The 45908-nt window shown below is 58.7% G+C and carries 52 protein-coding genes and 1 pseudogene; 24 read left to right on the top strand and 29 right to left on the bottom strand.

Going from position 1 to position 45908, the window contains the following annotated elements; translation table 11 throughout:
* Positions 1–120: 120 nt before the first annotated feature.
* Positions 121–330: a hypothetical protein gene (locus BN2476_RS20680; RefSeq protein WP_087736033.1), complete on the bottom strand. Its 210-nt coding sequence runs from the start codon at positions 328–330 to the stop codon at positions 121–123.
* A gap of 167 nt (positions 331–497) precedes the next feature.
* Entirely contained in the window at positions 498–638 is a 141-nt protein-coding gene (locus BN2476_RS46535) for a hypothetical protein (RefSeq protein WP_160111737.1), read from the bottom strand.
* A 116-nt stretch (positions 639–754) separates the two neighbouring features.
* On the opposite strand from BN2476_RS46535, the gene BN2476_RS20675 reads away from it, so the two are divergent.
* Both BN2476_RS20675 and BN2476_RS20670 read left to right on the top strand, forming a co-directional pair.
* Positions 755–1216 carry a hypothetical protein gene (locus BN2476_RS20675; RefSeq protein WP_087736032.1) on the top strand — a complete coding sequence of 154 codons (462 nt, stop codon included), beginning with the start codon at positions 755–757 and terminating at the stop codon, positions 1214–1216.
* 51 nt (positions 1217–1267) lie between these two features.
* A complete protein-coding gene (locus tag BN2476_RS20670; RefSeq protein WP_087736031.1) occupies positions 1268–1555 on the top strand; it encodes a hypothetical protein in 288 nt (95 codons plus the stop codon).
* Positions 1556–1802: 247 nt separating this feature from the next.
* On the opposite strand, the gene BN2476_RS20665 is transcribed toward BN2476_RS20670, so the two are convergent.
* Both BN2476_RS20665 and BN2476_RS20660 read right to left on the bottom strand, forming a co-directional pair.
* Positions 1803–2069 carry a DUF1488 family protein gene (locus tag BN2476_RS20665; protein ID WP_087736039.1) on the bottom strand — a complete coding sequence of 89 codons (267 nt, stop codon included), beginning with the start codon at positions 2067–2069 and terminating at the stop codon, positions 1803–1805.
* Positions 2070–2366: 297 nt separating this feature from the next.
* Positions 2367–2795 carry a phasin family protein gene (locus tag BN2476_RS20660; RefSeq protein ID WP_160111736.1) on the bottom strand — a complete coding sequence of 143 codons (429 nt, stop codon included), beginning with the start codon at positions 2793–2795 and terminating at the stop codon, positions 2367–2369.
* 685 nt (positions 2796–3480) lie between these two features.
* Between BN2476_RS20660 and BN2476_RS20655 the strand changes: the two genes are divergently transcribed.
* Positions 3481–3747 carry a hypothetical protein gene (locus tag BN2476_RS20655; protein ID WP_087736029.1) on the top strand — a complete coding sequence of 89 codons (267 nt, stop codon included), beginning with the start codon at positions 3481–3483 and terminating at the stop codon, positions 3745–3747.
* Positions 3748–3860: 113 nt separating this feature from the next.
* Positions 3861–4253 (top strand): hypothetical protein, encoded by a 393-nt coding sequence (locus BN2476_RS20650; protein ID WP_087736028.1) that lies wholly within the window; start codon positions 3861–3863, stop codon positions 4251–4253.
* A gap of 1316 nt (positions 4254–5569) precedes the next feature.
* On the opposite strand, the gene BN2476_RS20635 is transcribed toward BN2476_RS20650, so the two are convergent.
* Together BN2476_RS20635 and BN2476_RS20630 are read right to left on the bottom strand one after the other, a co-directional pair.
* Positions 5570–6046 (bottom strand): SET domain-containing protein, encoded by a 477-nt coding sequence (locus BN2476_RS20635; protein WP_087736025.1) that lies wholly within the window; start codon positions 6044–6046, stop codon positions 5570–5572.
* Positions 6047–6372: 326 nt separating this feature from the next.
* Positions 6373–6894, bottom strand: coding sequence for a hypothetical protein (locus BN2476_RS20630; RefSeq protein ID WP_087736024.1), 522 nt, complete (start codon positions 6892–6894; stop codon positions 6373–6375).
* Positions 6895–7602: 708 nt separating this feature from the next.
* Between BN2476_RS20630 and BN2476_RS20625 the strand changes: the two genes are divergently transcribed.
* The 4 genes from BN2476_RS20625 (at position 7603) to BN2476_RS20605 (ending at position 10533) form a co-directional block, all read left to right on the top strand.
* Positions 7603–7806, top strand: a complete 204-nt coding sequence (locus BN2476_RS20625; protein ID WP_087736023.1) for a cold-shock protein — start codon at positions 7603–7605, stop codon at positions 7804–7806.
* 800 nt (positions 7807–8606) lie between these two features.
* Positions 8607–9347, top strand: coding sequence for a 3-ketoacyl-ACP reductase (locus BN2476_RS20615; RefSeq protein WP_087736038.1), 741 nt, complete (start codon positions 8607–8609; stop codon positions 9345–9347).
* Positions 9348–9584: 237 nt separating this feature from the next.
* A complete protein-coding gene (locus tag BN2476_RS20610) occupies positions 9585–9920 on the top strand; it encodes a hypothetical protein (RefSeq protein ID WP_087736021.1) in 336 nt (111 codons plus the stop codon).
* A 331-nt stretch (positions 9921–10251) separates the two neighbouring features.
* On the top strand, positions 10252–10533 hold the full coding sequence (locus tag BN2476_RS20605; RefSeq protein ID WP_087736020.1) for a hypothetical protein: 282 nt from the start codon (positions 10252–10254) through the stop codon (positions 10531–10533).
* Positions 10534–10716: 183 nt separating this feature from the next.
* Here the strand turns inward: BN2476_RS20605 and phoU are convergent, their stop codons facing one another.
* Complete coding sequence (gene phoU, locus BN2476_RS20600; RefSeq protein ID WP_087736019.1) at positions 10717–11424, bottom strand: phosphate signaling complex protein PhoU; 708 nt, start codon at positions 11422–11424, stop codon at positions 10717–10719.
* Positions 11425–12128: 704 nt separating this feature from the next.
* Between phoU and BN2476_RS20595 the strand changes: the two genes are divergently transcribed.
* Complete coding sequence (locus BN2476_RS20595) at positions 12129–12656, top strand: Uma2 family endonuclease (RefSeq protein ID WP_087736037.1); 528 nt, start codon at positions 12129–12131, stop codon at positions 12654–12656.
* 460 nt (positions 12657–13116) lie between these two features.
* Here BN2476_RS20595 and BN2476_RS20590 read toward each other — a convergent pair whose 3' ends face one another.
* Complete coding sequence (locus BN2476_RS20590; protein ID WP_087736018.1) at positions 13117–13785, bottom strand: response regulator; 669 nt, start codon at positions 13783–13785, stop codon at positions 13117–13119.
* Between the two features lie 342 nt (positions 13786–14127).
* Complete coding sequence (locus BN2476_RS20585; RefSeq protein WP_087736017.1) at positions 14128–15879, bottom strand: hybrid sensor histidine kinase/response regulator; 1752 nt, start codon at positions 15877–15879, stop codon at positions 14128–14130.
* 1720 nt (positions 15880–17599) lie between these two features.
* Between BN2476_RS20585 and BN2476_RS20565 the strand changes: the two genes are divergently transcribed.
* Positions 17600–17872: a DUF2442 domain-containing protein gene (locus tag BN2476_RS20565; protein ID WP_087736014.1), complete on the top strand. Its 273-nt coding sequence runs from the start codon at positions 17600–17602 to the stop codon at positions 17870–17872.
* Between the two features lie 163 nt (positions 17873–18035).
* On the opposite strand, the gene BN2476_RS46530 is transcribed toward BN2476_RS20565, so the two are convergent.
* On the bottom strand, positions 18036–18638 hold the full coding sequence (locus tag BN2476_RS46530; protein WP_160111735.1) for a hypothetical protein: 603 nt from the start codon (positions 18636–18638) through the stop codon (positions 18036–18038).
* 468 nt (positions 18639–19106) lie between these two features.
* Here BN2476_RS46530 and BN2476_RS20555 point away from each other — a divergent pair, with 468 nt between their 5' ends.
* A complete protein-coding gene (locus BN2476_RS20555) occupies positions 19107–19448 on the top strand; it encodes a PRC-barrel domain-containing protein (protein ID WP_087736013.1) in 342 nt (113 codons plus the stop codon).
* 195 nt (positions 19449–19643) lie between these two features.
* Here BN2476_RS20555 and BN2476_RS20550 read toward each other — a convergent pair whose 3' ends face one another.
* Positions 19644–20372: a cytochrome c biogenesis CcdA family protein gene (locus BN2476_RS20550; protein WP_087736012.1), complete on the bottom strand. Its 729-nt coding sequence runs from the start codon at positions 20370–20372 to the stop codon at positions 19644–19646.
* The gene (locus BN2476_RS20545; protein ID WP_087736011.1) at positions 20372–20758 is read right to left on the bottom strand and encodes a thioredoxin family protein; all 387 of its coding nucleotides are present in this window, start codon (positions 20756–20758) and stop codon (positions 20372–20374) included. Before BN2476_RS20545 ends, BN2476_RS20550 begins: the two co-directional genes overlap by 1 nt.
* A 409-nt stretch (positions 20759–21167) precedes the next feature.
* Here BN2476_RS20545 and BN2476_RS20540 point away from each other — a divergent pair, with 409 nt between their 5' ends.
* The 3 genes from BN2476_RS20540 (at position 21168) to BN2476_RS20525 (ending at position 24263) form a co-directional block, all read left to right on the top strand.
* Positions 21168–21740, top strand: coding sequence for a TetR/AcrR family transcriptional regulator (locus BN2476_RS20540; protein WP_087736010.1), 573 nt, complete (start codon positions 21168–21170; stop codon positions 21738–21740).
* 72 nt (positions 21741–21812) lie between these two features.
* Positions 21813–22388, top strand: coding sequence for a carboxymuconolactone decarboxylase family protein (locus tag BN2476_RS20535; protein ID WP_087736009.1), 576 nt, complete (start codon positions 21813–21815; stop codon positions 22386–22388).
* 1503 nt (positions 22389–23891) lie between these two features.
* A complete protein-coding gene (locus tag BN2476_RS20525; RefSeq protein WP_235850906.1) occupies positions 23892–24263 on the top strand; it encodes a hypothetical protein in 372 nt (123 codons plus the stop codon).
* A gap of 219 nt (positions 24264–24482) precedes the next feature.
* Here the strand turns inward: BN2476_RS20525 and BN2476_RS20520 are convergent, their stop codons facing one another.
* Positions 24483–24722 (bottom strand): hypothetical protein, encoded by a 240-nt coding sequence (locus BN2476_RS20520; RefSeq protein ID WP_087736006.1) that lies wholly within the window; start codon positions 24720–24722, stop codon positions 24483–24485.
* Positions 24723–25437: 715 nt separating this feature from the next.
* Between BN2476_RS20520 and BN2476_RS20505 the strand changes: the two genes are divergently transcribed.
* Together BN2476_RS20505 and BN2476_RS20500 are read left to right on the top strand one after the other, a co-directional pair.
* A complete protein-coding gene (locus BN2476_RS20505) occupies positions 25438–25662 on the top strand; it encodes a hypothetical protein (protein ID WP_087736005.1) in 225 nt (74 codons plus the stop codon).
* A 69-nt stretch (positions 25663–25731) separates the two neighbouring features.
* Positions 25732–26100, top strand: a complete 369-nt coding sequence (locus BN2476_RS20500; protein WP_087736004.1) for a hypothetical protein — start codon at positions 25732–25734, stop codon at positions 26098–26100.
* A 214-nt stretch (positions 26101–26314) separates the two neighbouring features.
* Here the strand turns inward: BN2476_RS20500 and BN2476_RS20495 are convergent, their stop codons facing one another.
* From BN2476_RS20495 to imuA, 6 genes are all read right to left on the bottom strand, one after another.
* The gene (locus BN2476_RS20495) at positions 26315–26818 is read right to left on the bottom strand and encodes a hypothetical protein (protein ID WP_143811013.1); all 504 of its coding nucleotides are present in this window, start codon (positions 26816–26818) and stop codon (positions 26315–26317) included.
* A gap of 8 nt (positions 26819–26826) precedes the next feature.
* Positions 26827–27285: a hypothetical protein gene (locus BN2476_RS20490; protein ID WP_087736002.1), complete on the bottom strand. Its 459-nt coding sequence runs from the start codon at positions 27283–27285 to the stop codon at positions 26827–26829.
* Positions 27286–27301: 16 nt separating this feature from the next.
* Positions 27302–27739 carry a hypothetical protein gene (locus tag BN2476_RS20485; RefSeq protein WP_087736001.1) on the bottom strand — a complete coding sequence of 146 codons (438 nt, stop codon included), beginning with the start codon at positions 27737–27739 and terminating at the stop codon, positions 27302–27304.
* Positions 27740–28078: 339 nt separating this feature from the next.
* Entirely contained in the window at positions 28079–28345 is a 267-nt protein-coding gene (locus BN2476_RS20480) for a hypothetical protein (RefSeq protein WP_087736000.1), read from the bottom strand.
* A gap of 615 nt (positions 28346–28960) precedes the next feature.
* Positions 28961–29170 (bottom strand): hypothetical protein, encoded by a 210-nt coding sequence (locus tag BN2476_RS20470; protein WP_087735998.1) that lies wholly within the window; start codon positions 29168–29170, stop codon positions 28961–28963.
* A 44-nt stretch (positions 29171–29214) separates the two neighbouring features.
* Positions 29215–29916, bottom strand: coding sequence for a translesion DNA synthesis-associated protein ImuA (imuA, locus tag BN2476_RS20465; protein ID WP_087735997.1), 702 nt, complete (start codon positions 29914–29916; stop codon positions 29215–29217).
* A gap of 357 nt (positions 29917–30273) precedes the next feature.
* On the opposite strand from imuA, the gene BN2476_RS20460 reads away from it, so the two are divergent.
* On the top strand, positions 30274–31236 hold the full coding sequence (locus BN2476_RS20460; protein WP_087735996.1) for an SOS response-associated peptidase family protein: 963 nt from the start codon (positions 30274–30276) through the stop codon (positions 31234–31236).
* 102 nt (positions 31237–31338) lie between these two features.
* On the opposite strand, the gene BN2476_RS20455 is transcribed toward BN2476_RS20460, so the two are convergent.
* The 4 genes from BN2476_RS20455 to BN2476_RS20440 all read right to left on the bottom strand — a co-directional run bounded on the left by BN2476_RS20455 (position 31339) and on the right by BN2476_RS20440 (position 33986).
* The gene (locus BN2476_RS20455) at positions 31339–31698 is read right to left on the bottom strand and encodes a diacylglycerol kinase (protein ID WP_087735995.1); all 360 of its coding nucleotides are present in this window, start codon (positions 31696–31698) and stop codon (positions 31339–31341) included.
* Positions 31699–31999: 301 nt separating this feature from the next.
* Positions 32000–32851 carry a hypothetical protein gene (locus tag BN2476_RS20450; RefSeq protein WP_087735994.1) on the bottom strand — a complete coding sequence of 284 codons (852 nt, stop codon included), beginning with the start codon at positions 32849–32851 and terminating at the stop codon, positions 32000–32002.
* Positions 32852–33273: 422 nt separating this feature from the next.
* Positions 33274–33582, bottom strand: a complete 309-nt coding sequence (locus BN2476_RS20445; RefSeq protein ID WP_087735993.1) for a hypothetical protein — start codon at positions 33580–33582, stop codon at positions 33274–33276.
* A gap of 62 nt (positions 33583–33644) precedes the next feature.
* Positions 33645–33986, bottom strand: a complete 342-nt coding sequence (locus BN2476_RS20440) for an H-NS family nucleoid-associated regulatory protein (RefSeq protein WP_087735992.1) — start codon at positions 33984–33986, stop codon at positions 33645–33647.
* A gap of 202 nt (positions 33987–34188) precedes the next feature.
* Here BN2476_RS20440 and BN2476_RS20435 point away from each other — a divergent pair, with 202 nt between their 5' ends.
* A complete protein-coding gene (locus tag BN2476_RS20435; RefSeq protein ID WP_087735991.1) occupies positions 34189–35184 on the top strand; it encodes an H-NS family nucleoid-associated regulatory protein in 996 nt (331 codons plus the stop codon).
* 150 nt (positions 35185–35334) lie between these two features.
* On the opposite strand, the gene BN2476_RS49715 is transcribed toward BN2476_RS20435, so the two are convergent.
* Positions 35335–35772 (bottom strand): DUF695 domain-containing protein, encoded by a 438-nt coding sequence (locus BN2476_RS49715; RefSeq protein ID WP_143811012.1) that lies wholly within the window; start codon positions 35770–35772, stop codon positions 35335–35337.
* 87 nt (positions 35773–35859) lie between these two features.
* Positions 35860–36426: a hypothetical protein gene (locus tag BN2476_RS20425; protein ID WP_143811011.1), complete on the bottom strand. Its 567-nt coding sequence runs from the start codon at positions 36424–36426 to the stop codon at positions 35860–35862.
* A 32-nt stretch (positions 36427–36458) separates the two neighbouring features.
* Between BN2476_RS20425 and BN2476_RS45595 the strand changes: the two are divergent.
* From BN2476_RS45595 to BN2476_RS20415, 3 genes and pseudogenes are all read left to right on the top strand, one after another.
* Positions 36459–36614, top strand: a pseudogene (locus BN2476_RS45595) (LysR family transcriptional regulator); the annotation flags it as partial.
* Positions 36615–36873: 259 nt separating this feature from the next.
* Positions 36874–37869: a hypothetical protein gene (locus BN2476_RS20420; RefSeq protein WP_087735988.1), complete on the top strand. Its 996-nt coding sequence runs from the start codon at positions 36874–36876 to the stop codon at positions 37867–37869.
* A complete protein-coding gene (locus BN2476_RS20415; RefSeq protein WP_087735987.1) occupies positions 37866–39698 on the top strand; it encodes a glycoside hydrolase family 35 protein in 1833 nt (610 codons plus the stop codon). The genes BN2476_RS20420 and BN2476_RS20415 overlap by 4 nt, the downstream gene beginning before the upstream one ends.
* On the opposite strand, the gene BN2476_RS20410 is transcribed toward BN2476_RS20415, so the two are convergent.
* The 4 genes from BN2476_RS20410 to BN2476_RS20395 form a co-directional block, all read right to left on the bottom strand.
* Positions 39685–41649, bottom strand: coding sequence for an alpha-galactosidase (locus BN2476_RS20410; protein WP_087735986.1), 1965 nt, complete (start codon positions 41647–41649; stop codon positions 39685–39687). The genes BN2476_RS20415 and BN2476_RS20410 overlap by 14 nt on opposite strands.
* Positions 41650–41661: 12 nt before the next feature.
* Positions 41662–41976 (bottom strand): heme-degrading protein HmuQ, encoded by a 315-nt coding sequence (gene hmuQ, locus BN2476_RS20405; protein WP_087735985.1) that lies wholly within the window; start codon positions 41974–41976, stop codon positions 41662–41664.
* A gap of 244 nt (positions 41977–42220) precedes the next feature.
* Positions 42221–42817 (bottom strand): ubiquinol-cytochrome c reductase iron-sulfur subunit, encoded by a 597-nt coding sequence (gene petA / locus BN2476_RS20400; protein WP_162497884.1) that lies wholly within the window; start codon positions 42815–42817, stop codon positions 42221–42223.
* 20 nt (positions 42818–42837) lie between these two features.
* Positions 42838–43308 carry a hypothetical protein gene (locus BN2476_RS20395; RefSeq protein WP_087736034.1) on the bottom strand — a complete coding sequence of 157 codons (471 nt, stop codon included), beginning with the start codon at positions 43306–43308 and terminating at the stop codon, positions 42838–42840.
* A gap of 361 nt (positions 43309–43669) precedes the next feature.
* Between BN2476_RS20395 and BN2476_RS20390 the strand changes: the two genes are divergently transcribed.
* The 3 genes from BN2476_RS20390 to BN2476_RS20380 all read left to right on the top strand — a co-directional run.
* Positions 43670–43909, top strand: coding sequence for a hypothetical protein (locus tag BN2476_RS20390; protein WP_087735983.1), 240 nt, complete (start codon positions 43670–43672; stop codon positions 43907–43909).
* A 53-nt stretch (positions 43910–43962) separates the two neighbouring features.
* Entirely contained in the window at positions 43963–45168 is a 1206-nt protein-coding gene (locus BN2476_RS20385; RefSeq protein ID WP_087735982.1) for an MFS transporter, read from the top strand.
* Positions 45169–45393: 225 nt separating this feature from the next.
* Positions 45394–45908: GntR family transcriptional regulator (locus tag BN2476_RS20380; protein WP_087735981.1), on the top strand; the 515-nt coding region annotated here is incomplete at its 3' end.

Raw genomic sequence — 45908 nt, 5'->3', positions numbered from 1 at the left:
GTCAGGATGCTTCCGCCTTCTTTTGCTGCTTTGCAGCGAAGCCTCATTCTAGAGTTGAATGCGTCGAAGTCAACCGGTGTGTCGATGTGTATCTGATGCCAACGGACCAACGTGGGTTGTTTATTTTGCCATCAGCCCGACGCGCTGAAGCGGTGCCTTGCCCTCGTATGTCAACCGCAACCCGGCACTGGTGGAAGTCGTTCGGACGACTTCCACCAGGCGTTTCTGCCGAAGCGCGACTGCATCGGGTTCAGCGAGCGCGACTCGCGCCGACGGACTGAACAATACCAGTGACACTGCAATCTCGTGGTTGACCGAGCGGCTTTTCATCAGGCGTTTCCACGCAACTGCGCACGGAGTCTATCGCGCTCGCGAGATGGCGAGCGACGGCGCAGGATAAGCGCAATACGGGGGATACGCGACTATAGCGTTGCCATATGACAAACGCCTGAAGTCATGGAATCCACGAGACAGCCGAGATTCGGAAGGTTAGCCTGTTAGCCCCGGTCGACGCCGCCGCTGCGCGAGGCCGGGCGGCTAAATCCTGATGGGTTCAGGTAGCTCGATTCGGTCAAAGGGAACTCCCCATCATTCTCGGTGTCGGCATTGGTGCAGTCATCGCGTTGCTGGTCGGACATGGCGATTGACTCGCGTGCGCCAGCCAGTGGCCAGGCTATGCCTCGGAGCGCATCAGCGCCTCATCTGACCAGCAATCTTCAGCCACAACATCTCTTCACACAGGAGAAGAACAACCATGTATTTCCTTGAAACAGGTGGCGCACAGCGGGCTGCCGCCGCTTCGATGCTCGAATTGGGGCAAAAGGCGATAAGCCAGCATTTCGCCTTCCTGCAGCAAGGTACCGAACTGTCGCAAAAGCTCTTTGCCAGGTCATTGGAGGTCAAGAACGGCCCGGGTTTGGTCGAGCTTGCGCAGGACTACTTTGCAAGCCTTCACAAACTAGCATCGGAGGTCGTGAGCGCTCAGCTGACGTTTGCCGGCGAGGTGATGCGCGCTGGCTGCCAGAGTCTTATTCCCCCGGAAGCCGTACGGTGCCCGGCCGCCGCGTCGGACGAGGTAGAGAAAGTCGTGGCTGGCGGGGACATCGCCGAGGCGCAAGTGCGTGCGCCCGAAGAGGTCGAAATCGTCAAGGCGATAATGGAAACGACAGCCGCGCCGGCCAAGGTCCGTCGCAAGTCGCGGCCCAAAAAGGCTTAAGACGACCAGCTGTCAGGACGCCGGCACTGCCGAGGGCGGTGCTTCGTTTTTGTGGAAAGCCTTCAACTTGAGGCTTATTTCTTCCGGACGGCGCGTTTGCGGTTTCTGCATGACTGGCGGTCCCCGTTTGGGCGGCTGGGCGTTTTCGTCGAGGCGAGAGACGTTGTCTCGCCCCATGAGATGACCTTAGGTCGAGCAAGCGTCTCGTTTCGCGACCAAGGCGTCGAAGGCTTCCCGCGCGTCTTTCAGTTCCTGCATGGCAGCGGCAAACCGCGCCAGTTCGAGCGTCGTAGGTGGTTCATTCGAGTCGCGTGCGTAGTGCGCTTCGAGGCGCAGTGACGCCGCCTGCACCTCACGTGCAGCGCTTACCACGCGTTCAAGGGCGCGGGCTTCGCCAGAAGTGTTCCTAACGTTCATCGTCGTTTATGTGTCGAGCCACGTTTCCGGGTCATCCCGTGCCATCGGCGTGCTCTTTGTTGCGCACGCCCTGTCACCCCGCACCTGCACCTCTGACTGGAAGAAGCGCCGCGAGTTCGGTGCGGCGCATGGGTAGGCGTGTATTGTGCCGTCAGCGATGCATCACCTCTCAGCAAAAATCTGCGGCAGTCAATGCTATCGGTGTGCCCGGCGCCTTGAGCATTCTCCGTTCGGCAACAGCAACGATGCGCGATTTCCCGTCGGCGAATGCCTTCAGCATCCGACGGTTGTCCGCATTGGGTGGCAACCAGAAATGCTGCTCAAGTGCAGCACGGGCAATGGAACATTGCATCGAATGGTTACGGACTGACGCAACGAAAACTACCATTTTCCCCTCGGAATAAACACAGGGCTCTGCGGTGAGAACGTCGTCCATTGTCATACCGGCTCCGCGCTGCTCATGGCAGAAGTTGCGTTAAGGCGTGAACGTCTGCGCTCGCAGGTTGCCACTGCATGATGGGTCACGGGCCATGCTCCGAGGAAGTCAAGACGGTTCTCCGCGCATGTATTTGCACACTCGTTGCCCAAAGGAACACGTCGTGTATGACGCACGCGCGCACCGGTTGCTGATAAGCGTCAGTCGACAATCGCAAAATTGCGGGCGGGGCTCGCATGAATTGACCCTGGCAGATGACGACAAAACACTATTGCTTGATAGTTATGTCTTTGTGGGCTAGCCCGGCGTCTTTGGGAATGACCACGCCGCAACAGCGGATTCGCTACTGACCGATGCGGTTTTCGCGGTGTTGTCAACGAAATTCTGTACCTTGTGCTGGTACTGCCTGGACTGCGCCTCAATGAATGTCACGAGTTCGCCCTGAGTCCCCGAGAGGATTTCGCACACGTGACGCCAGTACGCCTGTGCCTTGTCCGGGGCTGTTTGAGCCAGGCTTTTCTGTTGGGCTAGCAACGCCTGTGGCCCCCGGGATGACAAGCCGTTGACCAGGTTTTCCTGATTTTCTTCGAGAGTTGATTTGACCGTCTGCACATTCAACTCGACCAGCTTCCGGGCGCCGTCAAGTGTTTTGTTAAAGATGCCAAATGTTGTTTCAACGGCAGCTCTCTGTGCGGTACCAAAGTATTCGGGGCGAAGACTGCTCATCACAAGCTCCATGTGGTGGGAACAACAGACCGCCAAGCCGAACGGTTCGCGGCATGTCGCAGAGTGGATTCATTGGTGCGACGCAGCGAAAATCATTCTAGGACCCAAGACGCAAATGTCAATCCTTGTTCTTGGGGAGGGCCACGCGTGCACGCAATTAACCGCCTGCGGCATTGCAGACATTGGGAATCAGGCCGACCCAGGGGGAAACCCTGCGACACGACGTCACGCCGACGAAGAAGATTCTGTTCAGACTTCTGCGTCGCAGCATGAATCGCGAAAGTCCCACTTTCTAAAGAAGCGTGCGCGCCCTCGCGATGTGCGACGAAGTCGTGGAACGGTATGCTGAGAGTCGCATTCGCGATTGCGGTATCGCACGGCGCGACCAGCCGCCACGGATGACTTTGTCCCACACAGGGATGAAACCTGCCAATCAGCATATCCAGCTGATGGCAAGAGGTCCAATGCTTGCAATATCTGCGAATTTGTTACCGTGATATCGATTCCATTTTAGATGCGTTTTAATGCGAGTGGGAAGAAATTACTAAATCCTGGTTTTAATCGCGAGCATACCGTTAGATTTCACGGCAACACGATTGCATTGAGTCCGTCAATTGTGTACGTTTTAAACAAGAGGCACTAAGCGTCCCGTAGGAACAAGTATTAAGAGATTCCGAGGGCAAAGATGAATCCAATTGTCGAGCGTGACATCATGCATATCGGCCGGGTTATGCGTGCGACCGTTGTCCAGTGTGCTCCGGAGATTATGCTTGTTGACTATTGGCGCAATCGGCTGAACATTCGCATTGAAACGTCTCGTCTGACGGAATATCAAGTCAATACGTTGCAAGAGCTGATGTACGAGCTCGATGAAATTGAGCGGCGAATAAATAGGAAAAACCCTCGGCCTATCAGGCTTCGCGAGTCGCATGACGCGGTCGAATCGTTATAGGCTAAGTCTGCACGCACGTCTTAAAGAATCAATTAAGTGGTCGCCTGAAGAGAGGTTTTTGTTCGCGTTATTGCGGCGAGCTTCCCTTATCTATAAGGAGTGCAGATAAAATCATGAACCAACTGAAATTGGACCTTCGGGCGAGGGCCGAGTTGCTCGCCTTTCTGGTTGAGTCTCAACTTTTGGCAAGGCTCGTTAGTGGCGATTGGCTCACTATCGGGAACGTCGTCGAATTGGAACGAATCTGGCTGGCCGCGAATGGGGGCGACGCAGACTGGTTTCAGCGCGTGTCAATCTCAAGCTGGTCGCAGACGCTTGCTGAACGCGTCGAGGTGAATTTGCCGGTGGTGCTCGGCGTCGAGTCAGCCGCGGGTTCTGAAAATCCCCGACTCGACTTCCGCGCTACGTTTGTGCGAGCGGTCTATGACATGTGCCTGGACCATCTCGTGGAGATGGGCTGGTTCATGAATGGCAGACTGCGCTCACGCGACGGCGAAGCACCGTAAGGAAGTTCATCTCAGGCTTGCTTGCCGGCGCGCCGGAGGAGGAAGGGGGTAGATGTCCTCTTCTGCGTCGGGCATCCACTATCCGGCGAGCTACGAGCGCTGCAGCGGCCTGCATTAGGGCATCCAGGCTTGTCGGTTTGCTGAAAATTGCGCTTTACGTGAGTGAATTTTCGGGCGGTGGTTCGCGCCACACCCGCCGATTGGTCTGTGTGGTGTAGCGGCGTTAGCCGGTACTCGCTCTGGTTGAGGTGGTTATCGATGGAGCAAATCTTTGTTTCACGGGCCAGCGCGATTCAACGACTTCTCGAGAGAAGGCGGGACCTCTTGTCCGACGTCGAATTCAACCCGTCCCTTGCGTACTCTATTGCAGATGTCGAGCAGCTTCTGCTTGACGTTAGAGCTGGACGACTGAATGTGTTTCAGTTCACCGACGGCATGGGGCAGATATGTCGCATTTTCATTCTTTAGATGCGGCGCGCGAGCAGAGTCGCCGATTCGCTCTCGCGAGAGAGCAACCGAGGATACCGCTCGGAGGCGATGCATCGCATTGATGTTACGCGGCCAAACGCTCCAAGGTCATTTCTGGGAACGTCGGAGCGGGGGGAAACACCCTCCAGCAGCCGTCGCTGTGGCGAAAGAAGAAGAGTGCGAATTGGTCACTGTCGTGCGTAGTCTCAACGCACACATAGCGACTTCCGCCCGAGACCGTACGGCCAAACGCGGTGATTCTTGCGGTCTTGGGAGGGTTGAAACCAAGCCATTTTTCCACTACGAGACGTAAGGATTGCTCTTCGGTATTGGTCATCTCATCCTCTCAGTCCTGTGAGAGGGCGCACCCACGTGCACGGCGCCCGTTACCGGTATTCACGCAAGGTGCATGCCAGTGTGCTCGCCGCTCAATCCTTGCGCGAGGAACGAACGGGTTCGGCGATTTCGCCGCTTGTATCGCAGAAAAGTCAGTGCCCGATTGGCCAACCTGCTTGCCGCTGTAAAGGCCCGAGGCGGGCGCGATTGCTGGCCATCCATAGCATGGGCGATGGCCAGTTCGAGGTCGGTGGAAGCAGCTCCAGTACGGCCGCCCTGATATGCGGCGTGTCGTTGGGGCCCTCACCGCCCGGGGCATGGTGGAGGGCGGTGGTGATTCCCGCGGCACAAATACACAATCGCCGGCTTTTCACACGAACACAAGACAGTCCCCAGTAACCGTCGCAGACGGTCTTCGTCAGAGTCCCGACCTGTTCGCCATAGTGGCAGCGACACGCTTTGCTCCATGCAACGATTATCGGTGTCGCGGTGGGCGTTCCAGTACATGGACTTCAGGCGGCTTGAAACCGTTCGGTAAGGAGCATTGTGCCGCGGCAGTTGGGCGAGCCGCAGTGGCACCGATACAGGTCTCGAACTTCGTCTGTTAGTGGTCCCTCGATGACGAGCCCGTAATCAATCGTCAGTTCTTCACTGCGTTTGATATCTCTCAGCGTGTAAATAAATACGCGTCCGTCGGAGATGTACGCCTTGCAGTTCGGTTCACAACTATGATTCATCCAGCGGACGGTGCTGCCTCCGCTTGCTCCGTCAATAACTGTCCCATCACCGGTATCAAACAGGAACGTGTGTCCAGGGGTCTTGCCGTAGCTGGAAGCACCTTGCAGGACATCTTGCCAGGAGACGCGTGCGCCCTTGTACTCCGAAATCAGCTCTGCTCGAACGATATTCTGATTCGCAAAGACACCCTGTCCATGCACGGACGAAGGTTGCACAATGAATCTGGAAGCTGGAGATTTATCAGGAAGCATGTATCAACTAATGAACCGGGTCACAACTTTTGCCAGTCTTCGGACCGGGTATTGAGGTAAAGGGCATCGCGCCGTAATTGTTCGCGTCGTGGCTCTCCGCGTTGGGTAGCGGGGTCAAGCATCACAAGCGAAATGTTCGAGACATGTGCCTGGCTGCATTGCTGTGCGCCGTCGAGTTCAGTCCAATACTACTACAGGCTCCCCCTTGAGCCTTGCGAAAACCCGGGAACGCTGCAACGAAACCTACGCTATCCAGGCCGGCTGGATGATTACACGCAGCAAGCCCGACATCGGTCGTACGTCCCCCAAGATGGCTTTGCAGCGCTTCAGGACGTCGAGCCCGGTTGGGGCCAAGGCCACCCCTTCTTCTCGTCGGGTGCATCCCACTCAGTGGGCGGTGCTGCCTCGACCGATGCAACGACCGGACTCGCGTACTCAGCTTCAGCGAGCGCCGGTTCGCCCGAAGCGCCGCTTTTCATCGCGGGAAGCCCGGTCCCGAACCAGCTTACCTTCTTCTGCATATGGGCGACATATGCCTTCCAGCCGGAAGGGTCGCCGCCAAAAAGGTCATGCTGAACGGTCGACGCAAGCGCCTCGCGGTTGAGGTCCGTCTCGAGCAGTTCCTTTGGCCACAGGAAAAACGCGGTGGCGACGCGTGCGCCGAAATCGGCGACGGTCATCTTCGGGGTGAGTGCTCGGAGAAACTCGAAATCCTGCAACGATTCCTGTGAACCTGCGAGCTGCACTACCTTCGCATCCGGTCGACCTGTCCTGGTCAAACAGCTCAGCGCTTCGAGCATGTCCCCGAGGTGAAGCAGCAGTTCGCGCCTGTCAAACCGGTCGTCCATTGCAGTATCTCCGTCCGTCGCGTCGTTGTTCGATGATACTCGTTGAGCTCGCGGTAATGCCAAGCGGGTGCACTGCGCATCGCCTCTCAACCGAATAGTTGGCAGGGTGACGAACTAGCACAGCCCGCGTGCCGGGAACACCCCGCGAAGTTCGTCCGGGTACCGGGAAAAGACGAGGCTGGAGGTTCGATGCCTACCGGCAAACCCGAGCGCGAATACTTCATACGATAGCCAGCAAAGACGAAATCGAATGGCCGAGCTTGATGCGGCCCCGTTATTTTGGCCCGTTAAATCAGGCATGTCCGAATGGTGTGATTTACGGACGACCAGAAATGGCAAGAAAAATTCCCGACCTCGGCTAAGATGATGTTTCGCCTTTTTGACAGCGGGGTGGTCAGTTTTTTAGGCCCCGTTTGATTAGTTATGCGACGCATTACGTATTGCGACATCCGGCCACGTCACAGAAGCGAATCGTACAACTGCAGGTGCGTGCGAAAATCAACGATGTCGGCCTATCAGGGAGCCAACGGTAATCGCTCTCTATGAGAGCCTTAAGAAATTGTTCAGAAATGAGGAGAATGCGGCACTCTTGAGCCGCCCCAATATCGTAAACGCGTATGTCCCGCACCAGTTTTGCTGTGTTAAAAACCTCTCTAGTGTTTGCCAAATCACAGGCGACATCCGTCAATACAACTGATTCTTGAAACTATGGCTTCAGGTACTGTCAAGTGGTTTAACGATGCGAAGGGTTTTGGTTTCATCACACCGGATGATGGCGGCGAGGACCTGTTCGCGCACTTCTCTGAAATTCAGGGAAAAGGCTTCAAGTCTCTGCAGGAAAACCAGCGTGTGACCTTTGATATCAAGCAGGGGCCGAAGGGTAAGCAGGCAGCAAACATCCAGCCGCAGTAACCCGTTGCCGCTCTTGCCGCAAAGACAACGCTCTCAGCAAGAAATTTTGCACCGTTGCTGTCTATGGCATAAAGAGTGTGTATATGCATGGATATGCAAACGAGACCCCTTAACAGCCGTTTCTCGCCAGAGTTGCTCCACTGGCGGTGCTGGAGGCAAGCACGTGGTCTTGTACTGTATGCGGTCGCAACTATCCGACATCCGTAGTCCCGCGTGAAAGCTGATGTTGTGACTTGAAATTGTCAAAATGACCGGTTATCTTTATCGGTCGCACAAAAAGCGACGACTATAAGAATACTTCTGAGAGACTTAACACGAGATGAATCAACACGCTCAAACCATGGAGCACCTCGAGCGTAGCGGTGAGGACAGTAGCCTAAGGCGCGCCCTTGCCGCGCGCCTTGACACCGCCTTGAAGCGGGCTGGCGTCAGTTCTGCGCGCATCGCGAGGCGTTTCGATGTGAACGAACGCGAAGTGCAATTCTGGCGCCGTGGAATCACGGTTCCACCGCTGAGCGTATTCGCACGGATTGCGACCTTTCTTAACGTTGACGTGTACTGGCTCTGTACCGGACAGACGTCAGGGGCGACGGCTGCCTAAACAGTGGCGGATTAACCCCGGTCCATTCTGGCTTCCGGCCGACGCATCACACAGGTAAGACGGGATAGTGAGGAACCGGCGTGAAGCGGCCTTACTATTTTGCATGTAAATAGTACTACTATTTATTTTTTGAGAGAACCCGCCGGCAACCGTGGCGGAAGTTTTCCATGCACTAACCGTAACCGAGGGAGTCAAAGATATGATGAAGCGAATTGCTTACGTAACTGGCGGCATGGGCGGAATCGGAACGGTAATATGTCAGCGCCTGCACAAGGATGGGATGACCGTCGTGGCGGGCTGTGGGCCGAACTCTCCTCGACGGGAGCGCTGGTTGGCCGAGCAATCCGCGATGGGCTTCACTTTTATCGCGTCGGAAGGCAATGTCGCGGACTGGGAGTCGACCGAGGCCGCCTTGGCGAAGGTGAAGAAAGAGGTGGGCGAGATTGACGTGCTGGTGAACAATGCCGGCATCACCCGGGACGGCGTGTTTCGCAAGATGTCACGGGAGAACTGGAACGACGTCATTGCGACCAACCTGACCAGCCTGTTCAACGTCACCAAACAGGTCATTGAAGGCATGGTCAGCAAGGAGTGGGGCCGCATTATCAATATCTCGTCCGTGAACGGGCAGAAGGGGCAGTTCGGCCAGACCAACTATTCCACGGCCAAGGCGGGCATTCACGGCTTTACGATGTCGCTTGCCCAGGAGGTCGCGACTAAGGGCGTCACGGTGAATACGGTTTCTCCGGGATACATCGGGACCGATATGGTCCGTGCGGTGAAGCCCGAAATCCTGGACGCCATCGTTCAGAGCATTCCGGTTCGCCGTCTCGGAGAGGCCTCCGAGATTGCGTCGATTGTCTCCTGGCTCGCCAGCGACGAAGCGGCTTTCGCAACGGGAGCAGACTTCTCGCTGAACGGCGGCCTGTACATGGGCTAGTAGCTACCCACCCTGGAACCAGGGCGCGAAAGCGGCTCTCTCCAGCGCTCGGGACAGAGCACTGGAGACGCGGGAGCGCGCCGGCACGACGTATTCTCCGCGTTACATCCTTTCCGCGGCGACATGGAGGTATTCAGCTACTTCCCGCACCGGGAACGCACTTGGATTGAACTGTCGCATCGACCTGCCGTCAGAACAGTACGCCACGAACCTCACCCATCTCTCACGGAGAGCCACATGCGCGATGTGCCATGCATCGAACCGTCTTCGTTTCTGTTTGGGCAACGGAAGCTACGCATGGTTGCGCGCGATGCCAAACACCCCGGCGCCGCGCTCGTGTATTGGCTGGGAATAGCAGAGCCGTCACATGAGGCGAACTTCTTCGAAGCGACGCAAAAATTTGGCTCACTGATGCAGCTCGTTCTACCCAACGAGCAACCTGGTGTGTTTGTGAACCGGAGTGCCGTTCTCGCCGTCCAGGACTTTGGCGTCGTGAAACGACTGGTTTTCAAGGACAAGTCCTCGCTCGAGGTCCGATACAACGGTCCTTCCAGCGACCTCTGCGACGCGTGAGCCGCAGCACGATGTCTCTGAAGCCTTTGTGCGATTCATTCCGGTGCTTGCATGGAAAGGTGCTAATCGACAGTAGCCGATTGTCCGACCGTGACCAGCGTGTGGACGTGCATTCTTGGATTAGATGTGCCTCTAGTTAATGTCGGTGACCCGTTGGGGCGGATGCATTTCATCAGGGGAAACGGCCCGAGTCAGACCTGGATTTTTGGTCTAAAGTTGTTAATCGCTATGCCGCGCAGACTAGCAGAGCATGGCGATAACTCGCCGTGTATTTGAACCTGAAGTACGTTCGCGGGCAGTAAGAACAGACAATAACTGAGAGAGTTTCACTATGGGAAAAATTGCCAGCAGAGGGCTGTCTGGTGATAGTGAGCACCGGCTCGCGTTCAAGGTTGAGCTTGCTCGCGGAGTCTCGCATATTGCCAGTACGCTGACACCTGCCAGCACGACCGCCGCAGTGGCAGAAGTTTTGGACCAGTTTATTGTGGACCGTGGAGCCGGAGGCTTTGAAGCATTTCGTCTTCTGCTTGCTGAAGACCTCGAAAACCGAGGATGTTTGCAGGGTGCCGAAGTGGTCAAAATTTATGTACGAAAGCAACGGCTCAAGAATTAACTTCAGTGCAAGTGACATGAACTTCGACAGGTTCTCTCGCCTTGAGATGACGAAGTGTTTCGACGCGACGGAAGTCGCGGACTAGCCAAATGCTCGCGGCCAAAACAACTGCCAGCTTGAGCGGAATGAAGGTCTCTCGATGAGCTGGCCTGGCCTTCTTGAATTCTCGAAATACGAGTCTGGTCAGCCTCGCAGTATCTCTTCTTCAAGCTGCTCGAGAGTCAGGTGGCGAACGTCCCGACCTTTGTCGACGTAGACGACGAACTCGGCGATGTTTTTGGCATGGTCGCCGATGCGCTCGATGGCTTTGGCGACAAACAGATAATCAAGGCCGTTAGAGATTGCCCAAGGGGCGTTGTTGAGGTAAACAACGAGCCTGCGCACAAACGCACGAAATTCATTATCAATGGCTTTGTCGTCACGAGCGATTTGCGCGGCAGCGACGACATCCATTCTTGCGAATGCGTCGAGAGCGTCACGCAGGATGCGCAATGCCATCTCGCCCGAGTTTCTCAGTTCGGTGATGTTGACGGTGGACACAACACCGCTTTCGTGAATTCGCCGCAATCGCTTCGCGATTTTTCGCGCCTCGTCGCCTGCGCGCTCAAGATTCGTGACACATTTGGATGTCGCCATGAGCAGGCGCAGGTCACGTGCTGCGGGCTGGCGTCGGGCAATAACATTGTTGACTTCGTCATCAATCTCAACTTCCAGCCTGTTGAGATGCTGTTCCCTCTCGAGGACCTGAGAAAAAGTGGACGTGTTGAATACGTTCAACAACTCGAGAACGAGAGATACCTGCGACTCTACGAGTCCGCCCATCTCAAGCAGTTTCGTTGATAGCTGATTCAGTTCAGCGTCAAACTGACTGGAAAGGTGCTTGTCTGGCATTTCTCGCCCTCAGCCGACGTGAACACCGCCCAACGTCGCTGGATGAAGAGTACGAGTCGGCCTCTATCAATGGCAGAAAGCGTATCTGTCATCGACAAGTGTATATACCGTATTATCTTAAGCCCGCAGGGTAAGCCGTGCAATGACATGGTCGCGTAATGTAGTGTGATGCTCGGCCCGCGACGAAGCGCTCGCCGCCAAGCGAAGGCAGGTCTGGAAAAGATGAACTGGCGAAACCGCGCGCTGTACGTGTGTGCTGAAGACTCCTACTGTGTGCCGTGTTCGCATCTGATATCAAGCGCCAACGGGTTCGCTCACTGATAGTGCCGCTTTCATTTCCGGTCGATGGTTCTTCTTCGGTCAAATAGAGCGCGTGAGAATCAAACTGATTTGCAGTATTACGTCACCTATTACTGCGGGTCTGCCGACACGGTGGGGTACTGGACAGATTTCCAGGTTGCCGTTGCCGCTCGGCCGGGTATACGCTTACGGGACTTACCTACACGAGGCCGGCCATCGCTGCTTATCGGGCTGTCAGCGGTGTCGCACTGTTGCGCTTCAAAACAGGCCTGATACCGCTGGTCAACACCGAAAGTCTTGGTGCGACGCACAGCGCGCGGATTGTTTTCGCGATGCGGCCGACGCGCCTTATCGCCCCGCTTCGCGGGGTATACACTGAAATTGTCTCTTTGGCGGAGAGCATCATGAGAGCGCAGAATCTCCCGAACCGAGACAGGCTCTTGGCAATATGGCGTAACCTGGCTGCACACACGACTAGCGACGGCCCGGTTGAGTACGAAGTTGACCCGCTCGGACAAGTCGTCGCCCATCGACGGGCGTGTCCATGGCATCAACTTCTGGTCACCGAAATGTTCTGTCAGCTTGCCGCGCAGCTGGGGCCTCGCGTCGCGATGCGTCAGCCGGTAACCACGCGCTCGTTTGGCATCCGCATTGTCGACGTCGTGTGGATGCCGGAGGAGAAGTGGCCCGAAATCGATTCGGGCGCCCCGTTACCTTTCGTTCCCGAACTGTGCATCGAGGTGCTCGCCGATGACAATGACGCCGACCACGTTGAGCGCAAGGCTGACGCGTACCTCAACAGCGGAGCGCAGGAAGTCATCATCGTCGGCCCCCTCGGGCAGGTCGAGTATCGAGGCCTGGACGGCCCGCGTGCGTCATCCTTGTTTCGCGTGACCCTCGAACCGGACCCGATGTTTTTCGCGTGGGCGTGACGTACAACGGTATCACTCGAAACAGCCCGCCTAAAAGCAGCTGTGAAATCCGGAGCTGCTATCAGATGAGTTGTGGCCAAGGTATCCATCACCCACTGCAACGTCGGACTTCCAAGCGTGCGGGAGAGCGCAGCCACCTGGAGTGGCGTCAAGGTCTTGTCATTCCGATTCCAACCATCGAACTCAACGCCGGCGCTCGCGGTTCGCTGACCTTCTTCTGTGTCGAACATCAGCTCCACCGGTTTGGGGATATAGGCATTGATTGTCGGCATTGTGCCGTAGGCTCAGAATATCGGTAGCACGACTCAACCACCAGTTGAACATCGGTAGCGAAAGCGTCGGTCTTGAATCGAGCAGCTGCGCCTCTCGCGAAGCCCGTGTCGTTGTTGCAGTTGGACGGTGCAGCGAAGGGGTTGTGCTTCAACGCGAGGGTGACGTAGCGTGACGGGATGTCGAGCTCTCACTCCTGCTCATGAAAGATGAGGTGTGACATTCCTGGATGGCATGCGTGCTCCAGTTGTACGAGCGTTGTGACGCTGACGCGCAGGCAATCGTACAGTTGCTCCGCGAGCTCCGAATTAACGCTGCTGCTGTGAAGGCTGTGCAACCGTTCCTCCTGAGCCCGAATCAGTTCGATGCCCCGCCGAATGCGGCGCTCGCGCGCGGAGATGGTCCGAGCGCCCTGTTTAATACTCAGAGTCGTAAACAGTACGTCGCCCTGTTGTCCTTCGGCGCCCACCGTCACGGCCAGATGACTGTTCGACCACTCTGCGCTCGCGACGGAAGGGGCGAAGAGCTCATCAAGCACCGCCAGCAGTTCAGAGGGGGCAAACGGTTTTCGCAGCATCGCCGCGACAGGGACTGTCGGAACGGCCTCACGTGCGGACATGAGAACGACTGGGACCTGCTCGAATCCCGGTATCGCCCTGATTTGACGAGTCAGTTCAATGCCGTCCATCAACGGCATCGTCACGTCAGAAACGATGACTTGCGGATGGCTGTCACGCGTGAGCCGCAAGGCTTCGCGTCCGTTCTGCGCGACGACTACTTCGTGGCCTGAAGCGTCAAGCACAGCTCTGAGAGCGTCCCGCAAGTTAGCATCGTCGTCGACCAGCAGTATGTGAGTCATACAACTCCGCCTGGGCCCCGATGTGTGCGTCACCGCATCATCTGTTCCAGGACCTCGGTTAGCGCACTCGCAGGCAGCGGTGCGACGTGGCGAGACTCAGTAGTGGACGGCGGCCGTCTGTACTTTTTGCGCTGCGCGCAAAATATTCCTGCTTGCGCCGCGTAGGTTGTACGGTGTCTGCTGCAAGCAGAACGGAAGGAAGATGCCTATCTGACACGAAGGGCGCAGGGCCGTGTTCACACGGTCGTGGGACGCTGTCACCCGAGTTCCGCCGTCGTAAGTGCAGAAAGAGGTAGCAACGGATTATCGTCCGGCTGTATTGACCGGGCCGAGGCGGCAACGTTACCTGCGCAACACCTCACCCAGGTCTTCGAGCGACGGCGGCTTGACGAGATAGCAGTCGAATTCATCCGCACGGCGTTCGGATGTCGTCCCGGCATATCCCGTGAGTGCGACCAGGCGGGTCGAGGCGCACTGTGCGCGTTGCTTCAGCAGACGGGCGAGCTCGTGACCGTCCATGCCGGGCATGTTGACGTCAATCAGCGCCACGTCCGGCGTGAACGACTCAACCAGTGACAGGGCTTCCGGTCCACTCTGTGCACGCTTCACCTCGTGACCGTCCAGCGCCAGCAATATCGCCAGCGCTTCCGTCGCATCGGGGATATCGTCGACAAGCAGGATGCGGGCAGGCGGCATCCCGTGGCTGGTGGACGCTGCGTGCGCAACGTGACTTCGACAGACTATGGGTAGCCGCACGATGACTTCGGTACCCTTGCCTTCACCGTCGCTGGCGATTGCAATCTCACCCTGGTGTGCATTTACCAGATACCGGACGACAGACAGTCCCACGCCAAGGCCGCCTTCTGCGCGCATGCGGACGTCAGGTGCCTGTGTGAACAGGTCAAAGACATGCGGCAGCAGGTCAGCCGCGATGCCCATGCCACTGTCGAGAATGGTGATGACGGCTTCCCTCGGCGTTGAGTCATGCTCGGGAATCGTGCCGGGGTCGGGCGCTTCAACGTGGAGAGTGATTTCACCTCCCGATGGCGTGTATTTGACAGCATTCCCCAACAGGTTCGAGAAGACCTGCGTCAGGCGGCCTGCGTCAGCAAACACCGTTAGCGGATACGGTGGCTGCTCCACCTGTAACCGATGCTGGTGCTTCTCAGCTTCCTCCCGGACAGTGCCCACTGCATCCTTGATGATGTCACCGAGCAGGCCGTAGGCGCGGCGAACACCAAGCTTGCCGGTCCTGATGCGTGAGGCGTCCAGCAGGTCGCTCACGATGCGCTTCAGTTGTCCGACCTGCCGGTTGGCAACGGCCAGAGCGGACAGCACAGCAGGACTGTCGGCCGCCAGCTTTTGCGCAGCCGCCAGTGCGCTGTCTACCGGAGCGAGCGGACCACGCAGTTCATGACCGAGGGTCGCGATGAAATTGTCCTTGTTGGCTTCGGCTGCGGCGAGCGCACGTCGTGCCGCCTCGGCTTCTGCGGCTCGCGCTTCGGCGTCGGCTTTCGCCTGCCGGATGCTCAGTGCTGCACACGTAAAGTTCGCAAGGCTGGTCAGGATACGGCGATGTTCGTTATCAAAGTGATGTGCTTCGTCATGCGACATTACCCACAGTGCACCCCACGGCTCGGGTACGCCCGGTACCGGCACCACGAGTTCTTCAGTAATCTCCGGCTCGATATCGGCAAGGCAGGCGAACTGGCGCTTCGGAAAAGCGCACAGTTGCGGTGAGTCGAGTTCGAGTGCCACGCCCGCGGAGCTGTCATCGGATGGAATGATATGGCCCACATAGGCTGTGCACTGGCCGGATACGGCGACCCAACGAAAAGCGAAACCCTGCGTAGCATTGCGGTCTCGCAAGCTGATGCCAGCGCTGCCCGCGCCGCATAGCGACAGAGCCGTATCGACCAGCGTCTGCAGCATGACCTCATCCGACGCGCCCAGTGCTCTGGCCAACGTATGCAGCGCCTCGTTTTCAGCAGCATAGTCGGCTGCACGGTGCGGACGCGTGTCCAGTTTCCCGGTGGCAAGCGTCTTGGGACGCTGCGCGTCCCTCGCCGCATCAGGATGTGACAGCCTGGGCATTCCGTCCTCTCGTTGAATGTTCTGAAGAGAAGAGAACAAATCTACACCCATTCTAGTTCGGCAATTTTGACCGGACTATCCGGCATGGGCATGTGGCGACGCAGGATTGATTATTCATGGCGAATAGTCTGCGCGCCGGCGTGTCTTTTCGCCGGCATTGTGAAACGGCATGTGCCATCCCATGCGGAGCCGCTCGCCGCCGACGCCGCCTCTGGTTTCAATCCGGGGGCGGCCAATGCGCAGACCAATATGGGAAATTCCCGGGCCGTGCTGTCGTCTGCATTTGCTCATGCATGACTCAGGTTATCCGTCGGTCCTTGGCGGCTTGCGCGGAGGCGGCACGGGTATCGCCGTCGCGGCCATTTCAAGGCTGACGAGCGCAGCAACGGTCGCGACGTGTCGACTCCGAGTAGCTCCAGCGCCCGCATCAGAGCAGTATCTCAGGCGCAAAATCGAGCTCGAATTTCTTCTCCTTCAGACAGTGCTCGCATCCGCGCGCTAACGAGGATGTCCCGCACCGCTCCAAAGCGAATTCCCCAGCGCGTCCGTCCCGCTGCTCAACATGGTGTCTGCCGAATGCACCCGGCGCTGTAGAGAATCCACTTAGAAACCCGCCGCAGGCCAACTCGTGCACAGACATAGTTCGGCCGGTAACGACGGACAAACGTGAAGTTGATGAGCCCACACCACGGCCAACGGCGGTATAGAAATTGCAAAAACAGGATGGCGGGTTGCATCGACCTGGGTGCAGCTAGTCGCTCCGCATACGAAGGAGACCGTCATGCGAGTTGCCAAAAAAGAATCTTGTTTTCTGCGTTGATTTTGAGTTTATCCGGCGCCGCTTATGCGCAGGGTATGGGCGCCGGTGGAGGCGGTGGAGCTGCTGGTGCAGGCCAAGGGGGCACTGGAATGGGAACCCCGAATGCAAACAGTACTACCGGGTCAACATCTGGCGCCTCGGGCGCAAACACGATGGGAACGTCAGGCAACATGTCGCAAAAGCGGATGAAGCCGAATATGCAGAAGAAGGAGGGAACGGACGCACCTGCCGCCGACAGCGGCGGAATGAAGAAGGCCTACTGACAGCGATGCGGTTGCAGACGCGTACTGTGTAATCTGCAGCTCGAGTTCCGGGTTAGAAGCGCTCTGCGGTAGTCAACTGCCGGCACAGCATGGCTCATCAGGTGGGCGGTCGACGGCGCGGCTCCTTCTCACCGCCTGGCCGTTTTCGTCATATCGACAGTCGTCCCGGTGGGTCAGCTCCACTGCTGCTGGCCTCGGATTCTCCTTCTATCGGCCATCGAACTCGGCCATCGAGCGCCCGAGTCTCCTCGTAACTAACTGGATGATGCGGCGCGTCGTTGGCGTCAAACTGTGCTGACCGTTGAACAAAGAGAAGTTGATGGACGTACTTCCGTTGACGCCGACGCCGATAATCAGGCTGACGAAGGAAGTTGTTTTCCTTCTGAACGGGGTGATGTCAAATGTGCCTCCGGTCACCTCAAGGGCGGTGAAGTTCCTCGGCGGAGTGCCTTGATACCCACCCTGAGCATGGGTTCGTTGCCGACATCACGCAGAAAACCAGCAACTGCCCTCGACGACGTCATGTTGGACTGACTTACACATCATTTCCATCCGGCCGCCGGCAGCGACGCTCTTTCTTGTATGCCGCTCTGTCGCGACCTATCGTGTAGGGTGCATCCCGCGTCAGGAGACAGCCATGCAGGGCGCTGCAGTTGACGTGCACTTCGACAGCGCACATCTGTTTCTTGACCTGTCCGATGGGCGGGCCGTCAGCTTCCCTCTCGACTGGTTTCCTGTCCTGCAGGCAGCCACGGCCGCGGAGCGCGAACACTTTGCTATCTCGATGGACCGCCAGCAACTGTTCTGGCCTGAAATCGACGAGGACGTGAACGTACCGGTGCTGCTCTCATTTCGGCCCGACGGTCCTGGTCTCCAGTACCTTTTGAGCCTGGACGACCGCTCGCGCTAGCTCTGCGAGAGAACGGGCGACCGTATCCGCCTCGAGGAAGGAACTTCCTGATTCGTGCAGTGATTTCGTGCGCCCGGCAACACGCCCATGAGGGACGGGGGAGCCGAGGTCTTTCGCGACGCTTGTCACGCCCAATGCCGACCGGTCAACACCAAAAAGACGCTTAAAGCGCCTGAAGAAGACCCAGAAGCGGTTTGGCCGGTCGAACGACGTGGCGGCGAGTGAAGTCCCGCTTCGCCAAAACGTCGACCTGCTGAACACGGGGGCGTGCACAGACGCTTGGCTGGTTCAAGAAAGAGCGGCGTAGGCGTCGGGTGTTCGCGGCCGATTTGGCAACGGTCCTGCGCTTCCTTGCTGCTACCTTGTAGCAAAAGTTCGCGCGCGCAGCCAGCGGGCGACGAGTTCCCGGACGGTCGAGACATACGGGACGGATGGAAAGCCTTTCTACGGAACGGTTCCAGCGAACGACGTTGCCAATAGAATTCTTCGGCCTGACAAAGGTCAGGCGAAAGCGGGTAGAAGTCGCGTGCCGTAAGCCGGTTATGGCAAATCGGCGGTATCGTGGCGGCTGGCCCATGTGCACCGTCATCATGTTCCAAAGAGCGGCAACGTGGCGGGGACTTTCACTTTGGGTAATGGAACACAGCACCAACAACAGACGTCCGAGTCGCTGCTGACCCTGGCCGAGTACCTCGAACTCGCGCTCGATATGGGCGGAAGCCTCATCATGATGCGACGTAAAGTCCTGGCATTGTGCGATGTACATCGGAGACCCCTTTGGCTCGTACAACGACTTGCGCAGCGTTGGGACGATTTGGGCATCATTGGCTGATGAGATTCTCCGGTTGACACGCGCGGGAATCAATTTTCTGGAAATCGATGGGCAGCCGTATCGCTTTGTACGACGCTTCACGCACATCGCTTCTCGTGGCGCTACTGCGTTTGCTCCAGAGTATCGTTTCTGCGTTGGTTGAATGAATGCCATTTCGTGGGCGTCACGAATGGCGAGACGAACGAAGGGCGACAGCGCTTCGATATGCGATAGCCGAAAAGGGTACGCCGGTTTCTTTTTTGGGTCTGAAGACGCTGCTCTGCAGTCTTCGGCGGGCGCGACCATTGCTGCGGTAGTAGAAAATCGTCACCGTTTCGGGAGGGAACGTATGAAACCTGTCAATCATGGAAACCGGTCTCGCGTTGATGAAAGCCGCGGCAGCAACATCGGTGCCCCAGACAGATGCCTGCCGTGATGCCGACGTCGGCATTCGCAGGCGTGACAGTAATTTCAGTCGACGGCAACGACGTTGGAAGGGTGTTGGAAATCATGGCGGATATGCGCGACGGTCGAATTGTCTATGCGGTGCTGGCCGAAGGAGAATTCCTGGGCACAGGCCTGACACTATGGGCTATTCCGTGGAGCGCATTAACTCTTGATATCACCAACGAGTGTTTCCGTCTCGACATGAGTGCCCAACAAATCAAGGACGCACCGGAATTCGATGGCGACGATTGGCCGTCAATGGCGGATGCAGCTTGGGGCCAGCGGGTGCACAAATACGACAATCGGCCGCCTTATTAAGGGCAGAAGCGTTCAGTTGGCGGAACGGCTTCGCGCCGTTCATTTCCTCAGCGCCGCAAACGCACGCACTGTTGACTATGAGCTTCTGAGTTCTGAAACCGGATATTTCAGTTGAACGGGCTTCAGACCATTGCCCAGAGGTAGACGGCCGAAAGCACCATCCTTTCGTGCTGCAACATCGAAATCCGCGTCTGCTTAAAGCGACGTTGTGAAGGCCGTCAACCACGCCGGACTTGCGGACAGCAGCGCTGTCTCCAGCGTCTTGTCCAACCCCGTGAGCGCGAGCACACCGAAGGCGATGAACACCGTCCCGAGAACCGCTTTCCCGGTGGTTCCCGCAGAGCGCAGTCGACCTCGAAGTCGCGATATTGAGGCCCGCGAAAGTAAACCGAGCATCGTCAGCGGAAGGCTCGCTCCGATGCCGAAGATGCCCATCAACAACGCGATACAGCCGATATTCTGGCCTTGAGCGGCGAGCGTGGTTGCGGCACCCAGCGTCGGGCCGACGCAGGGACTCCAGACGGCTCCCAGGAGCAGTCCGACCGCGAACTGGCCAGACAGGGTGTCGCCCTTTACCTTACCCAGCCAGCGCTGGCTAGGACCACCTATCCCAGCGGTCGCGCGATTGAAAGCGACCTGCAGCCGTTGGGAAAACATCGCGAGCCCAAAGAAAACCATCAACACGGCCGCCACGCGGCGGAACACGTCGTTACCCAGTCCCAACGACACGCCAGCTGTCGCGACAAAAATGCCGATGACCGAGAAGGACGCACCCAATCCAGCGGCGAGTGCAACAACCCCAAGCCGATGTACTGCCAATGCCGACGCAACGAGTACGGGAATGAGGGCGAGCACGCACGGTGACAGCGTCGTCAGGGCTCCGGCGAGGAACCCGAGCGCGTACGTACCCGGAGTGAAATCCATCACAAAGCTTTGGCGAACGTGTTCCTGATGTCCTGCTCGCGTGTCTGCCCCGTTGACCGCGCGACCTCGTGGCCGCCCTTATAGACAACGAAGGTCGACTGCTGGGTTACTTTTAACGCCCGCTTCAGGGCGACTTCCTTGTCGTAGTCGGCCAGGAAAATAGTCACATCCTTCATTTCCGGGCTCGCGGCCAGACGGTCCACAATGGGTTGCTGAACCTTGCAGGTGGGGCACCAGGTCGCATGGAAGTAGACGATGCCTGGCTTCCCGTCAGCGTTCAGCCTGTCGAACTGGGCCTGGTTGAACGTCTGTTCGCCGGCGAAGGCGCTAACGACAGCGAGTAACAGGCTCGACGCGAGCAGATATCTGCGAATCGTTTTGAGCATTGCGTTCTACCCAGTAAGAAGTACGGCATGACCATTAGACGTCCGGCTGACGAAAAGATTGCATCACACGCGTCATGGTTGCCTGTAAGGTCTGGGTGGATGTGAGCCACCAGACTCGCCACACACGCTATTCCGGTTTTCCGGTTGCGTCGGCGGAGGCGCGTGCAGTGCCGGCACGTCGGTACTAACTCGATGAGCGGGCACGACATCAATGCAGCGGTCAGGCCCATGCTGCGTTGATTGACCCGGTGCTGCGAGCTTGCGCGCGATGACATTCTTGAAGCTCTCGGACCTGCAGCCCTCGCGGCACGGTCCGTGATGCCGGGCGGCACTTGAATAGCAACACTCACCCGCCCGTGCAGGGTTGATATTTTGGTATAGTCGTTCCAGAATCATTCCTGGATGCGACATGGCAAGACCCCTCGAATTTGACCGAAATCACGCGCTCAGCTGTGCCGTCGACGCGTTCTGGCGGGACGGTTACGCGTCCCTTTCTGCAAACGACCTGGCGGCTGACATGGGCGTGGCCAAGTCGTCCATGTACAACACCTTCGGGTCAAAGCGGGACCTTCTGGTTGAGGCAGTTACGTGTTACGCAAGCTCACGAACCGCCGCTGTCCGTGCCACGCTGCGTGGTGGAAACACGCGCGCGAAGCTGCGTGCGATGCTCCTCGACATCGTCAATGACAATGACGGCGGACGAGGCTGCCTGCTTGTCAATACCGCAGCCGAACTGGGGCTGCACGACGAAGGTGTAAGGCAACTGGTTAAAGCAGGATTCGAGGGCATGATGGGCAGCTTCGAGGAGGTCATCCGGCTCGGGCAGGCACGCGGAGACATTGATTTGGAGGTCGACGCCGCGAAACAGGCCGTGACGCTCGTTGCCGGCATTGCCGGGCTGCGGGTCATGGCAAAGAGCGGCTTCACCAAAAAGCAGCTTGCGCCCTTCGTGGAGACTTTGCTCGCGGGCCTGACGCCCTGAATTTTTTCTCTGTTTTGGACCGAATGGCTCAAAATCAGGGGTCTGAAGCTTGTCATTTTCAGAGGAGTTCACTTGAACGATACCGCAAACCTTTCTCTCCCACGCGTGACCGAAGATACTCCCGATGCCCGCGCACGGGAAGTCCTTGAGGCGGCCCGCGCGGCGACCGGGGGCATTCCGAACATGTACGCGGGTATGGCCAATCTGCCGGCGTTGCTCGATACGTATCTGCACGGCTATCAGCTCTTCCGGAAAGAATCGACGCTCACCCCCGCCGAGCAGGAACTGGTTCTTCTCGTCATTTCACGCGCTAATGAATGCACCTACTGTGTTGCTGCGCATAGCTGGATTGCGGATAAGGTATCGAAGACTCCGCATCAGGCTATCCAGGCAGTGCGCGACGACGAAGAAATTGAGGACCCGAAGCTTCAGGCGCTCGCCGAATTCACACGGACGATGGTCGTATCGCGAGGGAATCCGACGCAAGCCGAGTTGAGAGCGTTCGTCAGCGCGGGTTACACCACGAAAAATGTGCTGGAAATCATCCTGGCCCTGGGCGTCAAAACCATCAGCAACTATTCGAATCATCTGCTCCACACAGAGGTTGATGCGAAGTTCGAGAGTGCGGCCTGGGCGCCCAAGGCATAGCCTGAGGCCGGACTGGTTGCCGAGCCAGCGCCGGGAAATTCCGTTGAAGCGCAGGGAGGAACAAGTGCTGGACGAGTTTCGCCTGCAGCTTCAGGGCAGGCGAAAGTTCCGGACGCAGACGAAAGCGCAAACTCGCACCTGACGAAAGCGCTGCATCGACTGATGTCATCGATTATTGGTTCGCCTTTCCACCCGCGAGAACTCGACGCCAACCGGAGCCATTTCGCTGACCATGCAGCGCGGCGTCCTCAACGCAAACGGTCGCCCGTCACCAGTGGCGGTGGTGTTCCCAGCCCCTGCGCCAACCACCGCCATGCCAATGGCCATAGCCGTAGACGACCGGCGCCCCCCAATACGCAACGGGCGGCCCCCAATACACGACTGGTGGTGGATAGGACGGGTAGACATAGGTACCCGGCGGCGCATAGGGTGCATAGTAGGGTTGGTAGATTACTGACGGTGGTGGTGCAGGAACCGGCGCCGGAACACCGAGACCGTAATAGACACCCACATTGGCTTGGGCCAAAGCTGACGCGGGTACGCAGACGGCCGCAGCGATTGCCAGAAGCAGCGAGATTGCGTACTTCATGATGTGACTTCCCGTCGGTTTGCCAATTCGGCTCAGCCCGACTACTAGACGGCTATATGAAGCATAGTCGCTCGACCCACCGGCAAATGAAACGGTCCGCGCTCATCTGTAACGGTCGGTAACGCGCCGATTCTCGCGGCGTTTCGTTAGCTATTGGGAAGATGTCCCGGTGAGTCAAGCTTTGTCATGCCACGGCGGTCGTTTCATGAGACCATGAAATGGTGACAGCGAGGATGTCTGGGTGACTCGCAACACACCTGTTCCGCACACGGGCAGCCAGAAAATCAAGCGCTGCCGACGCGACCGTCGGTACGAAGCGCTACAACCAGGCAGGTCGACTCACGCAATTGGCGCAATCGTGTAAAAGCGCAAGCCGTCCACAATTCGAAACGATATTCGCGCTCCTCGATATAGTGCCGGGATTTCGCGGCCGTCTGAAGCAGATGCGATGCGCCCACGCGCCAACTACTTTCGAGCCAGCCGTTCAGACGAGGTGTCCCGATGACGACAACTTCCGGTACGCAGGCTGGATGACGACGACAAGCGCCCGAGGCACTGGTGACGCTGGCCGACGATCACGAACTGCCACTTTGCAAGGGAGGGAGCCTTGTCATGATGCAACAATGCGACGGTGCGTGTGGAATGTATGTTGGTAATGCTGCGGGAGGGGCATGCAGACTTAGCTTTCTACGGAACGGTTACGGCAACAGTTGCCGATGGAATTCTTCGGCTGACAAAGGTCGGACGGAACCGGGTAGAAATCGCGGGGCGGAAGTATTACTACGTTCGAAGCTTTACACACTTCGAGGACCGGGGCGCGGTGGTATTTGCTCCGTCATGGACTTCGGAAAAGCAGACCGGATGCATACCCGGGTGCTCATAGCGGAGCCGGGGTATGCGGGCGGCGGGCCAACATGCACCGTAATCACGTTCGACAGGGCGGCAATATGGCGGTGACCTCCAGTTCGGGTAATGGAACCCAACACGAGACGCCGGAGTCACTGCTGACCCTGGCTGAGTATCTCGAACTCTCGCTCGATATGGGCGGAAGTCTCATCATGATGAGACCTCGTGCCCAGACATGTGCGATGTACATCGGAGACCCGGTTGGCTCGCATGACGATTTGCGCAGCTTTGGGACGATTGAGGCAGTACTGGCCGATGAGATTCTCCGGTTGACACACGCGGGAATCAACTTTCTGGAAATTGATGGGCACCCATATCGCTTTGTCCGAAGCTTCACGCACATCGACGGCCGTGGTGCTATTGTGTTTGCTCCAGCATAGCGCTTTTGATTCTGCCAGATGCTACGGCTTTCCGGGGGCTCACGAACGGTCTTTGCCGGCCGTCCGCAGAGCGTGGCATGGGACCCTGATGATGCGGGAGGCCTAATCAGGGCGCTCCGGAGGGGCGCCGCCAACCCATAAAAAGAGTCCCATCCAATAGTTGGCTTTAATGTCTTAATGGACTCTTCGAACTATGAGGAAGTTTTTCGAGAGGACGTTTTAGATATGTCCTGTGACGAAGCACGAAGCTTTTATCGGCCCGTCTTCTTCTCGATGCCTTCTCGCGGTTTCCGCTTCTTCTTCAGTGTCGAAATCATCGAGCACACCGGACGTTTCGATGACCCTGTTGTCCTTGGTGATTGTGCCGCTCGCCGCGTACTTCTCGGCCGGCAGGATATCTTTCTGCTGCAGGATGGCGTGGCCCCAGAGGACATAACCTTTGTGCTTCTCGCTTCGCATCAGTGTTCGACCTCTACGCATGCTTTTCCGCCACCGACCCGAAGCACGTTGCCTTCGGGAGTTATCTGCCTTGGAATGTCGTCAAACCGTTCGCACGGCGATGCGGTGGTGGCTCGCGGTCTGGCTGGGCGTGTGGCATGCCGCGCGCTTCTGGGGGATTCCACACCTCCCTGTAGTGCTCGCCGGCGAATACCGGGGACGCCATGACCATGGCGACGAGGCCGCAAATCACTGGTTTCATCACTTCTCCGCGTTATTTCTGTAGCCGTTGGGAACGGCGCGTCTCCTGTCCAACGCAACTGCCGTCGCAGCCCCGGCAATAGTGCCCGTCGCGTATGGAATCAGCGACCCGCCAGATGACCGGGCTCGGCGACGCCGTGCCAACTGCTCGGCCAATTTCGCATGCATAAAGCGATGGCTCGCCGGATGTCCCGCGGCTGTAGGCTTCGTAGACGGTCACGTCGCCAAGGAAGGCCAAGCCAGTTGGAGCGTTGGAGCTGCGGGTTGAGCGGTTGAGCTTACACTTCAGCGCGTCTTGCCGCTTCATCTTGTCGTTGTCTCCCGGAGTCGAGCTCAGGTACGGCGTTTGCAAGGATTTCTTGCGGCTGCGCAGCAGAAGTTGTAGGGTTTGCTTTCCCTTGCCATAAAAGGGTAAGGCGTCTACAGTCAAAGTATCTTATGAAGATTATCACGCAGCGCGACAAAAGGAGGAGAAATGGGCCTCAAAACGCGCCGCCTCGTTCGCGCACAGTCCGCCTATCGGCATGCGCAGAGGTGTAAGACGCTGCGTGCGGCCGGCACCATCCGGTTGTTTCGGCTCGCGGCCGACGAAGCGGTGGCCGATGCGCCCACCGACTACACGGTCGACGACGAAGAGACACGGAATTCGGGCACGGAAATCTACTTTCTACCCTTGCCTAAGGCCGATACGTTCAACTGAGCTAGCTGCCGGATACCTGCTCTCGGCGGCCGCGGCTGCGCAGAACATGTTTCACGAGGGCAAATCAGAATGTTGGAAGCAGCGTTGGACAATGTGCACGAGGCGTTGATGGGTTTTGCAGTCCACCACGACGCGCTCTTTTCGCTCTTGCTAGTCGCTCCTGCCGCCGTCGCCTACTTTTTCGCATATGTAATCGTCCGCTACCGTATGCGCCCTGTCCGTGCCTTCACGCACGGGCGCGCAGCCGTGTCTACTGGGCTCTTCGCGTTTTTCCTTATGGCCGGTGACCAGTACGCATTGCCGCGTGTTCTGCGCGCACTCTCGTTCGACGCGATGTGCGCCGCCATTCCGCTCATAACGCTGGTCCTTGGTGCGTGCTGGGGTGTATTCATGGCAAGTTTAATGGCTTGGTGGCGTACGCGCCCGGTCGCCCACTGAACCTCAGCGCACTTGATGTCGCGGCCCGTCTGTTGGGTTAGCAGCCGTCTTGCAAGACAGAGGGCGAAATTATGTCGCGACGATGCACTCAGGCCCGTATCGCTGCCTCATGCTGCTCTAACGTCACGCGTGTAGGCAGCCCTTCCGAGTCTCCGATGACCTGGATAACGGTGCTTACCAAACCCAAGTGACCTCACCGAGGCATGAAGCACCCTCACTTCGCTGGCGCGACGTTTTGCGCGGCGCCCGGCGGCGGCGAATCACACGCGAAACTTTGAGCCGTGAGCGCGTCGGAATACACGGTCCAGCCGGCCACATCGGTCGCGAGCGCGCGGATTGGCCGTTCGACCGTCCGGTCGCCGCGGCGGTAGAGACACGGTGGCGAGTAATAGAAATCGAGGAAACCGTATTGGTCCGCCGGCGGCGTGCCGGGCACGGTGAAGACGATGTCCAGCGTGGAGCCCGGGAGGCCGGCAACGCGGAGCACTACAGGACTGTTGGCCGTGAAGCCCACGCCGAAGAACTCGACCCTGTCGGTGACGCCATGGTCCAGCGCCGTGCCGAAATATTCCCGCGCGTAAATCCTGGCGCCCTGAGGTGGGTTCTTGGGTGGATTTTTGGGCGGGTTCGCGCAGGCTGCGCAGAGCGCGGACAGGACGAACGCGGCACCGGTCGCGCGCAATTTCCGAACCATGGCGCTCACGACCACCGCTTTCACGAACTGTCTCACTGGCCGCCTATCAGCCGGCGCAGCCATGAACCGCGAGGCGCGCGGGTGGCGTTCTTGTAGGCCTCCCACAACCTGGGCGATGGCCAGGTCGACGCCCGCGGAAGCAACTCCAGCATATCCGCCCGTATATGAGGTGCGTCACATAGCGCCCACTGCTCCGCGAAATCACCGAACCATTCGTCCATCGTGTAGGTGTCGTCGTATCCGCGCAGGTTGACGGTTCCGGTGTAGCCGTCGCGGACCAGGTCCAGGACGTTGGGCAGTTCGTTGAGCGTCTGCTGGTAAGCACTCTCGAGGTCGAGCACCGGCCAGCGCTCCTGGATTGGATAGCTTGCACAGAGCGCGCGCACCCGCGCGTCGACGCTCGCACGCACCGCTGGCGTGTCAACGCGTGGATTGATTTTCTGCTCGCGCAGTGCTGCGAAGAACTCCTGGACTGTCAACCGGTCGGCCATCGGCTGCCCCTCTCGGTCAAACGGCGACGATGTGTTCGTAGAACCAGTCATTGAATGCGTCGAAGCCCTGCACGGTCAACCCGAGCCGATGCGCATTCTCGCAGGCCCGAACCAGCATCCAGCACGCAGCCTCCTCGAGGTCGGCCTCGAAGTCCGGCGCACTGGTTTTGTCAAAGTAGCACAATGCGCTGCTAACCCGGTTCTCGGCATCCGTGAAGGCGCCCTTGTCCAGCGACTTGCCATGCAGTTCCGTATGCACCAGGTCGGTCGCCTCGAATTTCCAATCCAGGACCGCCGGCTTGCCGGATTGCCTTAATGCCTGGCCCAGTACACGTTCGGCCGCGCTGGCCAGGGTGATGGCCGATGCGAAGCGATGGCGTTCCAGGAACGCGTCGAGCGCCATCTCCAGCTGCTCGCGCGCGAGGTCGACGTGATTGCAGGTTTGCGAGGTCATGCTCAAGCTCCCTGACGGATATGGAAGTTCCAGTCTACTGCGGCTGCGACTTGCCGAGGAAGCCTGACGGCCCTGTAGCCACACCGACCGCGCCGGAGGTACTACGGCTCGGCTCGTTTCTAGAACGACGGGCGGTGATGGATACCGGAACGCGTTTACCAGCAGAGGAAGCGGCCGCGTTCGTCAGACGCTGAACGTCATTGCCGACAATAATTAGCGTTACTTACTTGGACTCCACGTTCATCGAGTACCGACCGTTTCTTGTGTGCCCGGGGTTGCCAATGACCTACAACGAAAAAAAACCGACTCGCTCGAGTCGGGTGAGGGGTGAGGCGTCTGTTACTGGTTCGCGGGAGCGGCGAGCGCGTCGTCAATCCAGCGGTCGAGCGTCGGTCCGCTGCGGATGTACTGGTTGTCGGCTGTCGCTACATGCAGTCCGGCATCGTGCTTGATGGGCTGCCCGTAGCCGCCGTTCTCGCGCAACCATGTCGCGACGGCTTTGGGGTCGTCGGATGCGAATCGGCACTTTGGAAACATGAAGTGCTCTTCGATGACGCGGAACTTGCCCTCCGGTGTCGGAGCGTGACGTTTCAGGGTTGGAAACATGAGATTCTCCTTGTTTCCTGGAATTATTGTGATTCAAGTATAGGCGTGCCGCTTCGGCCGCGCGCCGGCGACCTCGTGACTGAGACACATGAAAATGCCCGGCTACCCGCGTAGGCGGGCCAGTACGACTCCGGAGGGGCGCGCCTAGCTGATACCGAGCATCGAAGTCGTCATCGTCGCTTCAGCGACCTTTCCTGGTGCATGGAACCGGCGCAGAAATTGAAGGGAGGCGCGGCAGCAGGCTCATCGGCGCGCTGCCGCCGCCCAATTTCGTGCGCATCGAGTGCTTGCGTGTCCACTTGCATCGGCTGGATGTTGGTTTGGCAGCAAGGGCGCTGTTGTGTTCGCGTCCGTTTAGAACTGGGTCCGTGTGCGCCCTAACCGTGGTTATCAACCCATGCGCGACACCACGCAAGACCGGCCAGCGCCGCTTCATCATCGGTACCGAAGGCCCCGAGTACGCCCGATACCGCAATCACTTTAGTGTCCCGCGTTATTGTGCCGCTTCCTACGAACTGCTCCGGTCGCAGGATGTCCTCTTGTTGCAAAATCGCATGCCCCCAGAGCGTGTATTCGCGGCATCTTTCAGTTCGCATCAGTTCTCTCGCCGGGTGCCTACTGCTTGAGCCGCCTGGTGTCAATTCCGGCCATCGTCAATGCAGTATCAATCAACTTGAGTTCCTGAGCAAAATCGAGTGCCCATTCTTCGTCGTCGGACCGTACGGTCATGCCGTTGTGTACCGCAATCGCGTATCGCGCTCGGTAAAGTGCATCAACAAGCTTCGACTCTCTTTCCGCTTCTCGGACCCACTCGTCCGCTGCCATGATGAAATCTCCTTGGGTGAAACGGGCCCATCAACTTGTCGTGTTCAGGCGAATGCATCACCTGTCGCTCGAGCGTCGATGTCGATTGGCCTGATTGCGTGTCGCGCCCGGCCGTGCGGGCTCATCAACGCCGACCTGGGCTGAACGGTGACCGTGAGTTCGCCTTCGAACCTTGGCCCTTTACGTTTGACGATGTCCACGCACACGCCTTCTTCTGCTGAGCGCGCGGCAATTCTCAGTTCAGCAGGCGAGGCGTCCGAGCTTGCATGCATGGGACGAAAAACGAAAAACAAGGAGGTGCTCGAACGGGCTGCCAACAGCAGCCGCCTGAGCGCATCCGCACGCGCATGCGTTTGCCACAGCAAGACGGCACCGCAAGTGCCTGCTTTTAGAATCTGCTCGGTCGACCACAGCTGGTCGCTCGTCTTCTTCGCGCGCGCCAGGACCAACTGGCCTGGAGCAAAGCCCGCATAGACGAGGCCTTGTATTGATGGCTCGCAAGGAGGCTCAACCAGCGCAATCGGCAGATTGAGCGCCCCGAGCGCCGGTGCAATCAGTCGCATCTCTCCTGAGCCTGGGTGCTGCGCCAGGATTTCGACGAGCGCGCCGACGGGCCAGCCGCCTCCTGGCAGTTCATGCGACAAAGCCGGATACCCCGTTTCGACTGTGGACAGCCGACCGTGCGCGAGCTGCGACGCCCGCCAAAGCGAAGGATGGATGGACTCCGGTAATCCGGGCCTGAGCATTCATGGTGCTCGAAAATACTGTATGGATGTACAGTATAGCCCGGTTCGAGACAGGTATGACGGAGCGAAAGGAGGCCCGAATGTGCACAAGCTACGAAGCCAATCCTGAGGCTGGCGCTTCGCCCGTCGGCCAACGGCATGATTCGAGATAGTGAAGCGACGTGGACCGGTCGCCAGCGAGGCGATTTCGGTACCGCTGCTGCCGACGCCTGCATTACTTTCCAACCGGTGACGGCCAGCGCGTCAAGCGCTCACCGATGTGGGTCAAGGACCGAGGTCGGTTGAGCCGCTGCACGCGTCACCATAGACTTGCAACAGCGGCCAGTCGGGCCAGCACGAGATACAGGGAGAGCATCCATGTGTTATTCCGCGCAAATCAAGGCCGACTACAAACGATATGTGCGTATGTTCGGTGCGCATATGGACATTCGCGAGTTCGCGCGCCTTTATTGGGAACGTGCCGAAGGGCGGTTGAAGGCGAAGATTCCCAAGGCGATGGATGATTCGTTCGCCGCGCCCCAGTCAGAAGAGGAGCGCAAAATCAGGCGACTCATCGACCAGTACAACACAAGCCAGGCGAAAACACTCGAGGAAGAACTGTTCAAGCAGCGTGCGCGGTTTGTGGCGGCAGAGAGGACGCTGCAAACAAAGACAACGAAAGCCGCGACAGAAAGCAAACGCATTGCGACCGACAAAATCGAAGCGACGCTGCGTCGTCTTGATGACATCAAGCGCACTGAGAGCGCACCGCAAGACTCGCGCATTTTTCCCGGTCACTACGCTCCGGTGCTCATCGTCGAGAATGGACAGCGTGTCATCAAGCCGATGAGGTATCAGTGCCGCATTGCCGGCAAGCCCGCAAATTATGACTTCAAATATCCTGGCACATACAACGCTCGGCGGGATAGCCTGGAAGGGTTTTGGAAGAGCCTTTTTGGCAACTCCCACGGACTGATGCTTGTCGATGCATTCTACGAAAATGTAGCGAGGTCGAAGATGGAAGCGCGGACGCTTGCTGACGGCGAGAAGGATGAAAACGTCGTCCTCGAATTTCGACCGAACGATGAGCGGCAAATGCTTGTGGCGTGTCTGTGGTCAAAGTGGTCGGCGCCCGGTGAGCCGGACCTTTATTCTTTCGCGGCAATCACAGATGAGCCGCCAGCGGAGGTGGCTGAAGCCGGCCACGATAGATGCATCATCCCCATCAAAGAGCAGTATGTCGACGCGTGGCTAAATCCCGACCCAAAGAACCTTGCGACGCAATATGCGATTCTTGATGACAGGGACCGGCCGTACTACCAACATCGGCTAGCAGCCTGAGTCGGAGGTGCTGTCGCGCAAATCGTGGTGCAGCGCACGGCAACTACCGTTCCCGCTCCGTACAAAGCCGCTGTCGTTGTGCCAGAGGACTGCGGGCAAGCGCTACCGTTCCGCAAACACGACAACCAGCGTCAGTATTCCGACGAGACCGGCGCCTGCGCAGACGAGTAGCACAGCTCCTGCAGCACAGTCTTTGGCTGCACCGATTGCAGGATGATGCTCGGGATGCAAGTGGTCGGCCAGTCTCTCGAGGGCTGTGTTGAACAGTTCGGCCGCGAGGACCAGCATGGCCATCGTCAGGCATAGCGCCGAAAACACAAGCGGCGGCCGTAACCAGGCCAATATCACAGGTAATGCGGCCGCGAGCACCGCCTGGATGCGAAAGCTGCGCTGGGTTCGCCAGGTGGCGGCAACACCGGCCAGCGCATCGCCGACGCTTTGCATGAAGCTCCTTTTCGCCATGATTCACTCCGATTCTCTCATCGGCAGGACACTGTGTGGTCCTGCGCGGCCAGCACGTGGAGCGTGATTCAGTCCTAGCACCGAAACGTCTCCCTAGCCGAGACGTTCATTCTGACGCGGGCATTCGCGCGGTGTGACTGATGTTGTCGGTCGAATCGCGGCGATTCGCGTTGACGACAAACAGCTATCCGGCGTTTCCACCGTCGACGTATGCTGAGGCAAGATGGTATGGCGACTCCTCCGGCCTCTTACTTCACGCAACTTAGGAACATTGCGCCCTGGGCGTGCCGTGACTGACGCCTCACGCGAAGCCGGCCGGCAGCAGCACCAGCTGCTCGCGACGGCGCGCCGCATCGAGTTCACCGCCCGTCAACAGTTTTGGCTTGAGCCGCTCGATATCCGCGGCGAGCGCGGCCCGCATCGCGGGGTCGTCGTTCAGGAGGTCCGTGAACTGTGTGTGGCGCTTCCAGATATGCTCGCCGTCTTCGCCCTTCGGTGGCAACGATTCATACCAGCGCGAGAACAGGGCTGGCTCCGCCAGCTCCCGGGCACGGAATTCGAGCGACGGCAGATAAGGCTCAAGTTCGGACCACGGACACAACAGGTCCATCGATTCGACGTCGTAGCAGAACTCGATACGCTCCCCCGACTGGCCATGGAGCGCCTGGTGCCAGGCCGCCCGACGTTGCGACCACTCCTGAGGCGAAATCGCGTAATCCCGGGCGCCACTGGTCCAGAACGCATATCCGGTCGCGATACCCGCGTCTTTGAGCAACCCCAGGATTTCCTGACCGAACGCGCCGGCTACGTAGCCGATGACGCGGTCGAGCAGCTGCGAATGCCAGCACCTGAGGACCACACCAATGTCAACGGCTGGGTCGCGTTCGCCGGCAGCGCGGGCGCGGACCTGCCGCCTGAGAATCGCTTCCCGCACCAGCGAGCCCGGCCTCGCCATCACCATGCCCCGAGAGTGACCGGCCTCGCGCGCCAGCTGGGTTCGGTCGAGCATCGAAACGAGAATGCTCGCATAGGCAGCGAGATAGCGCCTGCGCTGCAACTCTTCGATGCCGTCTTTGACCGCCTCCATCATTGCGGTGACGGCGTGACGCTGTTGCGTCACGAATCTGAACCCCGTATCGACTTTCGTGCTCATGGCTGACTCCGAGAGGGCGGTCCCGCGAAAGGACGAACTCGCCGGAGAAACTGTACGGCCAGGACGGCCGAGTCAATGGCAGGATAAGCGGGTGAAAGACGCGCCATTCCGCGCGATAGTCGACGCCTCGGGACTTCCCAGGAAAGTATTGCCGGTCGACGGCGAAAACAAGGCCTCCGGGGAAAGACGGCGATGGAGGCGGTGCGGTGTAGGTCAGTACGGCACCGTAAGACGTGCTAGGCCTGCTTTAGGCGCAGCACGTGAAGGACTCGTCGCTGCGACGGCTTTATCGGGCGGCGCAGTCGGCCGAAAGTCTATTTCGGGTGCCTGCAACTGTCTGCGGTTGAAGTTCGCTCACATTTTCAGACAATCCGTGACGACAGCGGCCGTCATCCCATCGCGCGGGAAGCAACGCCACGCGGCTACCGTTTACCTCGTAGGGTGAAGGGAGCCAGGAGTGACTGTACATCGATCTGCTGTCCCTGAAGGAGAAGCAGTCGCGCGTGAAGCACCGTATTTTCGAGGACAAGTTTTGCGGTGCTCAGCAGGTACATCGCGTGTATGTCGGAGATTGACATGTCTGCCTCAATCAGATGATGGCGCTCGACGAGTGAACTCATGACGACACGCCTGAGCTCCTGCTCTCCGAATGGCAGGTCCGCGTAATCAATAGGGTCCTCGGCTTCGACTTCTTGCAGCATGTCCACAAGCCTTTCGGTGTTCACTTCCATGTATCCGCTCCTTATGTCATTAAGGACCAGCGTAGCCAAACTGTTCGCGCTGTACTTCCAGCCTAACGTCTGTCATGGCGGGCGGGCTTGACGGTAGCCAACGGGCTACCCGCGAATGGGTCGTTTTGCCAACCGACTTCCTGAAGGGGGCTTTTCGCGCGGTTTGTCTCGCCATTTACCGCGAAGTGTTCGAGGGACTGGCCCGCGCTCATAACCTTTTTCAGCCAATGAGGAATCTCTCCGTTGCCGTCCCATGTCTCGCCTGTGGCGCTTCTATAACGAGCTTCTTTTTGCCGCAACTGGTCTTCTGCAATTGCTGATGCGACGTCGTCGGGCTCAATGCCGAACTCCTTCATTCGCCGGCGGAGATAAGCAACCATGCGTTCCCGTTTCCGTTCATCCATAGTATTTGCCTTGAGCTACGTTCTGGGCTGTGTTGAGGTGGACAAATGCAAGCGCGCAAGCTTTGTGCCTACAAGATATCATTTTCGCTACGCACTGCGTACTGACAAAGCAGGCGGAGTCTTTCAATAATATTTTTCGTCGGCGTCGCGAAACGGCGAGTCGGTGTGTCATAGTGCGGCTACCATCAAAAAAGGGGGAATAATGGCTACGATCGAAAACCTGCAAGCAAAAATCGCAAAGCTGCAGGCGCAGGCCGAATTGATTGCAAGGAACGAATCGTCAACTGTCATCGCAAAGATTCGCGACATTATGGAGCGTTACGGTCTGACGACTGCGGATATCGAAGCGCACCTTGGTGGCAAAAAGCGTGGCCGGGAGGCGGGCGTTAAGGTTGCAGGCAAGCCGGCAACGGGCGCGGCGAAATATCAGGACCTGAAAACGGGCGCAACGTGGACCGGGCATGGCCGCGCGCCGGCTTGGATTGCAAATGCGAAGGACAGAACCAAATTCTTGATTGACGGCAGCAGCAGCCTGGCAGTCAATATCGGGGCTGCGAACAAATCAAAAGCTGCAGCCAAAGCGGCTGGCAAGACAACAGCGAAGGGTAAGTTGCCGCCCAAGTACCGCAATCCGAAGACAGGCGAAACGTGGAGCGGTCATGCGCGCCCGCCCCAGTGGATTGCCGGCGCAAAGGACCGGGCCAAATTTCTGATTGACGGCAGCTCCGCAGTATCGGCGCCTGCCGCCGAGAAGCCGGCAGCGAAAACCGGCGCGTACGTCCGCGGACCCCAGCCGGCCAAATACCTTGACCCGAAAACCGGCGCAACCTGGAGCGGCCGAGGCCCGGCGCCGGCATGGCTCGCTGGCGCCAAAGACCGCGCAAAATTCCTGATTGCAGGTGCGGGCGAGGGTGCGGTGGAGCCGAAAGCTGCTGCAGCCAAGAAGGCACCGGCCTCGGCCAAGAAAACGGCTGCGAAGAAAGCTGCGACGAAAAAGGCAGTCGCCAAGAAAGGTGCTGTGAAAAAAGCCGTGGCGACCGCCAAGAAAGCGCCAGCGAAGAAGGCTGCAGCCAAAAAGGCAGTTGTAAAGAAGGCGGCGAAGAAACCGGTCGCAAAGAAGGCGTCTGTCAGCACCGTCTCGGGCGGCATTGCTCCCGCTACGGCGCCTGAAACCACGAGCGTGACGGCTTCCGCTTGACCGACGTCGGCGTCGAACAGTAACTGGCTGCAAGGATGTCAAGCGCGGCCTGCGCCACGCTTGACTTACTGTGCCCCTCTCGTGCCTCCAGCGGACCGGGCCCTCTTACTGTCTCGCCTCGTACAAGCCAGTGTGAGGCGGGGTGAAATCCTATGTGGCAACCCTCTTCTTGAAGTCATCGAAAGTCTCCCAATCAGGCTCTTGGCTGACAAATATCTCGATGGGATACCTTGGGTGACCCGAAAGTCCGCGATTCAGCCGACTCACGAGGTCTTCCCTTGAGCCAGCATAGTATGCCCACTCTCTGCGACAGTCGCCCGTAGAGACCAACACCAGGCTTGCGAAGCCATCAGCTTCTATCGCAAGCGCGAGTGCATCTTCCAACTCGTCCATCCTTTCACGCTGCTCGATATCGGGCATGCCAGTGCCTGATTCGTATCTCCAAACTAACCTGCAAAGTGTTGGTTGACTCAGTCTCGTCGCGTTATCCACTGAATCTCGAACATAGCGAAAAATGATGGTGCGTCCGCCACTCGGGTTTTCCCAAGTCGCTGTGCTCCATGTCTTCGATGAACCGGATGAACTCATGAGGTGTTCCTCTTCTGACGCTTCGACTTGGTTATGCTGGGTCACATTCGATGCGACGGCGTGGTACGCCGTCGCCCGACAGCCGAATCAGAAGTACGCGTTATTCAAGAGCCACGAGCCATCCTGGTTGATGAACTCATAGAACACAGCCTGGCTCTCGCCGCTCTCCAGGCTATAGTAGACGGTTCGATACTGAAAAGCGTTGAGGGACTTCTGCGTCCAGGAATCCGTGCGCAGGATGCTCAAGCAGTGGTTCTTCGGAGCGTACTTCATGGGCCCCCACGGGCCCGGGATGAACCCATTGCCTATCTGAGCCGACGTGTACATGCTCAGGACGCGAGCATCGTTCCAGTTCTGATAGCAGGCAGCCTTGGACATCACAGCGACCATCATCGGTGAAGCGGAATTAACCATGTTCCGCAGTCCAGCGTCGCGCGACGTAAGCGAAGCGGACACGGCGTTGTTCAGTTGCGTCCGCTGTTCAGCAGAAAGCGACGGCGTAAAGACGGCCGGCGTTCCGTTCGGGGACGGGGCCATAGCTTGGTTGAACTGCGCCAACCCGTTATTCAAGCTTTGCAACGCGGTGCCCGTTTCGGCACATGCTGTCAGAGACAACGCAACCGCTACCACCGACACTCGAAAACTGATGCTCACGCTAGCCCTCGTTATTGTTTGAGAAAACGAGTATGTCCGCGCGGCTCGTGCGCGATATGGGCGCGTTGCGGATCGTCGAGCCGCCCGTCGCCGTCCCCGGCTATGAAATGGCGATGCTTTGGCACGAGCGTTGTCATCGCGATCCGGCGCATCGATGGCTGCGCGAGCACATCGCGCGGTCTGTCTGACACCTCACGGCGTTGCCCCGAATCCCGTCGCGAACGCCCGTACGAGAAAAACTACCGACGCTATGGCATGTTAGCTGCGGTCGCCGCCAAGCCGCCGATGGCTACTTAAAAGCGCTTGTCTTGATGCCGACATAGACTAATGGATCGGCTGATCCGTCGACACGCATCGTTTCGTACATATGACACGCGTTTATTTCGATGCGCGAAACGCCGATCTCTTCCGAATCGACAACGCAAATGTTCTCCGGTGGAGCTCCCCATGAGCGAGCAGATGCTTGACACATTCGACGTCGAACAGATGATTCCGGACTTCACTGCGCCGGCACTGGCGCAGTGCACGCCCGACCCGCAAATCGTCGATGCCGCCGAAATCAACACGCGACACTGGACAAGCCGCGTCGCAGGCCCGTTCAAGCCTGGTTCCGAAATTCACTTGCGCGAAACGTGCCGGATGTTTCGCGAGACGTTCAATCCTTATCGACCGTCGGTGCTGGACTGGCCGAAGCTCGAGCCGGATGCGCTCGAACGGATCGTCTCGCTGCCGATCTGGGACATCGCCGTGCAAACGGAAGGCAAGGCGCGACTGCGTATGGCGGCCTACGCGGCGACCATCGACGAACCCGACATGCGCAGCGCGCTTGCTTTGAACTCGTGGGAAGAAAACCGTCACAAGGAGGTCTTGTCGCGGATGGTTGCCGCGTACGGGATTCCGCTTGCAAGCGAGGCGCTCTATGTATTCCCGAAAGACGCCGAATGGGCTTATCTCGTCACGGGCTATAGCGAATGCATCGACAGCTTTTTCGCATTCGGCCTGTTCAAGGTCGCGCATCGCTCCGGGCTCTTTCCGCCTGAGCTGATCGACACGTTCGAGCCGGTGATGCAGGAAGAATGCCGCCATATTCTTCTGTTTGCGAACTGGGTGGCCTGGCATCGCGCGAAGCTGTCATGGTGGCAGCGCATCCGATTCGAGCTGAAAGTGATGGCCGTATGGGTGTTTCTGGGCTGGGAGCGCATCGGCCTCGCGCGCACGTTCGACGCGGAAGGAAACGAACAGAAGCAGGACAACAACTTCACGGTGAACGGCGCACAGGCCTTATCCGGCGCGGAAATCGACGTGCGTGAGCTGATGATCTTGTGCCTCGAAGAGAACGACGGGCGGTTCTCAGGTTACGACGAGCGCCTGCTGCGTCCGGAAACGATGCCATCGCTCGTGCGCTTCGCTTTGCGCTTCATGCGCGAGAAGAAAGCGAAATGAACAGCGCGCATGTCTTTTCCTTCGAGAAGAACGGCGACGGCTTTGTGCTCGACGGCAAGCCTTTCCAGATTCGCAGCGGGGAAATGCACCCGGCGCGCATTCCCGTCGAATACTGGCGGCATCGTATTCAGATGGCAAAGGCGATAGGGATGAATACCATCGCTCTGTACATCATGTGGAATTACCACGAGCCGAGCGAGGGTGCATTCGACTTTCAAACCGGCAACCGCGATATCGAGGCGTTCATTCGCCTCTGCCAGATCGAAGGCATGTGGGTGCTGCTCAGGCCTGGCCCATATGTCTGCGCCGAATGGGATCTCGGCGGCATTCCGTCTTATCTGCTGCGTTATACGGATATCCAGTTGCGGACCGATTCGGCAAGTGATTCGCGCTACATGTCGGCTGTCGCACGTTACATTGGCGAGCTTGTCCCACGCGTCAAGCCGCTAATGGCAATACACGGTGGGCCGATTCTAATGATCCAGATCGAAAACGAATTTGGATCGTATGCGAGCAATGCGGCTTACCTCGAAGAAATCAGGCAGCTTTGGATTCGCGGCGGAATCGAAGGGCCGTTTTATACCGAAGACGGTCTGGTGCAAGTCGAACAGAACCGTACGGATGTCGTCGATGGCGCAATCGCGTTGAGCAATGGCAATGCGGCGCAAATCGAAGCGGCGCGCAAGACGTTTCCCGCAGTTCCCGTGATGGCGGGCGAGGTCTATCCGGGTTGGCTAACGCATTGGGGCGACAACGCGCTGCAAGGCACAGCCGTCGATCTCTCGGCGACGCTCGACGAACTGATGCGAAAGAACTTGTCGTTCAACCTGTATGTGATTCACGGTGGCACGAGCTTTGGCTTCTATGCGGGTGCGAACGTGGATGCCGATACGGGCGAATATCAGCCAGACATTACGAGCTACGATTACTCGGCGCCGATCAGCGAGCAAGGTGTGGCGACCGCGAAGTACATGAAGTATCGCGAGATCGTTTCCAGGTATCTGGCGACGCCATTGCCTGACGTGCCTGAACCCGTCGCGACGCTCGCTACCGATATTCGCTCCTTGATTCCGCAGCGGTTCGCGTCGATCTGGGACAACCTTCCGTCCTCTCTGCCCGCCGGGCAGACCGTCGATCCGCAGCCGTTCGAGATGTACGGTCACGTGTCCGGCTTCGTCGTGTACCGGAAGCGGCTTGAACATTATCGAGGCGGCGTGCTGGATATCGGCGATGTTCACGACTATGCGTGCGTTTTCATCGGCGGCGAATATGTGGGTGGCGCGTCACGCGCGCGCATGCCGCAAGCTCGCGCGCAATCGCTGAATATCATGCATCGCGGGTCTCTTGCGCTTCCATCGTCCGGATCGAATGAGGCAGCGGTACTGGACCTGCTCGTCGAAGGCATGGGTCGTGTGAACTATGGGCACGCGATGATCGACCGCAAAGGGCTTGTCGAGCCTGTTACGTTGCGCGACGAGTCTGGAATGACTGAGGTTTTGACGGGTTGGGAAGTTTTTCTTCTTCCCTTGGACGCTTCGTTTATCGAAGATCTTCGCCCAATATGTTCTGAGCCGAACAGAGCGGGGTTATTCTTCCGCGCGGTGTTGTCGCTGGATACAGTCGGCGACGTGTATCTGGACATGAGCCGATGGACGAAAGGTGTCGTCTGGGTCAATGGATACAACCTCGGACGATACTGGAATATCGGCCCGCAGATGCGGCTCTATTGTCCCGCTCCGTGGCTCAAGCCCGGCGACAACACGATTACCGTCTTCGATCTGCACCAGACGGAAGCGAAGCCGATCGATCTGGCGTCTACGCTGACGTAGGCGCTGCCGGTGAAAATTCGAGCGTCAGTACCTGGAACGGATCGAGTCGAATCGCCTGAGAATGCCCGACGTTCCATAGCAGCGGAAAATTCGCAGGAGGTTCGATAAACGGAAAGAGCGCATTGAATCTGCCCGTAATGCCATACGGCAGTTCGAGATGCTCCCTCAGATCGAGCAAAAAGCTTTGCGCTCGATCACTCGGATTGCGCAGCGTGACGATCGCTTTCGAAAGTGTCCACGCGGCCCAACCGTAAATCTCGAGTTCATCCGGCGCGCCGCCAATCCAATGGGAATCGCGCAGTACATCCGCATTGTCGCGCGCCCATTTGGCGGCCTCTGCGAGAACATCCCAATCGCGTTCCTTTAGCAGCGACGGCGTGACATAAAGCTCTTGCAACTGCGTGCCACTGCCGAAGTAAGAACGCACTTCGCTTGCGAGCGCATGGGCGGGATCGGAATTGAGCCGGGTGTTTTCCTGCGCGTAAATGATCCCGTGAAGCATCAGCGAATTGAGCGGAAAGAGCGGACTCTTGCATACGACATTGCGATAAGTCTGGGCGTCGCGATAGGTGATCCATTGTTCGCGATCCGCGCCCGTACCAGCGAAGCCGTAATCGGCGCCATCACGCCAGATCGAATCGACATAGCGCAGCCAGAATGGCGACGGCAGCGTTCCCGTGGACAGATTGACGAAGACATCGCGCTTCGTACGACGGATATCGTCGATGAGTTCTATCGCGGCATCCCAATCGCTGTTGAAGCGGCTGCCGGGCACGACGACGTTCGCGTTACCTGTGCCGTCGAGCTTGAAGTAATTGACGCCGTGTCGTGTCAGCAGGTCCATCGCGGCTTCGTGAAAGCGCCGATAGTACCTGGGCCCGGACAGTGCGAATCCATCGCCAACAGTCTCGTATCCGGCAGCACGGCCGCGCGTCACGCGTTCTTTGCGAGGCGGACCGTAGCCGCCCCACGGCGACAGCCACACGCCCGGCGCAGCGCCATAGCGCGCGGCGGCATTCTTCAAGGGCACGAAACCGTCGGGAAACGCGCGATTGAATCGCCAGGCGCCGCTGTAGTCGTCCCATCCGTCGTCGAACAGATATGAGTCGAGTTGTACGCCGCGCTTTTCATGCAGTTCATGGCCCACGGCGTGAATGCGTTCTATCGCCTGGTCCTGCGTATAGGCAGTGAGAAAGCCGATGTCGTACCAGGAGTTGTAGTGAAGAAAGGGGCGATAAGGGTGGGCGCGCTCCTGCTCAAGGTACGCGGAGAAATCGCGGCGCAATTGGCCTTCGCGAAACACGCCTGCCACGGCGGAATAAGAGAGAGTCTTCCCTTTGTCGAGAGGCAACTCGCGTGTGACCGTGAAGCTGGCCACGCCGTCGCGGACTTCGCTTTCGGCCATTGGAAGCTCGAAGCCCAGATAGACATTGCCCTCGACGATGGGCACCGCTTCGAGTTCGCCCATCTTTTGTGCGGAGGGCGCGCGCGTCTGCAATAGCGAAACAAAGACGATGCGCTCGTCCTGCACGAGTGCGGTAATCGACAGACACTGCCGCAAATAAGGCGAGTTCTCGCGCTGCTCGATTTCCCATTCGACCCGCAGACGTCGCTGCCTGTCGCAAAGTATGGCGATCACGCGTCGTCCGGCACTGCGCTCTGCTTTTCCTGGTGCGTCGGCATTCGTTATCGGCACTTCTTCGCGCAACGGCTCGATCATCTGCAATTCGTCGATGCCCAGCGTGCGCCCGTCAGCCAGTGCGATCGCAAATGGCGCATCGACCGAAAGTGTTTTCGCATGCGCGCGATCGACGATACGAAATTCGCCGAGAGATCGATTTGCAATCGTCCAGTTGAACGCGATGACCGAATTACCGAAGACGCATTCGCTGCCATTCGACTGAAAGACGGGTGCGCCCGGATGATCGAGTGCAGAGCGATTCGCGAGCATTTGAACCGCCCGTCACTTCACGGTCTGAATGACCTCGAACCCCTCGAATTCGGGATGTCCCAGATAAAGCGCGCGAGCTTCATTCCCGGCGTTCCGATGCGCGGCGCGAAAGGCCTCGGACTGCGTCCATGCCTCGAATGCCGCGCGATTCGCCCAGATCGTGTGGCTCGAATACAGCACGTGATCGTCGCGTTGCGGGCCCTTCAGAAGATGAAACTCGATGAAGCCGGGGACGTCCTTGAGGTGCGTGTCGCGCGTCGTCCACACTTCCTCGAACGTCTTTTCCGAACCCAGCGCCACCTTGAACCGGTTCATTGCAATGAACATGACTTCGCTCCCGAGTAATTGCGATGTTCGGTGAATCGGTTGATTTCCATAAAGAACATCGAAAGTCTACGGACGAAGTATAGGCACAACACAGCACGCGCGTTATCGTCCGCGCGCCCACTGAGCGAACGCGGCACACGCGACCAGCAGCGAGCCGCGATGTCAGAGGGCGGTCATGATCCTGTCTCCCGTCTGCTCTCGTGCAAGAGGATCGCTGTTATCGAAAGTCCGCCATCGACGCCTCTTACGCTTCACCATGCTCATCCGCACCGATCACGAGGTTCTCCGCGCTCTCGTAGCGATAGCGCGGCACGTCGAGATTCTGCGGCGCGGGCTTGTCCTTGAACACGCGACCCGCCAGGTCATAGGTCGAGCCGTGACACGGACAGAGAAATCCGCCCGGCCAGTCGTCGGGCAGATTGGGCTGCGGGCCTGGCTGAAAACGCGGACTCGGCGTGCATCCCAGATGCGTGCAGACGCCCACCACGACGAGCAGGTTCTTGCGTTCCGCGCGCGAACGGTACGCGTTGTTGCAATACGCAGGCAACAGCATCGAGAACGGCCGCTCGCTATGAGGGTCGGCGACGAACGGATCGGCGGCGCGTACAGCGGCCAGCATCGAATCGGTGCGATTGACGATGAAGACGGGCTTGCCGCGCCACCCGACCGTCAGCATGTCGCCGGGCTGAAGGCGACTGATATCGACCGTCACGGGCGCGCCCGCGGCCAGCGCGGACGCGGGCGGCCGGAACGAATCGACGAAGGGCGTCACGATTGCGACGCCTGCAATGCCTCCGGCTACTGTCGTCGCGATCATCCATCGGCGTCGTGCCTCGTCCATTGGCGCGTCGGTGACTGCATTCACGTCACGCTCCCGTTCGCTTGCGCGGTTTGCGTCGTTTGCATCGGCCACAGGAATAGCGTGCGAACATGCGTCGACGGTTTGACATCGACCACGCGCTGCTGCGTCTTGCCTTCATAGCTGACGGTGATCTTGTACCGTCCCTCCGGTAGCGACGCGAGCATGAACGGGCCATGCGATGTGGCCTTCAGCAAGGTCGCGCCGTGCATGTCGGTGATTTCAACGGGGATGTCCGCGAGATATTCGTTACCTTGATGCGTCTTGCCCGCGAATTCGAGCACGAGCGGGTACTTGTGCATTTCGTCCTTGAGCGCGGCCGACTGATCGCTGCCGACGCCCCCCGACAGATACGCAACGTTGCCCTGATGCTGAAGCGGCGGCAGGTCTGGCGTCGCGGCGAACGCGACATTCGCGGACTGCGCAAGCACGAGCGCGATGGCAAGAAGACCTGTTTTGGCGAATGAGTTCATGACGATCTCCATCGTGAAGATAAGCGCGTCGATGACGCGGCATTGCTGTTCGACGCGCGCGATTCGAGCGAGCGGTTCAAACGAATTGCCGCTTGTCGTCGCAGCTTCGTGGCGATTTCAATCTAGGCGGGGCGGATTAAACGAGACTTAAACCGTGTGGAGATGCGCTCGATCACCAGGCGGGAGTTTTGCACTGACAGAAAGCTTTCTTATCGGCTTGATAGAATGGCCCGAAAGGAACAGCACTGGTTTTCTCGACTCATGGACAATCGCAATTGCCCGGCACGCTCGCGTCGTTGCGCTATTCACGCAGCAGCGGCTGAACCTGCAAGAGCCCGCTTCGCGTATACGGCACGCTGATATGGAAAGATCGCATGTCCTGTTGGGCGTTCTCGCATGGGCGTTTTTCATCGGCGCGCTCTCGCTGATGTGGATCACCGTCAATGCGGGTTCGTTCTATTCCCGATACGTGCGCTGGTGCCGCGCGTGCAACATCACGCCGCCGGCCCAAAGCGTCGCGTTCTGGCTGAACTTCGCGGCGAGCGCGATCACGCTGATCGCGGCGTTGTTCTTCGCGGCGATGTATCTCGCGGCCAGCTAGCTTCATCGGCGCCGTGCCATGTGACCGAGCAGTGAACCGTCATTGAACGCCTGATGCAAACACCGTCACGACTCAGTACGCTTCGACAGATACCCAACAGCGTCTGGGTGCTGGGCTGTGTCAGCCTGTTGATGGACATTTCGTCCGAGATCATCCATAGCTTGCTGCCGATGTTCATGATGGCGAGCCTCGGCGCGAGCGCGGCGACGATCGGCATCATCGAGGGTGTTGCCGAGGCGACGGCGCCCGTCGTCAAGGTGTTCTCCGGCGCGCTCAGCGACTATCTCGGCAACCGCAAATGGCTCGCCGTCGCGGGCTACGGGCTCGGCGCGCTGAGCAAGCCGCTGTTCGCGATTGCGCCGACGCTCGGCTTCGTCGTGACCGCCCGCGTGATGGACAGAATCGGCAAAGGCATACGCGGCGCGCCCCGCGATGCGCTCGTCGCCGATGTCACGCCGCCGCATCTGCGCGGCGCCGCGTTCGGGCTGCGGCAGTCGCTCGACACGGTAGGCGCTTTTCTCGGACCGCTGCTCGCCGTCGTCATCATGCTGACGTGGGCAGACGATTTCAGGCTCGCGTTCTGGCTCGCCGTGATTCCCGGTGTGATGGCCGTCGTGCTGCTGACGCTCGGCATCGACGAGCCGTTGCGGCAGGCGGGCGCAAAGCGTGTCAATCCGATTCGCCGCGACAACATCCGTCAACTTGGACGGGCTTACTGGTGGGTCGTCGCCGTCGGCGCCGTGTTCGCGCTCGCTCGTTTCAGCGAGGCGTTTCTCGTGTTGCGCGCGATGAACAGCGGCGTGCCCATTGCGCTCGTACCGCTCGTGATGGTCGCGATGAACGTCGTCTATTCGCTGTCCGCGTATCCGCTCGGCAAGCTCGCCGATTCGACGAGCCATATCCGCTTGCTGATCGTCGGGCTCGCGATTCTCTGCGCAGCCGATGTCGTGCTCGCGCACGCAGTTCACTGGGGCATTCTGCTCGTGGGCGTCGCGTTGTGGGGCCTGCACATGGGCATGACGCAAGGGCTGCTCGCGGCGATGGTGTCGCATAGCGCGCCCGCGCATTTGCGCGGCACGGCATTCGGCATCTTCAATCTGTCGAGCGGGCTCGTGACGCTGATATCGAGTGTGATCGCGGGCGCGTTGTGGGACCGGATCGGCGCGGCTGCTACGTTCTACGCGGGCGCGGCATTCTGCGTGATGACGATCGTGCTGCTCGTGGCCAGTCCCGCGCGGCGTATCGCGCAACTGCGCTAGACGGACGGGCTGCCGTCGTTCGCAGCGCCGATCGAGTGATCTTGCGGCGCCGCGCGGCTTGATGAGCGCGCGACCGCGCGACGACTCGATGCCTGCAAACCGGCTGCGCTTCGAGTCGTGCGCCGGCATCACGGTGAGATGGACGATAATATGGCATGCCAGCCGGCGCGCTTTGACGGATGAAGCGCGCAGCTGGGACGTCGTCCTTTTTCCTCTTTGCCGCCTATGTCAGACCTCAAAATCGACCGCAACGCCAAGACCCTGCGGGAACTCACGCTAGACAAGCTGCGCGGCGCAATCGTGCAAGGCTACTTCCGGCCGGGCGCGCGGCTCGTCGAGCGTACGCTGTGCGACGAACTGGGCGTGAGCCGCACAGTCGTACGCGAAGTGCTCCGGCATCTTGAGACGGAGGGACTCGTCGAGATCGTCGCGCAGAAGGGGCCGATCGTGGCGCGGCTCGATCCCGAGCAGGTCGGCGAGATTTACGAGCTACGCGGACTGCTGGAGGCAAACGCCGCGCGCGCGTGCGCCGAACAATCGACGCCTGAACTCGTCCGGCAATTGCGCGAAATCCGCAAGACCATCGAGGATGCGTTCGTACAGCACGACATGCCGCGCGTGCTCGAATACACCGAGCGCTTCTACGAGGCGATGTTCGAGGGCGCGCAAAAACGTGTGTCGCTGGCCGTCGTCAAGACGCTGAACGCGCGCAGCCGGTTGATGCGCGCGTTCAGCGTCTT

Origin of the sequence: Paraburkholderia piptadeniae (genome assembly GCF_900007165.1) — a bacterium.
Lineage (GTDB): Bacteria > Pseudomonadota > Gammaproteobacteria > Burkholderiales > Burkholderiaceae > Paraburkholderia > Paraburkholderia piptadeniae.
Note: the sequence above shows the minus strand (reverse complement) of the source record. Positions and strands in the feature narration are given on the sequence as shown.

Excerpts from the sequence above, each read along its gene's own strand:
- BN2476_RS20680 (WP_087736033.1), bottom strand. The coding sequence starts at position 330 with ATGAAAAGCCGCTCGGTCAACCACGAGATTGCAGTGTCACTGGTATTG.
- BN2476_RS46535 (WP_160111737.1), bottom strand. The coding sequence starts at position 638 with ATGTCCGACCAGCAACGCGATGACTGCACCAATGCCGACACCGAGAAT.
- BN2476_RS20675 (WP_087736032.1), top strand. The coding sequence starts at position 755 with ATGTATTTCCTTGAAACAGGTGGCGCACAGCGGGCTGCCGCCGCTTCG.
- BN2476_RS20665 (WP_087736039.1), bottom strand. The coding sequence starts at position 2,069 with ATGGACGACGTTCTCACCGCAGAGCCCTGTGTTTATTCCGAGGGGAAA.
- BN2476_RS20660 (WP_160111736.1), bottom strand. The coding sequence starts at position 2,795 with ATGAGCAGTCTTCGCCCCGAATACTTTGGTACCGCACAGAGAGCTGCC.
- BN2476_RS20655 (WP_087736029.1), top strand. The coding sequence starts at position 3,481 with ATGAATCCAATTGTCGAGCGTGACATCATGCATATCGGCCGGGTTATG.
- BN2476_RS20650 (WP_087736028.1), top strand. The coding sequence starts at position 3,861 with ATGAACCAACTGAAATTGGACCTTCGGGCGAGGGCCGAGTTGCTCGCC.
- BN2476_RS20635 (WP_087736025.1), bottom strand. The coding sequence starts at position 6,046 with ATGCTTCCTGATAAATCTCCAGCTTCCAGATTCATTGTGCAACCTTCG.
- BN2476_RS20630 (WP_087736024.1), bottom strand. The coding sequence starts at position 6,894 with ATGGACGACCGGTTTGACAGGCGCGAACTGCTGCTTCACCTCGGGGAC.
- BN2476_RS20625 (WP_087736023.1), top strand. The coding sequence starts at position 7,603 with ATGGCTTCAGGTACTGTCAAGTGGTTTAACGATGCGAAGGGTTTTGGT.
- BN2476_RS20615 (WP_087736038.1), top strand. The coding sequence starts at position 8,607 with ATGATGAAGCGAATTGCTTACGTAACTGGCGGCATGGGCGGAATCGGA.
- BN2476_RS20610 (WP_087736021.1), top strand. The coding sequence starts at position 9,585 with ATGCGCGATGTGCCATGCATCGAACCGTCTTCGTTTCTGTTTGGGCAA.
- BN2476_RS20605 (WP_087736020.1), top strand. The coding sequence starts at position 10,252 with ATGGGAAAAATTGCCAGCAGAGGGCTGTCTGGTGATAGTGAGCACCGG.
- phoU (WP_087736019.1), bottom strand. The coding sequence starts at position 11,424 with ATGCCAGACAAGCACCTTTCCAGTCAGTTTGACGCTGAACTGAATCAG.
- BN2476_RS20595 (WP_087736037.1), top strand. The coding sequence starts at position 12,129 with ATGAGAGCGCAGAATCTCCCGAACCGAGACAGGCTCTTGGCAATATGG.
- BN2476_RS20590 (WP_087736018.1), bottom strand. The coding sequence starts at position 13,785 with ATGACTCACATACTGCTGGTCGACGACGATGCTAACTTGCGGGACGCT.
- BN2476_RS20585 (WP_087736017.1), bottom strand. The coding sequence starts at position 15,879 with ATGCCCAGGCTGTCACATCCTGATGCGGCGAGGGACGCGCAGCGTCCC.
- BN2476_RS20565 (WP_087736014.1), top strand. The coding sequence starts at position 17,600 with ATGCAGGGCGCTGCAGTTGACGTGCACTTCGACAGCGCACATCTGTTT.
- BN2476_RS46530 (WP_160111735.1), bottom strand. The coding sequence starts at position 18,638 with ATGTACATCGCACAATGCCAGGACTTTACGTCGCATCATGATGAGGCT.
- BN2476_RS20555 (WP_087736013.1), top strand. The coding sequence starts at position 19,107 with ATGCCTGCCGTGATGCCGACGTCGGCATTCGCAGGCGTGACAGTAATT.
- BN2476_RS20550 (WP_087736012.1), bottom strand. The coding sequence starts at position 20,372 with ATGGATTTCACTCCGGGTACGTACGCGCTCGGGTTCCTCGCCGGAGCC.
- BN2476_RS20545 (WP_087736011.1), bottom strand. The coding sequence starts at position 20,758 with ATGCTCAAAACGATTCGCAGATATCTGCTCGCGTCGAGCCTGTTACTC.
- BN2476_RS20540 (WP_087736010.1), top strand. The coding sequence starts at position 21,168 with ATGGCAAGACCCCTCGAATTTGACCGAAATCACGCGCTCAGCTGTGCC.
- BN2476_RS20525 (WP_235850906.1), top strand. The coding sequence starts at position 23,892 with ATGCACCGTAATCACGTTCGACAGGGCGGCAATATGGCGGTGACCTCC.
- BN2476_RS20520 (WP_087736006.1), bottom strand. The coding sequence starts at position 24,722 with ATGCGAAGCGAGAAGCACAAAGGTTATGTCCTCTGGGGCCACGCCATC.
- BN2476_RS20505 (WP_087736005.1), top strand. The coding sequence starts at position 25,438 with ATGGGCCTCAAAACGCGCCGCCTCGTTCGCGCACAGTCCGCCTATCGG.
- BN2476_RS20500 (WP_087736004.1), top strand. The coding sequence starts at position 25,732 with ATGTTGGAAGCAGCGTTGGACAATGTGCACGAGGCGTTGATGGGTTTT.
- BN2476_RS20490 (WP_087736002.1), bottom strand. The coding sequence starts at position 27,285 with ATGGCCGACCGGTTGACAGTCCAGGAGTTCTTCGCAGCACTGCGCGAG.
- BN2476_RS20485 (WP_087736001.1), bottom strand. The coding sequence starts at position 27,739 with ATGACCTCGCAAACCTGCAATCACGTCGACCTCGCGCGCGAGCAGCTG.
- BN2476_RS20480 (WP_087736000.1), bottom strand. The coding sequence starts at position 28,345 with ATGTTTCCAACCCTGAAACGTCACGCTCCGACACCGGAGGGCAAGTTC.
- BN2476_RS20470 (WP_087735998.1), bottom strand. The coding sequence starts at position 29,170 with ATGGCAGCGGACGAGTGGGTCCGAGAAGCGGAAAGAGAGTCGAAGCTT.
- imuA (WP_087735997.1), bottom strand. The coding sequence starts at position 29,916 with ATGCTCAGGCCCGGATTACCGGAGTCCATCCATCCTTCGCTTTGGCGG.
- BN2476_RS20460 (WP_087735996.1), top strand. The coding sequence starts at position 30,274 with ATGTGTTATTCCGCGCAAATCAAGGCCGACTACAAACGATATGTGCGT.
- BN2476_RS20455 (WP_087735995.1), bottom strand. The coding sequence starts at position 31,698 with ATGGCGAAAAGGAGCTTCATGCAAAGCGTCGGCGATGCGCTGGCCGGT.
- BN2476_RS20450 (WP_087735994.1), bottom strand. The coding sequence starts at position 32,851 with ATGAGCACGAAAGTCGATACGGGGTTCAGATTCGTGACGCAACAGCGT.
- BN2476_RS20445 (WP_087735993.1), bottom strand. The coding sequence starts at position 33,582 with ATGGAAGTGAACACCGAAAGGCTTGTGGACATGCTGCAAGAAGTCGAA.
- BN2476_RS20440 (WP_087735992.1), bottom strand. The coding sequence starts at position 33,986 with ATGGATGAACGGAAACGGGAACGCATGGTTGCTTATCTCCGCCGGCGA.
- BN2476_RS20435 (WP_087735991.1), top strand. The coding sequence starts at position 34,189 with ATGGCTACGATCGAAAACCTGCAAGCAAAAATCGCAAAGCTGCAGGCG.
- BN2476_RS49715 (WP_143811012.1), bottom strand. The coding sequence starts at position 35,772 with ATGAGTTCATCCGGTTCATCGAAGACATGGAGCACAGCGACTTGGGAA.
- BN2476_RS20420 (WP_087735988.1), top strand. The coding sequence starts at position 36,874 with ATGAGCGAGCAGATGCTTGACACATTCGACGTCGAACAGATGATTCCG.
- BN2476_RS20415 (WP_087735987.1), top strand. The coding sequence starts at position 37,866 with ATGAACAGCGCGCATGTCTTTTCCTTCGAGAAGAACGGCGACGGCTTT.
- BN2476_RS20410 (WP_087735986.1), bottom strand. The coding sequence starts at position 41,649 with ATGCTCGCGAATCGCTCTGCACTCGATCATCCGGGCGCACCCGTCTTT.
- hmuQ (WP_087735985.1), bottom strand. The coding sequence starts at position 41,976 with ATGTTCATTGCAATGAACCGGTTCAAGGTGGCGCTGGGTTCGGAAAAG.
- petA (WP_162497884.1), bottom strand. The coding sequence starts at position 42,817 with ATGGACGAGGCACGACGCCGATGGATGATCGCGACGACAGTAGCCGGA.
- BN2476_RS20395 (WP_087736034.1), bottom strand. The coding sequence starts at position 43,308 with ATGAACTCATTCGCCAAAACAGGTCTTCTTGCCATCGCGCTCGTGCTT.
- BN2476_RS20390 (WP_087735983.1), top strand. The coding sequence starts at position 43,670 with ATGGAAAGATCGCATGTCCTGTTGGGCGTTCTCGCATGGGCGTTTTTC.
- BN2476_RS20385 (WP_087735982.1), top strand. The coding sequence starts at position 43,963 with ATGCAAACACCGTCACGACTCAGTACGCTTCGACAGATACCCAACAGC.